Source organism: Oleiphilus sp. HI0067 (assembly GCF_001635735.1).
On sequence record NZ_LWFI01001000.1, the window covers coordinates 1 to 57,305 of the forward strand.

Sequence of the window (57,305 nt, forward strand, 5' to 3'; positions counted from 1 at the left end):
CAGCAAGGTTCTGCATATCCGCATCAGTAAGAGCAGCCGCCTGTGCTTGCATGATTGCAGCCATTCCACCATTGCGCTGTTTCGCTTTGTAAGCCTTCAAAGAAGAGACCAAATACTCTTTATTCTGTCCCGCCAAATTAGGGTAAGTTTTGATCGTTGCAATGCCATTTGCACCATGACAAGCAGCACACACAGCTGACTTAGCTTTACCTGCAGCGGCATCACCTGCCATCGCAAAACTAGAACCTAAAGTAACACTCACAATCCCAGCCATTAGTACTTTCTTTAACATATCCTTCTCCTAACAATGTGTACTACTTCTAATCAAATAAAGTCAGTGTAGCAGAGAACTTTGAAATACAAAGTGTCTCGACTTTAACTAGATCAAGTCTGATCTCAAAACCTTATCTTGTCACTTAATCTTGCAACCACTTATACATAACTAGTGCATCCACGAACCCAAGCTTTTGATGATCAAATGCTTTGAGTAAACGGCCCACCGTTTCGAAACCTAACTTATTCCAGAGATGGACCGCTGCACTATTCGAAGCAACAACCAAGTTAAATTGCATTGCCTTATAGCCAAGCTTTATAGCGATGGACTGCGAATGTACACATAATTGGCTAGCAATCCCTCCGCCCCGATACGAAGGCGATACCATATAACCACAATTGCTAACATGCGCGCCCAAGCTCGCTTGATTCGGTTTAATGTAATACGTAGCGACCACTTCGCCAGATTGCTCTGCAACATAGGTAAATTGAGGCATGACCATCCACTGCTGAAACCCCTCTTCTTTGCTCATATCAGGAGAATAAGGATAACTATCGCCAGCACGAACAATGTCGCTAAAAAATGGCCAGATACGATCCCAATCAGCCAGCTGTGCTTCACGAATATTCAGGGATAACGCCATGTATATTGTTCCCTCTCTTGTACGATCACTCACCCTTTAATTAGGGGAACTCGCGCAAAACCTATTCAATTAACCGGATAGAACTCTCATTTTCCGAATAGAACATTTCTCTAAATCATACTTTACGTTAGCATTCGATTTAATAAGAAAAACTTTGAGACTTGTCAGTATGTTACGTCTTCTTTCAGTAGTTTTAACAGGCTTACTTTTAGCCAAAACAGCACATGCAAATGCACTTCAGCCGCTCACTATGTGCGTCTTCGACTTTGTTGGCCATGATGGCCCCATCCACAAAGAAATGAAGGAATACAAAATCGATGCCGTGCGTTGGGGTGTTGATTTGTCTTTTAAGGTATATACCGATGATCGTGTCGCCTCAGAAGAGTTTAAAAATGGCGTATGCGATATGCTCAACTTACCTGGCATACGGGCACGCGAGTACAACTCATTTACAGGCAGTATTAATGCCGTTGGCGCATTGCCAACCTACGACCATCTGGCCATCGTCATCAAATCTTTAAGCAGTCCTGGTGCTGCGAAAATTATGCGCAGCGGCGAATATGAGATCATCGGTATTGCGCCGATCGGTGCGATCTTCTTATTCGTCAATGACAAGAGTATTCAGAACCCAGAAGATATGGCTGGCAAGCGTGTCACCGTGCTCGATAATGCGCCTGAAACAGAATATTTAGCGACACGTATCGGCATGACGCCAGTATCATCAAGTATTGCTAACGCACTCCAAAAATTTAATAACAAAGCGGTCGATATTACCGGCGCACCGGGCTTAGCTTACGAGCCTATGGAAATGTACAAGGGCCTTGAGCCAGGCGGTGGCGTTATCAAATGGCCAAGCTTGCAGATCACCATGCAGCTAATTGTTCGTTGGGAAAAAGTACCTGAAGGTTTTGCGCAAAAATCTCGTGAACTGATGGCGAGCAAATATAAAGATCAAATTCGTAAAATCGTTGATAGCGAACTAACAATCCCTGAGAAATACTGGATTGAAATTAGCGAAAAAACCGAAGACAACTGGAGTGAGCTGTTCCGCGAAAGCCGCATCGCCCTGCGTGAGCAGGGAGTCTATAACGGCANAGCTTTAACCTTGTTCCGTAAGGTTCGCTGTAAGATTGATCCTCAACTAGCGGAATGTACTTCGAAGGATAGAGAGTAGAATCTTTTTATTCTTTGACACTTTCTAGTTTCAACACATTTTTTCTATTTCGGTTTTCGTCCAAAAGGACGAGTTAAGGGAGTGCGCTGACACTCCCTTAACAATGACTCAGGCCACCTTCTCTTGCTTCGCAATTCACCTTGTCCAAGTCAGCGTCTACTTCCTAGCCCTTCGGGTTCATTCGCTGCTCAACAATAAACAGCGCCTGCGGAACTCGCCTTCGGCTCAAACAGTCCTCGGCATAAAGCCGTTTATTCTCTGAGCAACTCATCTAGTCAGAAGGGGTAGTGGGTGCAAAGAATAAAACTTATCGGAATGGCTAATTCCCCATCTCGAGGGACGAAAGCTCGCCGGCGAAAATCGGAATAACGCGAGGACTGTTCGAAATCCGCATCGCGGATAAGTTCCGCAGCGCCGATTTACGCAAGAGTTTGAGTGTAGCCGAAGGCCCCGAAAATTGGGGCGCATTTAGATCCTTAAGACCTTTGGCGTCAAAGGTCTTAAGGGGTTTTCGGCCGCCGCCGACAGGAACAGAAGTCTAGAAACAAGAAAGCTTCAAAGAATCAAAAAACTAAAATCAAAACACGCGCTGCCAATACCCAACATCAATCCATTGTCCGAACTTTCGCCCAACTTGTTCAAGGTGTGCGACTTTCTTCATGCCAAATTTTTCATGTAAGGCTTCGCTCGCTTCATTCGGCAAAGCAACCACCGCCATCACTGCATGCACATCAAGTTGACTCAAACGCTCAAACAAAGCCTGATACAACATTGAACCTACGCCTTTATGATGAAGATTGGCATCGAGATATACGCTAACTTCTTTGGAATAACGATACGCAGAGCGCTCACGCCAAGGCGCAGAATAGGCATATCCAAGACCCTGACCATCTTGCTCCGCGACTAACCATGGTAAGCCAAGTTCTTGTACTTGATTAATTCTTGTCAGAATCTGATTAGCGTCAAGAGGCTCTTCTTCAAAGGTGACGACCGTATGCTTAATATAATAGTTATAGATATCCGCGATGCGTTCAGCATCAAAAGCTTGAACATCACGGATTAAATAAGAGGAGTTAGACACCGTCTAATTATTAAGGCTTGCGAACAACAAATGGCACGGTGACTGAGCCGCTTTCTTTAAACTCTAAGACTAGCTCTACTTCATCGCCTTCCGCCAAGGCCTGCTGTAGGCCCATTAACATGATATGCATACCATGCGGTTTTAATTCGCTAGTTTCGCCTTCAGACAAAGACATAGACGCAACGGGACGCATACTCATAACGCCATCACTCATCATGCTCTCGTGAATTTCTGCTTTGTTAGCAATAGCCGATGATACTGCGATGAGCTCATCAGCATGCGAAACGTTGATCTTCGCATATGCCGCCGTCACCGTGGCATTTGGTGGCATCAAACGAACCCACGCGTCTTCTACTTTAGGCTGCGCTAATGTTTGACCAACTAGTCCCATACACATAAAGACCGCTAGAAAAGCTGTTATTACTTGTCGCATTTATATCTTCCTTTCTCTGATTTTTATTTATTTTTTTGATTGTACTTATGGCTTGAATATCGCTGTTCTCGCTCGACGTTCTCTACGCTTTCGCTTAACCCATCAAACCAAGCACCAGCCTCTTCATTAATGAAACCAATCAAGGCTTCAATATGCTCTGATCTAGAATTTAATGCCGGAATATATTCGAAGCGTTCGCCTCCAGCTTCCATAAAGTATTCCTTATTTTCTCCGGCAATTTCTTCGAGTGTTTCTAAGCAATCCGATGAAAAACCAGGACACACGACTTGTACTGATTTTACCCCTTCATTTGGAAGAGATTTCATGGTCGCATCAAGATAAGGCTTCAACCACTCAGCTTTGCCAAAACGCGATTGAAAACAGGTTAAATATTCGTCTTGATTCAATCCAAGCTGTTCGGCAAGTAAGCGGACAGTGACATGGCATTGGCAGTGATAAGGGTCTCCAGAATGGAGAAAGTGTTGAGGTACACCATGAAAAGAAAATACGAGTTTGTCGCAGCGACCATGCTCAGCCCAGTGCTGTTGAATGCTTTGGGCCAAGGCATTGATGTAGGCTGGATTCGTATGATAACTGCTAATAAATCGAAAACTGGGTAACCAACGACGTTGCGTAAAATCTGCTGCGAGATCATCAAAAACAGAGGCCGTAGTGCTTCCTGAATACTGCGGATATAAAGGCAACACAACTAGTTTGCGGCAACTCTCCGCCATCATTTGATCAAGCGTATTCGATACTGAGGGCTCACCATAACGCATTGCGAGCTCAACCATCACATTGTTGCCATACTCGGCACGCAACTTCTCACGAATGGCTTGTGTTTGCGCCAAAGAATGGAGCATCAAAGGTGAACCATCCTCAGTCCATACTTCTTTATACGCTTCAGCAGATTTGCTAGGCCTAACACGTAAAATGATGCCATGTAGGATCAGCATCCATATCAGTTTTGGAATCTCAACAACACGAGGATCCGATAAAAATTGAGCCAGATATTTACGTAGCGCTTTAGCCGTTGGAGCCTCAGGCGTACCCAGATTCACCAATAAAACGCCCACTTTATCTGCACTACGGTGTGAAAAATTCTTTTCACCTTTGAACGCCATTACACCGCCTCTTTTAGTGTTTTGTTAAGCCAAGCCCAAGACATCCCTAAATATTCATGCCACGCTGCTTGAACAATTGCCAAGTTGTTTGCTGTCGGAATCCAATCACGCCAAACCAAAGGTCGATCACCTTTTGCTTCTATGTTGGCTGGCGCAGCAATAGGTCGCATACCTAAGCTTTCAAACAACGCCATCGCACGGGGCATATGCATTGCTGAAGTCACCAATGCAAAAGGCTGCATACCAATTATATTTCGCCAAGCAAGCGCTTCCTCATACGTATCTTTAGCATTGGCTTGCAATAAAATGCGATCTGCATCAACGCCTAATAACTGCGCCGTATTTGCCGCGACTTGCGCATGACTTTGCGTATCAAACCCCGCATAGCCAGACACCAACAAGGTAGCTTTTGGTTGCAGCTTCACAATCTCAACACCGGTTAGCAAACGAGCCAAAGATGTACGATTCAATTGATGCAGAGACGCGACACGCATATCAGTCGTATGACCACCACCAAGCACCACAACGTACGGCACATCTTGCCCATCAAACGGGCTATATCGGTACTCAAGCGGCTGAGCAATAAGATGAGCGATAGGTTTGATCGAACAAAGATATAACGCTACGAGTGCCAAACACATTAGGCTCTTAGCCCAAGAGTGCTTGCCTTTCCAGCTACATAGCAAAGCAAGCAAACCAAGCGACAGCACGACCGAAACCGGCATTAATAAGCCACCGATTAGCTTCTTAAGTGTAAACAGCACGTTTAGCGAATGACTTTGAAATTCGCCAGTGCGTAGACCTCTCCCTGAGCATCGCTCACACGTACCGACCAATCACCCGTCATATACTTATCAATAAACTTACTGGAATAACTTAATTGCTCGTCAGCATTGACCGGTATACGCACCCTTGCCTGACGCTTCTCATTCAAAAACCACTCGTGAAAAAGAGTTGTACCTTGAATGTTTAGCATTTCAGTATGAAGAACGACCTTAATCAGATTCTCACCATCCATACTCACTTCATAGCCAAGCAGATCAATAGGATGTCGATTCTCATCAACACCTCGCGCTAAACTCGCCGAAATGATCGCAGGATTTAATGTAGAGATTGCCGATACGGGCGCTTGCACCGCAGTTTGCGTTAATGAAGCTGCTCGCTGAGTTAATGCCACTGGCGTAGGGTCTACTTCAGCCTCAACATCGCTCTTTAATTCGAGCGCTGCCACAACCGCTTCTTCGCTTGGCGCTTGTGTGTTCTCCATAATAGTTGTCTCTTGTGCAGCCGCAATCTTGCGCTGCTCAATTACACTCACAACGGTGGGAGTATCATTCAGTGGCTCAAAGACAAGGTAAAGCGCCGAAAAAGCGACCGCAAACACGACGCCAAAGATCAAGCCAATTCGCCCCCAAAGGACCTGAGTCTCTTCGTATTCAGAGTAATCCTCTTTCTGAGAAGGCATTGGGCCAACAGAGATTTGTTGATGGCGTGACATAATGAAGAATCCGTTGTGAGTTGTACTTAAAATTATCTTGCGAAGTTTACTTAATGCACGTACTTGTCACAATCGTGCGCCCGCCTGAACCAACATTAAGTCTAACTCATGGAGTTGCTGTTCTCGAGCAATACTTAGGCTGCTCTCCCCCATGTTAGACACGTAATTCACATCAGCCCCTGCTTCAATAACTGGCTTCACCAATAACATGCTGTTTTGTTCTACCAAGTGCATCAGTAGTGACTTCCCTTCGAACACTATGTCTACGTCAGCGCCTGCATTAATCAAGACATTAGCGGTTGTAAGATGCCCATTCATCGCCGCTTCTGTTAGTGCTGTGCGACCAGAGGCATCCGCATAGTCTAATGCCATACCGGAGCGAATAAACGCCACGACTAAATCATTCAATCCTAAACGACTAACAAGCATGAGCACACTTTCTTGTCCGGGCTGCATGGCCCAATTAGGCTGCGCTCCGGCACGTAATAAAATCTGAACCATGCGTGTTTGCTTTGCGCTGATCGCGTATCTCAGAGGTGTGTGCCCCTCAAACTCTGCATTCACAGAGTCTCCCGCCAAAATACGTTCCTTCATAGCGACTTCATCGCCTGAGGAAATCGCTGTCATCAAACCTGAGGGCTCTTTAATCGACTGCGTTGATGTATTGATTTGGAAATCGTTTGGAACCGCATTTTTTGAGGCACATCCGCCTACCCAGATCAGTAAACTTAATAGTATGATTGCACGCATCATCCGCTGACACTTATATCCTGTTAGTAAAGTTCATAGTTTGTTGACTCTGATACCAAAACTCAAGTAATCCGACATACCGCGTAACACGATAAGCACTGCATGCCCGAGATATCTCTAACACCTGAACAACGCATTATTGTCGATGCTCCCGTTGCGCATTATGTGATTCGTGCTGTTGCCGGTAGCGGAAAAACCACAACACTTGCACATCGAATCAATAAATTACTTGCTGATGGCTACGACCCACGACGCTTACTTGTGCTTATGTTCAATAAAAGCGCGCAACTCGATTTTCAGAAAAAGCTGCAATCAGTGCGAGGTGAAGGCCAAAGTATTCCAGAAGTACGCACGTTTCATGCGATGGGGTTTCGCTTATACAAACGCTTTATTGAGATCGGTGTCTTAGCTCCATATCAAGGCAATATTCTGAGTGAGCGCGAAATTCAATTTCACTTACTACAACTCGTTCCGCAGGTTCTTAGCCCCGAACAACAAAATGAGTTCAAGCGTTATAAAAAAGAATATCTTGATGTTGCAGCAAGCTTTATTGATCAATGTAAAAGCCAGCTTGATGACCCTCATAGTTTTTTCAAACACTCCGGTTTAGAGAATAAATTTGGTTTTTTACCGAGCCTGTTTGAACGCTTTGAGCAATGGCGTAATGACCATTCGCGCATTAGCTATGCTGATATGCTTTACACGCCAGTCAAAACCATTATCGCCAAACCTGAACTTCGAGATTTAGTCTCGAATAAAATGGACGTGATTCTTGTTGACGAATATCAAGACACCAATGATATTCAACATACCTTGTTAAGCTTGATTGCAGGCGAACGAGCAAAAGTCACCATCGTTGGCGACCCCGACCAAACGATATATGAGTTCCGTGGAGCAAAACCGCAATACATGCTGTCCGGTTTTGCCGAAGAATATAAACATTGCGAATCGCTCAAGCTCAGCACGAGTTTCCGTTATGGTCATCAAATCGCTCTACTCGCCAATCAATTAATTGCGCATAGCCCTTATCACGACGACGCATTGTGTATTCCTGCTAAGAGTAATCCTCACACTGCGGTCGAGCTATGCGAAACACAAAATGAACTTATCAGCCTCGTGACACGATTAGCGAAACATGATGCATCGCAACGGAATCAAACAGCAATTTTGGTTCGATATTGGAGTCAAACAGCAAATTTAGAATTAGCACTATTGCGCGCTAATTTACCTTACGTATTAAATGGGTTCCGCGGAATTTTTGGTTCGGATGAGATGTATGCCATCCGCAGTTTGCTTCAACTTGCCGATGGCAGCTTTTCTCAAATGCCACCAACTATGCGAGAGCAAGCATTCATTCAGTTAGCCCGGTTCCCTCATGTGGGCATTAATGAACGTCAAATTCAGCTTTTCATGCATCAACTTGCTCAGCACTCTAGCCGTTGGGGACACCATGTACTGAATATGATTCCAAGCGACTTAAGCCGCTTCCAAAAGCTCAAATTGGAGCGCTTCGCTAAAGGCTTATCTGCTCTTGAGAACAATACAAACCCTCCAAGACAGCTGTTCAAACAATACATACAAGAAACGAAGCTTTTTGATGAGCTAAAAACGAGTGGCCTAAGCCAAGACGCTAGTGACGAGCAAGTTAGGACGGTCAAAAACCTGATGGCCTTTATGGCAGAAAGCCGTACAGAAAACGCAAACGCCTTGTTAAATGAGCTCGCAGCGCTCGAAGAAAGAACACAAATCCAGCATGCTCAAGGTATACACATTACAAGTATGCATCGCGCTAAAGGGCTGGAATGGGAGCATGTAGTTTTGCCTGGGCTTTCTGAAACGACCTTTTTCAGTTCAAGTGGCAGAAAAGAGATTAGCCCCCAAGATATCGCTAGTGAGCGACGCTTGATTTATGTCGCCATGACTAGAGCAAAGCAATCACTCCTCATGCTATGTCCTAAATCAGACAGCAAAGACGGTCTACGCTTTTTACATGAAATGCAAAGTGAGTCAGCACTGCACATTGCGAGATCTATCGAGCGACAACAAAACACTGCACAACTTAAAACGCTCGCAAGCAAGACCTTGCAAAGATACGCTGATACTTTTTCAATTATGCTTACCACGCCTAGCAAGGCTGAGCGCCCAACCTTGAGCAACTTTGATCAAGCAATTTGGCAAGCGGACATCATTGAACATAAATCAATGGGTAGAGGTCGTGTCGTTCAAGAAGAAGGGGAAACGTTCACGGTACAATTTGATGACAATGAACGGCGAGTTTTCTCAAAACGCTACGCAGATAAGATGTTCGCGCTCACCGACTAAACACAAGAACTTTCCGTCATAGTAACTGACGAATTGATCCTTGGTTATCTATAGCAACAGAAGTAAATCGACCTTCTGTGACTTTGATATTCACATTGCTAACACTCTGCTGCACGAACACTTCAACCGAGATCACCATCGAACTGCGCCCAGTATCATCAAGTCGCGCATAAATACTTACCGCATCTCCCACGTTAATGGGCGATTGAAATTTAATTTGATCCACAGCAACGGTTGAGCAACGACCATTAGATAACTTTGTTGCAAACAAGGTGGCTGCCGCATCCATTTGATCTAATAACCAGCCGGCGTAGATGTCTCCATGAATATTTGTATTCGCCGGTGTCGCGAGCACCTTCAACATTAACTCGCTGTCCGTCGCTGGCCCTATCCCATCGAAAAGCGTCATGATTTTTACTTCCTGAATAACAATTATTATTTACGATAGCTTCTTCACATCAATCTTCCACTTATCCTCATTATTCGAGAAAACTATTTTTTTTTGAATATTACAAAGTATTGTCATATTTATGTCATAAAGCCGCCCTATATTGCATCCTCATTGAAGCGTTAAACAATTAATCAATCGAAACTAAATCAAATATCACGGGAGATGATAATGAGATTTAAAAAACTAATTGGTGCAATGGCACTGACAGCTTTTTCAAGTGTTACAACAGCGCAAGTCGATGCAGGCCTACCTGTATACGAAAAAGCGAGCGGCGTATCTGGTAACTTTTCTAGTGTAGGTTCAGATACTCTAGCTAACCTAATGACACTTTGGGCAGAAGACTTTAAGCGTAACTACCCAAATGTAAACATTCAAATTCAAGCGGCGGGCTCTTCTACTGCGCCACCAGCATTGACTGAAGGCACATCTAACATGGGCCCAATGAGCCGTAAGATGAAGGACAAAGAAATCGAAGCCTTCGAAAAACGTTACGGTTATGCACCAACACCAGTTGCTGTAGCGATCGATGCTCTTGCTGTATTCGTCAACAAAGACAACCCAATCAAAGGTATGAACATCGCTGAACTAGATGCGGTCTTCTCATCAACTCGTAAATGTGGCTTCGATAGCGACGTAAAAACATGGGGTGATGTAGGTGTTGAAGGTTCTCTTGCAAACAAGGGCATTCAACTATTCGGTCGTAACTCAGTATCTGGTACTTACGGTTACTTCAAGAAGAAAGCACTATGTAAAGGCGACTTCAAAAACAACGTAAATGAGCAACCAGGCTCAGCGTCAGTTGTTCAGGGTGTATCTGAGTCAATTAATGGTATTGGTTACTCTGGCATCGGTTACACAACTGCATCAGTGCGCGCTCTTCCACTAGCGAAGAAGGGCGACAAATATGTTGAAGCAAATGCTGCAAACGCTGTAACAGGTGCTTACCCACTTTCACGCTTCCTATACGTATACGTGAACAAAGCGCCAAATAAAGCGCTTGATCCAACGACTGCTGAGTTCTTGAAGCTTGTAATGTCTAAGCAAGGTCAAGAAGTTGTAGTTAAAGATGGCTATGTGCCACTTCCTGCAAAAGTTGTTGAGCGTCAGTTCAAAGAACTAGGTCTATAAGCAGTAAGCTAGTACCCAGTAGATAGCTAGTCAAAGAAAAAACCTCCCACCATATATGGTGGGAGGTTTTTCCGTTTAAGCAGACTATGAATTTACATTGTTATATAATTTGCGAAATTTAAATTCTCTCAATTGTCGGTATTAATTTATGAGTGAATCACCAACGCAGCCAACATTAGACTTCAACACTCCGAAGCTAGTTAGGCATCGTAAAAACAGAAAGTTAAAAGACAAGCTTGCCAGTGTCTCTATTGGGGCTGGCGGCATTAGCGTCATCGTAGCAATCACACTTATCTTCTTTTATCTTCTTTATGAAGTGGCACCGCTATTCACCAGTGCCGAAGCAGAGCGTGTTGCTACCTACGATGTTCCAGAACAAGCTGCAGGAAGCACAATTTTTAGTGGCACAGAAGAGCAAGGCGAGAAAGCTTTTCGTGTAACTGACCAAGGAAAGGTGGTTTTCTTTAACACAATAGACGGGAGCATCGATAACCTTGTATCTCTCCCGATTCCCGAGGGCGTTGAGGTATCTAGCGTCGCCAACGCAGATCCTGCTTCTCGCAAATTCGTACTTGGCCTAAGTGATGGTTCTGCTCTGGTATTGCAGCACAGCTATAAAATCACTTACCCAAATGACCAGCGTAAGATTGAACCTTTTATTGAATATCCATTCGGCGAAGAGGCTATGCAGCTAGCTGAAAATGGTGAGCCTCTAAAAGAAATTTCTATTGCCTTAAGTGACGGCGCACTAATGGTCGTCGCGGTAACAGAATCGAACGCCTTGGTCGCAAAACAATTCGAACAAGAAGAAGACTTCTTGAGCGGTGAAATACGTTTAGTGCCTGAAGAAGTTGATCTCCCACAACTTGATGTCGCACCTAAATTTATCATTGCTGAACCTGCGATGCGCTTTGTATTTGTCGGTACCAATGATGGACATATCCAGGTTTTAGATCTCAATGCAAAACGTGAAAATATCGTCAACGGCACCATCAAAGTGGGTGACGAAAATACTTTAATTGACGATATGACCTTACTACTGGGTGGTGCTTCCATCTTGGTCTCCGACAGCCAAGGAAGCACCTCGCAGTGGTTCATGGTACGCGATGAAAACAACAAGTATCGTCTTGAAAACATTCGTACCTTTGAAGCCGTCGGCGGTAAGATTGCAGCGGCAGATATTGAACAACGTCGTAAGGGTTTCTTAATCGCCAACACTGAAGGCACGATTAAGTTTTACAACAGTACTGCGCATTCCACTGCATTGACCATTAGTGCAGACGCAGCCGTTAATAATCTTGCTATTGCACCACGTGCCAACAAACTTCTTGTTGAAACTACGGATGGAAAAATTCAATGGTGGTTAGTGGATAACGAGCACCCTGAAATTTCCTTCTCAGCACTTTGGGGCAAAGTTTGGTATGAGGGCTATGAAGAACCAGATTACATTTGGCAATCTTCAGCAGCGAATAACGACTTCGAACCAAAATACAGCTTATCCCCTCTTGCATTCGGTACATTAAAAGCCGCGTTCTATGCGATGCTTGTTGCAACGCCTCTAGCAATCTGTGGCGCTTTGTATACTGCATATTTCATGTCACCGGGTTTACGTCGTAAGGTAAAACCATCGATTGAATTGATGGAAGCATTACCTACCGTAATTCTAGGTTTCTTGGCAGGTTTATTCTTTGCACCGTTTATGGAAGAAAACCTTCCTGGCGTATTCGCAATACTCATAATCACCCCGATCTTCATACTTTTATTCGGCTTTATGTGGAGTAACTTACCCTCCAACATTCGTCGTTTAGTGCCTGATGGCTGGGACCCAGTACTGCTGATTCCTGTCATTATCTTTGGTGGTTGGCTTGCCATGGCGCTCAGCCCAACGCTAGAAGTCGCATTCTTCAATGGTGACATGCGCCTTTGGTTAACGAATGAAGCCGGTATCGATTTCGACCAACGTAACGCTTTAGTCGTTGGTGCAGCGATGGGCTTTGCAGTTATCCCTACCATCTTCTCGATTACAGAAGATGCCGTGTTCAGTGTGCCAAAACATCTGACCCAAGGCTCTCTTGCACTTGGTGCAACGCAGTGGCAAACCATGACACGCGTTATCCTTCCAACAGCAAGCCCGGGTATTTTCTCAGCGGTAATGATTGGTATGGGTCGTGCGGTCGGTGAAACCATGATCGTACTGATGGCGACTGGTAACACCCCGATCATGGACATCAATATCTTTGAAGGTATGCGTACTTTGTCAGCAAACATTGCTGTCGAAATGCCTGAATCAGAAGTGGGTAGCACGCACTACCGCATCTTATTCCTCGCAGCCTTTGTTCTATTCCTGTTTACCTTTGTCGTAAACACCTTTGCAGAATTTGTGCGCCAGCGTCTTCGCAACAAGTACAGTGTGATTTAAGGAGTCTATTGTGCGCGTATCAGTTAAAAAATGGTTTAAAAACGGCGACCCATGGGTTTGGTTCAACGCCGGTGCTGTTGCCATCAGCATGGTTATGGTTTTCGGTCTTCTTTGGTTGATCGCAAGCCGAGGTCTTGTCCACTTCTGGGCTCACGATGTGATGCAAGCAGAAGTGACAGCTAAAAATGGTGATCGTTACACCATCATTGGTGAACTCGTTGAAACCGTAGAAGTGTCTGCGGATCAACTACGTGATGCTGGATATAGCATTCCTGAAGATCTAGAGCATCTGGATCGTAATCTAATGAAGATTGGTAACCGTGATATTTCAGGGACTGACTTCCGTTGGATTCTTGCTCGTGATTTCTCAAACATCACCTACCCAGAAGACATTATCGTGATGGAACGTCGCGAATGGGGTAATTTCTACGGCTACTTAAATGAAGTCATCGAGAATGACCAAGTTGTCGCTGAAGGTGATCAAGCTTGGCCTGCTCTACAAGAGCGCCTAGATAGAGCTTTGGATATTTATTCTCAAATTCATGATATTGAGAAGAGTGACATTGGTTCTATCAATGCGGGTATCGAACGTCTTCGACTTCAGCAGCGCAAGTTGGAATTGGAAGATCGTTTAACATCGCAAGCACTTGCTGATATTGAAGCTGAGCGAGCAGCATTAAATGCTGAATACGATGGCTTACAGGGCCGTCTTATCGAGCTTTATGGCCGAATAAACCGCGACAAAGTTCGTGTACAAAGTATGGACGGCACGCAAATCACGGTTGATCTTGCGAAGATCGTTCATGCCTTCCAGCCGAACGCGATGAGTATTGGCGATAAGATCGTTTTCTACATTGCAAAACTCTACGAGTTCATCAGTGACGAACCACGTGAAGCCAATACCGAAGGGGGTATCTTCCCTGCTATTTTCGGTACGGTTTTGATGGTCATTATCATGTCGATCATCGTGACACCATTTGGCGTAATCGCAGCAGTTTATCTACGTGAATATGCCCACCAAGGTACGATGACACGTATCATACGTATTGCGGTAAATAACCTCGCCGGTGTTCCTTCAATTGTTTACGGTGTATTTGGTCTTGGCTTCTTTATCTACTTTGTCGGTTCCGGCGTGGATAAAGCGTTCTTCCCAGAAGCATTGCCGTCACCAACATTCGGTACCGGTGGTCTACTATGGGCATCGATTACACTCGCGATTCTAACGCTACCAGTCGTCATCGTCGCAACGGAAGAAGGCTTGTCACGTATCCCTCGCTCCATTCGCGAAGGTAGTTTGGCACTTGGTGCAACCAAAGCAGAAACCTTGTGGCGTGTTATTTTGCCAATGGCTAGCCCAGCAATGATGACAGGCGTTATCCTTGCTATCGCGCGTGCAGCCGGTGAAGTAGCGCCATTAATGTTGGTTGGTGTAGTGAAGTTAGCGCCATCACTTCCTTTAGATGGTAACTACCCTTACTTGCACTTAGACCAGAAATTTATGCACTTAGGCTTCCATATTTACGATGTAGGTTTCCAAAGCCCGAACGTTGAAGCAGCGCGACCACTTGTGTACGCGACCTCGTTCTTGCTGGTAGCGGTTATCGCTTTACTTAACTTATCAGCTGTTGCGATTCGTAACCGCTTACGTGAAAAGTACAAAGCCTTAGAAATGTAAACACGCTAAACGGAGGCGGTTGAGCCTATTTTGCTCCTGCCTCCCAATTAGCTAAACAACCAAATTTTATTGATAGATTTTTAGAGAAGTTTGATATGACACAAGATTCAAACACAGAGAACACAAACGAACGTACACACGGTATCGACATCAGTAGCCTTCAGCGCTCAGACAATAACCTTCGTCTAGAAGATGAAAAGGTCGCACTTAAAGTTGAAGACCTACGCCTAAGTTATGGTGAAAAAGAAGCGCTACATGGCATCAACATGACGATTCCACAGAATCGTGTAACTGCTTTTATCGGCCCTTCAGGCTGCGGTAAGTCAACGCTATTGCGTTGCTTCAACCGCATGAATGACCTTGTTGATGGCGTAAACATCCAAGGTAAAGTGCTTCTTGAAGGTAGCGACATCTACGATCGTGAAGTCGAAGTAGCAGATCTACGCCGTCGTGTGGGAATGGTATTCCAGAAGCCAAACCCTTTCCCGAAAAGTATTTACGAAAACGTCGCATACGGCTTGCGTATCCAAGGGATCAACAGCAAGCGTGTTTTAGACGAAACTGTTGAATGGTCTTTAAAATCTGCTGCACTGTGGGATGAAGTAAAAGATCGTTTAAACGATAGCGCATTAGGCCTTTCAGGTGGTCAGCAACAGCGTCTTGTTATCGCACGTACCGTTGCCGTTAAGCCAGAAGTACTGCTTCTGGATGAGCCAGCATCGGCACTTGATCCTCTATCAACGCTCAAAATCGAAGAACTCATTCACCAGCTTAAAGACGACTACACCATCGTTATCGTTACCCACAACATGCAACAGGCTGCGCGTGTCTCTGACTACACCGCATTCATGTACATGGGTGATCTCATTGAATTTGGAAACACCGACCAGCTGTTTACAAATCCTGAGAAGAAACAAACAGAAGATTACATCACTGGCCGCTATGGTTAATTCAAGGACGAATAATAAAAGAGGAATATGAAAATGAGCGAACCAACACATGAGACGCACAACCAGCATATCTCGCAACAGTTCAACCAAAACCTAAGCGAGCTGAGAAACCACTTTTTAGCAATGGGCGGTCTTGTTCAACGCCAGATAACAGATTCGGTTGATGCCTTGCTTAACTCTGACACTTCATTAGCTGAGTCTGTTGCAGCAACAGAGAAAAGCGTCGACGAAATGGAGCGTATGATTGACGAAGAATGTACGCAAATCATTGCACGCCGCCAACCTGCTGCAAGCGACCTACGCTTAGTGATTTCAACCGTTAAGATGATTTCTGACCTTGAGCGCATTGGTGATGAAGCCGCAAAAATTGCAAAAATGGCGATTAAATTAAGCGATGAAGGCAAAGCGCCTCGCGGTTACATCGAAGTACGCCACATCAGTCAACGCGTGACTCAAATGGTCAGTGGATCATTAGACGCCTTCGCACGACTTGATGCCAACATGGCCTTGGAAATTATTCGCGAAGATAGTTCTGTTGACGCCGAATATGGCTCAGCGATTCGATCGTTGATGACGTTTATGATGGAAGATCCGCGAAGCATCTCACAAGTACATAATGTACTGTGGGTACTGCGTGCGCTTGAGCGTATCGGTGATCATGCTGCGAACGTTGCAGAATACGTGATATTCATGGTCAAAGGTGAAGATGTGCGCCATATGAAGATTGCTGAAGCTGAGCAATTAATTAGCGAATAAGCACATCAAGCAGATTTGATTGAGGCTCAACTTGGAGACAGGTTGAGCTTTTTTTTGGCCAAAATTCTTACTCGAAAGACGAATCGTCAAATCCATGCTTTCGAGCCAATTGAATGGTCTCGACTTTCTCTACTTTTCTCGAGCGCAACTTAATATTTAGAAGCTCAACCGATAGTGAAAACGCCATTGCGAAATATACGTAACCCTTCGGAATATGTACATCAAAGCCTTCGGCGATCAACGTAAACGCGATCAAGATTAAAAACGACAAAGCCAACATCTTGATAGTTGGGTTTCTATCAACAAACTCGCCAATAGGATTAGCGGCTATCAGCATCACAATCACAGAGGACACAATAGCAATAACCATAATGCTGAGATGCTCCACCAAACCAACCGCTGTAATTACAGAGTCCAAAGAAAAGATCAAATCCAATACCGCTATTTGAACGAGTATTGAGGCAAAGCTAGATGTTGCGAGCATTGTCGTTGACACATCTTTAATCTCAAAACTCCCATGGATTTCATGCGTGGATTTCATCAATAAGAACAAACCTCCGAGTATTAAAATCAGGTCCCTACCGGATATATCGTTATCCAAAACACTGAATAAGGGATCTACTAGCTTCATCACCCAAGCGAGGCTAAATAAGAGCAATAATCGGGAGATCATCGCTAAAGTGATACCAATTTTTCGAGCTTTATTTCGTTGATGTTCTGGCAGTCGCCCAACTAAAACAGAGATGAAAATGATATTGTCGATACCTAAGACAATTTCTAAAGCCATCAATGTCGCGAGTGCGATCCATGCTTCAGGGCTGGTTATCCATTCAAACATTATTCATTACTCAAAATGTCTCGTTGATCAGAAACTCATAGGTGTTAAAAGTAGTACAAAATTTTGCCGTGTAACTTTTGCGATGTAACTACAAAACAAACGCTATGTTTTATTCTTTCTTTTTAGATCCTTACTCATGAAACGCTTCATTCTTTTACTGATTAGTCTTTATTCAACACTTACTTTCGCAGATCGTCAGGAAATAACGCTTGTGTTTGAGGTAAAAGAAAACCCGCCGTACTACTTAGGCAATGGCCCAGAAATTAATTGGGAGAAGCCCAGAATCACCTTATCACTGCTCAAAGACATTGAAGCTGACTTAACCGTGAAATTCACGTTTGAACGCGTACCTTGGACACGGGCATTACAAATGGTGAAGGACGGCGAAGCGGATGGCGTGTTCCACTCCAGCTATAAAAAAGAACGTGAAGCTTTTGGTAAATATCTAACCTCAGAGGGGAGCCCTGACCCCACGAAACAAATCATGAGTCAGTCTTATGTCATCTATAAACGCAAAGATAAGACTCTATCGTGGAACGGAGATAGATTTTCAGACAATACCATTAAGATCGGTGCCGTGATTGGTTATGCCGTCATTGACGACTTAAAAGCTTTAGGTCTAGATGTGGTTGAAGTCACGACGCAATCAAGCGGGCTAGAAATGCTTTATCGAGGTCGAATCGATGCTTGGATAGATATTGAAACAATGAGTGACACACGAATCTCAAAATCACCGCATATTGAGGCTATGATAGAAAAGCTAAATAAGCCCTTCATGCAGCGCCCATATTACCTAATGTTTTCGCATCAATTTTACGATGCACATTCGGCGCTTGCTCTGGATATTTGGGATGCGATTGAAGCACAGCATTCAGCTAAGGCATCCCTTCAACTCAGCAAAAACACCAACTCATCAAACTATGAGAAGGTCGGTATGACTAGACCTTAAGCGTATCGGTGTATGGTGGCCAACCTAAAGGCTTACCAGCAAGAATATGCAGATGAATATGGTACACAGACTGACCGCCATACTCATTACAATTCATCACTGCACGATAACCTTGTTCCGCAAATCCTTGCTCTTGAGCGATGTGTTTTGCAACCCAATACAAATGCCCAAGCAATTCTTTATCGCCCTCTTCGATATCGTTAATGGTCGCAATGGGTTTCTTAGGAATGACCAGAAAATGAACGGGCGCCTGCGCCATAATGTCTTTGAAGGCAATGCTGATATCGTCTTCGTACAAGATTTCAGCGGGAATTTCTTTATTAATGATCTTTGTAAATATCGTCTCTGACATTTGAGTTGTCCTTATACGTCACTTACTTTTGCAAGCTTAGGAATACTACCTTGAAGACCTGTAGCGTATTCCAATACTTTTTGTTTCAACGGACCTGAGCGATGTGCAAGCCCTAAACCTATGTTTCGAATAATTTGCACTGGGGCAGAGCGATTACTAAAGCCATAATAAAACGCGTCCATACCACTCATCATGAGTTGATTAAACATACGTCGCTGCTTTTCATAATTCTTTAACACCGCCCGATCTGATAAGGCTTGGTCATTAATCAATGCTTTACCGAGCTCCTCAATCAATACCGCGGCATCCATAAACCCGAGATTAACACCCTGACCAGCTAAAGGATTAATTGTGTGCGCAGCATCACCGGCCAGAACAATACGCTCTCCTGAGTATTGCTGAGCATGTGACTTGGCAAGAGGAAACGAAGCGACCTGAAGAATCTGTTCAATATCAGGTAATTCTTGGGGATATATCGCTTGAAGTTTTTGACGCAGCTCGGCATCAGACAAGCCTTTTAACTGTGCGATAGTATTCGGCGAGTCGTACCAAACTAACGAGCCATAATTAACACCGTCAATGCGCGGTAACGGAAGAAACGCGAGAGGCCCTTCTGGTCTAAAAGCCTGCCAAGTCCCTTGCTCAACTCCGCCTTTATAGGTAATGGATACGACCATAGCGTGCTGAGTATAAGACTCGCTAAACTGACCAATTCCAGCAATTCGACGCATTTGAGATTGCGCGCCATCAGCCCCAACAACCAAATCGGCTGACATGACAGAACCATCGCTCAAAGTAAGCATACGCTTATCAGAACCTAACTCACTCGATTCAATCGTGACGCCACTAACTAACTCAATGTTTGGCAATTCAGCAACACGATCTAGCAAGCCAAGTTGAATCGCATCATTCTCTAGTATGTGGCCTAAATGCTCTCTACCTAAGTCTTGCGCCTCAAAACGGGTCGTGGCCCATGATGTTATATCGGGCAGTTTCGAAACAAACCCTGACTTAGCCGGCATTTCTTTCACCGCTAAATAGGAATAAGCAAGCGCCCTGTCTTTAGGAATATGCGCCCACGCCCCTAGATTTTGTAGCAGCTGCTCACTGGCTAAATGAAGTGCCGATACACGAATCCGAGGAGGTTCTCCACTCTTAATCGATTTTGGTAACGCTCTATCGATTAAGGCGATACGTAAATTATGTTGCGCTAGTCCGCAGGCGATTGTTGCGCCAACCATGCCTGCGCCAACAATGACAACATCTACATGTTTTATCTTGTCTTGCATAATGAACAAATGCCAAGCGATGATGTGCTTGTAAAAAATTGAATGAGACACACATTACATTGATATAGTTTCAATACTAACGTGATGCGAGAGGCCTAGAAAGTGTTTTCTAAACCCTTTATTTCTAAACTGATCATCGTCAACTTGCTAATGCTAAGTACGAGTACTTTTGCTTCAGTACCAGAACGAATCATCAGCGGTAGCTCGGTACCATCTTTGTCTCCAATCGTAGAAAATGCGGCACCTGCAGTCGTGAATATTGCGACCTTCACAATACGACAACAAAGAACAAATCCTTTATTAAACTCCCCCTTCTTCCGACATTTTTTCCAACTACCCGACCAACCTGGTCAAACTAGACGAACACAAAGTGCAGGCTCTGGCGTAATCGTTGACGCAGAAAATGGGTTCATTCTGACGAATCATCATGTCATCGAAAATGCCGATGAAATTAAGGTTACCCTGCAAGACGGGCGGACACTGACAGCCACACTACTGGGATCCGATGAAAAAGTAGATTTAGCCGCGTTAAAGATAGAGGCAAAAAACTTACGCCACATTCCCTTTGCACAAGCTAACTCATCTGCTGTTGGCGATTTTGTGCTCGCGATCGGAAGTCCGTTCGGACTTCAACAAACAGTCACGAGCGGAATTATCAGTGCACTAGGACGCAGCGGCCTTGGCCTTCAAGGTTATGAAGATTTTATCCAAACAGACGCATCCATCAATCCTGGTAATTCTGGGGGAGCGCTCATCAATTTGCGCGGCGAGCTGATCGGCATTAACTCCGCCATCCTTGCACCAGCAGGCGGCAATGTAGGCATCGGGTTTGCGATTCCCTCTGTTGTGGCACAAAGCATCTTAAAACAGTTGATTCTATACGGAGAGGTGAAGCGCGGAGGAATTGGCGCAAGCTTCCAAGATTTAACCGCAGATCTGGCAGAAGCCTTCGGCTTGAATCTTTATCAAGGCGCATTAGTTAGTGAAGTGAAAACTGACAGTGCGGCAGAGCGCGCCGGACTAGTCCAAGGAGATGTTATTATTGAGGCAAATGAACGGCCAGTTAAAAACGCAGAAGACATGCGAAATCAGATAGGATTAGCGCCGCTGGGTGAAACATTAAAACTCAAACTGTTAAGAGGTGAAAGAACACTCGAACTAGTCGTCGAAACAGAAGAAATTCCGATACCAGAAATTAAAGGCGTTCAATTACACCCCAGCCTATCAGGTCTGCAACTCCAAGATCTTATTAACCCAGATAAAGAACGGAGTGTCGGCGTCATGGTCATGAACATCGAGGAACGATCAACCGCTGCTTTCCAAGGCTTTGAAATTGGCGATATTATCTACGGAGTGAACAACAAGCGCATCCATAGCATCGAAGAACTCAGTTACTTCATAACCATAAATGCGCCACAGTCATATCACATACGACGACATTATCAGGACTTCGTTATTTACACACGCTAGCCAGCTTTGCGGCGCATCATCCAATCTGGCTTGGAAACACCGATACGTGCAAAACCTTCGCTCAATGTCATGGGTTGAGCGAGCATCTTATAGTCTTTGAAATCCATTTTAATCACTTCGTCATGGCGGCCACCTCTGAAAACGATCGCACCGCCTTCATTAAAGCCCTCATACATATAAACGGGAATTTCATACATTCGACCAAAAGGAGGCATCGCGCCGACATCGCATTCTGGGAAACGATTTTTAAATTCTTCTTCACTAGCAAGATCTATGAGTTCAGTACCCATTACACGTGCAAATCGATCCATACGAATACGACAAGAAGCTGGAAGGACAATCATAGAGAGCACGCCATCCATAATCACCATAACGGTTTTGGCAACCTGCTCGCTTTTAACATCAACTAAATCTGCAATTTCCTTTGCGGTGTATGCAGGAGAGTGTTCAATCGCTTGATACGTCATATTATGCGCATCGAGGTATTCTTGTAATTGTTTTACCGGCATCGTACTACCTCCACCAATTCGTCTTTTTATTAAGAGCAAAAAGTGTGTCTTTGCGCCCCTAGGTATTGGGGACTACCTAAGAGCGACGAAAGACAAGTAACACGTTACACCTATATTCCAAACTAAAGCGTGACGATGGCCACTTTCAACATTGTGTTTGCGTCACAAAAAAATGGCCATTTCAAGAATTTCACAAGTTTGTTTCATTTAAAACAATATCTACCTGAAATTCGTAGGTTAATTATTTCGTTATTATTTAGTCGTTCGATGCTTGATGCAAATATACATCTTGTTGCGGGAATGGAATAGAAATCTGCTCAGCATCAAATGCTTTTTTAATCGCTTCATGCGTATCGAAATAAACGCCCCAATAATCGGAAGTCTTCGCCCAAAGTCTCACGGTGAAATTAACGGAGCTATCTGCAAGTTCACCTAGCACAATGGTTTTCTCAGGATCACTCAAAACGCGTTCATCCGCCGAAACAACGCGCTCTATAATCGCTTTGACCTTATCGATATCATCGGCATAAGCCACGCCAAATACAAAATCCACACGACGGGTTGGCTCATGATTTATATTGATCAGAGAGTCATTCGATAACTTGCCATTCGGAATGACAATCATGCGATTATCTGGGCTAAGCAAAATTGTATTGAAAATCTGAATCTCTTTTACGGTACCGATAAAACCTTGCGCCTCAATCAGATCCCCAACCCTAAACGGCTTAAAGAATAAGATCAGCACACCACCAGCAAAGTTCGACAAGCTGCCTTGCAAAGCAAAACCTACTGCTAAGCCAGCGGCACCTAATACTGCAACGAGTGATGTTGTCTCAACTCCAGCGTAAGCCGCCACCATAATAATGAGAATAGCTTTGAGAAAAATTGATAATAAACTTTTCAAAAAGCTCGCTAATGTTTGCTCTGTTCTTGAGATAAGGTGTTTTTCAGCCACGTTGACAATTCTGCCAATGACCCAAAATCCAACGACTAAGCTAAAGATAGCGATAAGCACTTTAGGCCCATACGCAATTGCTAACTCAACCATCTGATCACTAATTTGATACACTTTTTCTTCGGTAACACTTTCTAACGACATTGCCTGTTCTTCCTTTATTATTACGCTATGAATTTAGAAATATTGATGTAAAGCCGATATTCTTATTCGACACCAACAATGTAGAGCTTTATCAAACAAATGCCAACGATAAACGATCTCGAACTCCAAATGCAAAGAACGCTAAGTAAGGCGCAACTCATGTTCACGCAACTTCCCTTCTGCCAAGAGATATCTCTTGCTTTGTTTGATCCAGCCGTACTTCACGGACCGATTCCTCATGAAGAGGCGCAAGCCATCGTCGCCGAACCCGCATACTGGTCGTTCTGTTGGGCAAGCGGACAAGTTCTTGCAAGTTATATTCATAAGAACCCAAAGTCTGTTCAAGGTAAACGCGTTGTTGATATTGGGAGTGGGTCAGGTGTCGTAGCAATCGCTGCGGCGCTAGCTGGAGCAAAAGATGTTTTTGCTTGTGATATTGATGACGAAGCGCTCAATGCGGTTCTCGTGAACGCCGAGCACAATAAGGTTCGTGTCGAATGTATCAAGGATTTGGATGAAGTCGATGATATCGACTTACTAACGGCAGCCGATGTGCTTTATGACCGAGACAATCATAACTTATTGGACCAATGGTGTGAGACGAGTAAAGAAGTACTGCTCGCGGATTCGCGTATGAAAATACTCCCTAGTGACAAATTCGAGTTATTGGAAACCCACGAAGCGCGTACGTGGCCAGATCTCAATGAGTTTGAAGAATTTAATCAGGTGAGAATTTACGGATTAGAATAACCAACCCTTCGCTGTCTTCTCATGTGCTGTTCTATACTGTCCTCACCTCGGGATACCAATGGACACATCATTCAAAATGGTGGTTCAGGCGAAAATGTCAGACGCTCCCTTGTCTCGGGGTGCGTGATTCCAAGCTTCCAAGCATGCAACATCAATCTAGTGCTTGCAGCTAAAGCCGATCCCGTTGCATACAAGTTATCACCTAAAATTGGATTCCCCAGTGACATCATGTGGACACGTAACTGATGGGTACGCCCCGTGACAGGCGTGAGCCGCACGCGCGTTCTATCGTTTAAACGCTCTAGTACCTGGTAATCCGTGTGCGCAGCTTTTCCCTCTTCGCTCACCATTTGCTTCGGTCTGTTTGGCCAGTCTGTCATCAAGGGTAATGTCACCTTACCTTGGTCTTCCTCTAGCTGACCAAAAACAAGGGCAACGTAGGCTTTATCGACCTCGCGATCATGAAACTGCCTGCTGAGCTCACGATGCGCATCAGCCGTTTGCGCGAGCACCATTAAGCCTGACGTTGCGCAATCAAGCCGATGCACAATACGTGCAGTTGGATGATCTTGCTGAATGCGTCGCACTAAACAATCTTGCTTATCTGGTCCACGCCCAGGAACACTGAGTAGACCCGAAGGTTTATTCGCAATAATCAGCGTGTCATCCGCATAAAGCGTTTCAGCTTTGTCCAAAGCAGCTCACCAAACAGTTAACGAAAGCGGTATTATACAAACTCAAACAAATTGCAGATACGGAAAATATTCAATGATCAACCGATTCTTTGCGGGCACAAGTTATCTTTTTGAAGGATTCAAAATCGTCTGCTCGCCCGGCTTCAGATGGTTTTTAGCCGTGCCCATCATCGCCAATATCATTCTTTTCTCACTGTTATTTGTATGGGCAAAAGCGCTCTACAACGAAGGCATGACTTACTTAATGTCATGGATACCTGAGTGGTTAGGTTTTCTCGAATGGGCATTTTGGCTCATCTACTTTATCGCGATGATCTTATTAATTTTTTACGCCTTTGTTTCGACCGCTAACTTAATCGGTGCGCCCTTCTATGGCTTTCTAGCTGAAGTTGTTGAAAACAAATTAGCGGGTAAAAAAGACGAGAGTCCATTTACCGCAAAAGAGCTTCTGGCACTGATCCCCAGAACGATATTTAGAGAACTGAGAAAGCTGGCTTATTATTTACCGCGCGTCGCAGCTTTGTTTTTTCTCGGACTTATTCCGGGAGTAAATGCCTTAGTAGCCATTATTTGGATTGTGTTTTCAGGTTGGATGATGGCGATTCAATATGTGGATTACCCTGCCGACAACAATCGCATGTCATTTCCAGACTTACGAAAATTCCTAGCAAAAGACCGAGCCAGCGCATTGGGCTTCGGCTTATGCACTTTTGGCTTAACCCTCGTTCCAATCATCAATTTAGTAGTACTGCCAGCCGCAGTATGTGGTGGCGTTGTGTATTGGCTGAAACAACGAGATGCTTATAAGGCTTAATCTTTAGGCACGACGACACGCTGATTGGGGAAGTGACAGGTAAACGTACTTCCCTGATCAATCCCGCTTTGTACTTCCAAGTTCGCACCATGGTTGATCAACACGTGTTTTACGATGGCAAGCCCTAAACCAGAGCCTCCAGTATTAGAGTTTCGGCTAGGGTCGGCGCGATAGAAACGCTCCGTTAAACGTGGGATATGAATCGGGTCAAAACCACACCCCGTATCCGTCACTGACAAGTGGCAACCACCATGATCTTGCCACCAGCGGATGACGACAGAGCCTTTTGCTGGCGTATATTTCACGGCATTAAACACGATATTTGAAATCGCAGATCGTAATTGATTCTCAACACCAAAAATATTGGCATTTGAAACAATATCGAGCGAAATTTGATGTTCATTATCCGCACTGAACAGCTCTGCATCATGAAGTACGCTCTCGAGCAATGGCACAATCAATACTTCTTTTTCAGCATGAACGCGATCTTGTGCTTCAAATTTCTCTAACACCAATAAGTCATTAATGATCGCTTCCAAGCGATTCGTTTGTCCTTCCATCGACATTAGGGCTCGATGCCATTTTTCAGGAGCCTCTTCACTATCAATCAGCGTTTCGAGATAACCGCGAATCACAGTTAATGGTGTACGTAGCTCATGCGAGACGTTACTGACAAAGTCACGTCGCATTTGTTCTAAATGATGTAGGCGCGTGACGTCTTGCGCCAAGATCAAACGTTCCTGTTTACCGAACAAAGTAATGTGAATACGAATAATGAGATTGGGATCAGTCGGGGATGTGATTTCTAAAGCGTCATCATATTTCTTTGCGTCAAAATAGGCTTTAAATTCAGGATCTCTTACTAAATTTGTAACAAGTTGAGCCTGATCTTTATCATCATCAAAGCCAAATAATCGCGTTGCGGCTTCATTCCACCAATCCATTTGCCCCATTTCGTTGGTCATCACAACGGCATCTTTCAGAGCATTCGCCGAATTACGAACACGCTTAATCATTTTGCTTAAGCGCTTACGTGCCTTTTTATTTTGCAATTGGGTGTAATACAAACCTTCAAAAAGGTCTCCCCATAAACCATAACTTTCAGGCACTTCTTTTGGCTTTTTAGTTGGATAGAGCCAAGCATGTAAACGAAGTGCTTGTCGCACCATCCACAAGCTATAGCTCGCAAAGAACACCAGAAGACTAGGAAGGAGAAGGTCCGTGATTAAGCCGAGTAAAACAGCTAGCACAAATGCCCACACTAAATAGCGGACATGTGCAGACGCGCGTTTATGCATTCGCTTTGCTTCCTTTAAACTCGCACAAAATAGATAAGGCTATATTAGCCAATTAATGCGCCGTTTTGGTAGAAAAACGATAACCGGTACCTCGAACAGTTTGAACTAAGGCTTCATGGCGTTTGCCGATCGCTTTGCGCAAACGACGAATGTGTACATCAACAGTGCGTTCTTCCACATACACATTACCACCCCAAACGAGGTCCAATAGCTGCGCTCGCGTGTAGACGCGATCTTGGTGTGTCATGAAAAACTGCAGGAGTTTATATTCTGTTGGCCCCATCGAAAGCGTTTCACCTTCTGAGCTAACACGGTGACAGACTGGATCGAGCTCTAAGCCATCAATATTAATCGCAGACTCTAACCCTTGTGGATTAGCTCGACGCAGCACCGCTTTTAACCTAGCCACTAACTCACGTGGAGAAAAAGGCTTAGTAATGTAATCATCCGCTCCGACTTCCAAGCCTTGAATCTTATTGTCTTCTTCGACTTTCGCAGTGATCATAATGATTGGAATTTCAGAAGTGCTTTCGTCACGCTTCAAACGTCGGGCAAACTCTACACCGCTCGTTTCCGGCAACATCCAGTCTAATAAGATCATATCGGGGCGATCGTCTAGCACAATGCTGTGAGCGTCACGGGCATTACTCGCTTCAAAACAGGTATACCCTGCCATCTCTAAAGCTACTGCGATCATTTCGCGGATGGATGACTCGTCATCCACAATAAGGATTTTCTTATCTGCCATGTCTTACACTCTCATTATGCTCAATCACATCTGAGCAAATACCTACTCGTCGCGGTATTAGAAAGGAGGTTTGTTACAAGTATATGACAGGAAAAGCGCTTAAACGTTCATCAAGTCGCATAATCAAGTGCGATACCAACAAAAATGGCAAAACCCACCCAGTTATTGTTCAAAAATGCACGTAAACAATCGTCTTTATAACGTAAACGTATCAAATGTTGTTGGTATACCAACAGCACTGACGCGACGACAATGGACAAGAAATAGAAGCTTCCGAGATTTAACTGCTCGCCCAGCAAGCACATCGCAAGCACAAACAACACTTGAAGGCTCGCGATAATCGATCGGTCTGCATTACCGAACAGAATCGCTGTGGATTTCACTCCAATTTTCAGATCATCCTCACGATCCATCATCGCGTAAATTGTGTCGTAAGCGACAGTCCATAACAGCGTTGCTGTAAAAATTATCCAAGCAAGAGCCGGCACCTTTTCGATGACTGCTGCAAATGCCATAGGAATGGACCACGCAAACGCAGCACCAAGAAAGACTTGCGGCAAGAAGGTGTAACGCTTCATGAAAGGATAAATACACGCGAGGGCCAATGCACCAAAGGACCAAACAATCGCACTAGTGTTTAAACAAAGAACCAATAGCAAGGCTGAAAAACATAAGACGACGAAAAATATGATGGCATCTTTTAAACTCAACTCACCAGCAGCTAGAGGCCTAGCTTTAGTGCGCTCAACGTGGCCATCAATATTGCGATCTGCAATATCATTAATCACACAGCCTGCAGCGCGCATTGCGATCGCTCCAGAAACAAATACAAACAAATGAAGCGCTGAAGGCAAACCATCACTCGCAATCCATAAAGCCCACATAGCAGGCCATAACACTAAGAATGTACCAATGGGCTTATCAAACCGCGCCAAGCGCCATAATGCTGCCGGTTTACCTTCGAGTAGACCAGCTTGGGTCAGAACTTCTTTAAATTTATATCTTAGATTCAACATAGCTTAAGAGTGATGAATAACTGAGGTATGAAACTTTTCTGCCACTAGTAAGGGCTTGTTGTGTAAGCGAAACACAGAGCGCCGAGCGTAAGTTGGCTGATTACCCCCAGATGTTCTTGTTAGCTGAATAGCTTCGCGCTTCATTGACCGCGAGGCAAATAAAAATGCTCCCAAAGGTTTTGAGCCCAGGCACTTTAACTGCCGCTCTTTACCAACCAGTGAATGCAATGGAATAACACTTCTAGCACTAACCCAAACCTTGTCGTGGCAAAGTAAATCAACCTCGCGAATCAAAGCGTAGCGCCCTATCGACAGATTCAAAGCTCTTCTCTCACTCATTGTTGGTTTCGCGTATTGCTGCGCCTTTACACGGACTTTAAAACTTCCGTTTGATGCTTGCTGCAATCGCTTTGTTAACGATCCAGCATCGAGTACCCACGATTGCCAAACCCGAGGAATAAAAGAAGAAGGTACACGCCGGTAGGAATGCCAATGAAAATGTTCGGTTTGCAATTTACACCTTGCTGATAGCAGAAGAAATGAGCACATTTTTATGGGCACTCACTAGGTCAGCGCAAAGTATAACGAAGGCCGCTTATATAAACCACGGATCTGATCAGCCATTGAGAGACTCGGAGATATCCGATACATTAGCCGACCATTGAATTCCTTCCAACAGAAACAAAGAGGAACACCATGAAAAAATGGCTTTGTGTAGTATGCGGCCTTATTTACGATGAAGCTGAAGGTTGGCCTGACGACAACATCCCACCAGGTACAAAATGGGAAGATGTGCCAGACGATTGGGAATGTCCTGATTGCGGTGTCGGCAAAGAAGACTTCGAAATGGTAGAAGCTTAATGAGCCAAGCGATCATCATTATTGGTTCTGGAATGGCGGGCTATGCAGTAGCCCGCGAATTTCGAAAACTTAATTCTGAAACTCCTCTGTTAATGATTACCCAAGACGATGGCAGCGCATATTCTAAACCGATGCTGTCAACGGGATTCACCAAAAATAAAGACGCAGAAGCATTAGTAATGTCTAATGCTGTGCAAATGTCAGAACAGTTAAATATGTCAATACGCACACAAACAAGTGTGCAAAATATCGACACTGAAAAACAAACAATCCTCGTTGATAATGAGACGATCGAATACAGCAAGCTCGTATTAGCGACGGGCGCAAGTCCATTCAAACTGAAGTTTGTTAAACCTGAGAGTGACCGCATTTTCTCGATCAATGATCTTGATGATTACCGCGCATTCCGCACAGCTAGCCAAGGCAAAAAGCATGTCGCAATTGTCGGAACAGGTTTGATCGGTTGTGAATACGCGAACGATCTTTTGAATGGCGAATATGAAGTGTCATTGATCGGCTTAAGCCAACATGTTTTAGATACCATGCTGCCGCCAGAAGCATCAGAATGTGTTACAAAAAGCTTGAGTGATGCCGGCGCGAACTTCTACTTTGAGCGAAGCGTTGTTGATATCCAAGAAACTGTTGATGGCGTAATAGTGGAGCTCGACAACGGTGAAAAAATCTCAGCCGATATAGCGATTAGTGCGATTGGTTTAGCACCAAATACTAAGCTGGCTTCTGAGAGCGGCATCGAGACTAATAAAGGCATTACGTGCGATCGTAGTTTGGAAACGTCCGCTAAGAACGTCTACACACTGGGCGATTGTGCAGAAGTCGATGGCATGGTTATGCTCTATGTTTTGCCGATGATGGCATGTGCTCGAGCGCTTGCCAGCACACTCAATGACGAACCGAAGCTTGTGAGTTATGGTGTAATGCCGGTGGCAGTTAAAACACCTGCCTGCCCTGTCGTTGTTCTTCCTGCATCAAATGAAAATGGCACTTGGGATATCGAATCAGACGGGTTCAATACCACAGCGTTGTTTAAGTCGGATCAAGGCGAGCTTCTTGGCTTCGCATTAACCGGCGATGCGACGAAACAAAAGCAGGTTTTAGCAAAGCAAGTTCAAGCTATCCACCCAGAATAATAGTAAGAAGTACATATCTATGAGCGACGTTCTTCAACAGTTGATTGATGTCTTAAAACTGGAACAAATCGACGATTCTCATTTTCAAGGCGCAAGCGAAGATCTAGGTTTTCCTAATGTCTTTGGCGGCCAAGTTTGCGGCCAAGCGATGATGGCAGCCTATCAATCTGTTGAAGATCGCATCGCACATTCTATGCATGGATACTTTCTGCGCGCAGGAGATCCAAACTTACCTATTCAATACGAAGTGCAATCTCTCCGGGATGGTGGCAGTTTTTCTGCTCGTCGCGTAATTGCGCGTCAACATGACAAAGAGATCTTTACCCTTAATGCATCATTTCAAGTTCCTGAAATTGGCTTTGAGCATCAGATTGATATGCCTGCCAGCACAGAACCTGATGTCTTACTTTCTGAACTAGATATGCGCAGGCGCTTTAAACATCTGATCCCAGAAAAGCTTAGAGATCAGTTTACACGCGACCGCCCTATTGAGATTCGCCCCGTTAATCCGGTGAATTATTCAAATCCTGATGTACGTGCACCCTATAAACAAAATTGGTTTCGAGCGGTAGGTGAGCTACCAGATGATCTATACCTGCATCAATGTATTCTGACTTACGCATCGGACTTCGGTTTGCTAGGCACAAGCATGCTTCCTCACGGCGTGAGCTTTGCGCAAAAGGGCATGCAAGTTGCCAGTATTGATCACGCGCTTTGGTTCCATCGTCCATTCCGTGTTGATGATTGGCTTCTCTATGATATGGACAGTCCTAGCGCTTCAAACGGCAGAGGATTCAATCGTGGCAACATTTTCAATCAAAAAGGTGAACTTGTTGCATCAGTTTGCCAAGAAGCACTGATTCGGAAAAAACCACAAAAGCCAGCTTAATCGCTTGCGCTATGGCGAGTTCAGGGCCATGATAAAAGGTAGTATTTAATATCAAAGGAGTATGGCCATGAGCAGTGCTGAAGAAAGCCGTCAAGCCAAGGTAATCAGTGAACTACGAACCTTTATCCGCAAGGTTCTCTCTGATCCGACAATCGCCACAAAATGCATGGAAATCGCGCGTCAACACAAAGGCCAACCAGACTCAGCAAAATTAATCGCTGAAGAAATCAGCGCAAATACCATTGTGCGCATTCCAGAAGAACATAGTGATGCGGATAAAATCTTCCTCGACATTATTAATGAAGTCTTAGACGACGAAGCGGCACTCTACTAACTCAGAAGATGACGCATTTAAAACGGAGCAACACGCTCCGTTTTTTATATCTGTCAGTTTTATCAGCGATGCATCAGATACAAGAACATATCCATCAACTTCAGCAGCAACATTTTCGAGCCTGCATAGCGATAAAAGGCACTGCTGATTGGGTGAAGGAAAGCTATCAAGTCCTAGCTAAAAAACTCCCAGACGGGCAAAGCGCTATTTTGTTGGGGCATGATGCATCTTTACTCCGTAGCGAGCATGATCGATGCATTGCACCCAAGCATTATCGCGAAATACTCGGACAACAAAGCCAAATACTCATTTGGGACTTACGCAAAGAGATTCATCCTGACGCGATCGCAGCAAGTAGTGGTGTTCTCGAAGGCGGCGGACTGCTCTTCGTATTAATCGACGATACGGATAACCAGCTTCAAGCATCCCACTCTCGATTTTTAAATACACTGATAGAAAGCGAAGCAATGCTTGTTATAGATAGTGACAACTTTGATGAAGCACTAACTCAGTTTTATCCCTTCCAAGTTCAATCATCAAACAAACAAGGTATTACACTCAACGAAGAACAGCAGGCCTGCTTGGCAAAAATTGAAAGAGTCGTAAAAGGACATCGCAATCGTCCTCTGATTCTACGAGCCGACCGCGGACGGGGTAAATCGACGACACTAGGTATCGCAGCAGCGCAATTACTCAATAACGCTAAGCTCGAGAACATCATACTCGTTGCTGATCATCCAAATTCCGTTGCGACTTTAATTCAGCATTTTGAACAAAACATCGATCACGCATCTTTGCGCGATAAACTGCGCGTTATACCGAGCGATGTTCTGTTAGAAACTCTCCCCGAAACGCACTTACTCATTATCGATGAAGCAGCCAGCTTTCCGCTCCCTACCCTTCATAGCTTGATTGAGCACTATGCGAGAATCGTTATGGCGAGTACATTGCACGGATATGAAGGCAGTGGTCGCGGCTTTGATTTAAAACTTAATACAATATTTAAGGCAGAACATAAACAAGCTAGCTTTTACTCGCTAGATCAGCCTATACGCTGGGCAAGCGGCGACCCACTAGAACGAGTCATCAATGAGAGCTTCGTTTTACAGGCACACTTAACAGAAGTCGATACAACAGAGCCTCAAGCACGCCATTTTGAGTGGATCAATAAAAAAGAATTACTTGAAGACCAAAGCCTTCTTGAACAAGTCTTTGCTCTCTTAGTTCTCGCTCATTATCAAAGCCGCCCTTCTGATTTAAGCCAGCTCATTGACAACGAAGACATACGTATCGGTGTGATGTTCGAGGGAGAACATATCGTTGGTGTTTTAGCGAGCGTTGAAGAAGATTTATCGGCACAAGACGCGCAGTTAAAACAAGACATCATCAACGGCAAACGCAGATTAAAAGGACATCTTAGCCTACAGGCATTTGCGAGTTTCTACTCTCAGGCAGAATGGTTAGACCTCAAGTGCCAACGTATTTTACGTATTGTTGTGCACCCCGCTCGCCAATCAAGTCAAATAGGATCAGAGCTGATACAAGAGCTCCTTGCATCCGCCAAGGTTCAGAATTTAGATGCATGCAGCGTGAGCTATGGTCTCGAAGCTAAGCTCTTTAACTTTTGGGCACGAGCCGATTTTGAAAGTACACGATTAAGCTATCAAGCTGATGCTTCTAGTGGGCTGCCGTCCATGATGATGCTTAACCCAATATCTTCAAAAGCAAAAACACTCTTATCATCAAGCAAACAGCGCTTTATCGATCACTTTGTTATCGGCTTACCAATCTATTTTCAGAAATTGAGCCCTGCGCTTGTTAATACGATTCTATTGGATGTAGGCAGATCATTAAATGTTGGAGAGGCTCTCAGCGAGCAACAAATTGCACGTCTCAACAAATTTTCCGCAGGACAAACAAGCCTTTGGGATAGCTGGCCAGATATTCGCGCGCTTACACTTTATTGTGCAACGAAACGCGTTATCAATACCGAGCAAGCAAACGTTTTAATCGCAGTTATGCTACAAAACTATGCGATGGAAATATTTAAAGTTGATGGGAAAAAACTGAGTAAGAAAGAATGGCTGGCATATTTGCGAGAAGCGAGCAAAACGCTTCTCGCAGAATTGACTATATAGTGAAGCTAGACCCGCACCCACAGGTCGTTGTGGCATTCGGGTTACTGACGACAAACTGAGAACCTTTCAGACCTTCGCTGTAATCTACCGTCGAGCCCACTAAATATTGATACGACATCGCATCAACCACTAAGTTAACGCCCATGTTTTCAATCACAGTATCGTCGTCTGCTTGCGCTTCATCAAACGTGAAACCGTACTGAAAGCCCGAACATCCACCACCTGTTACATAAACACGTAGTTTCAATTCTGGATTTTCTTCTTCCTCGATTAGATTTCTTACCTTAGTAGCCGCGGCATCGGTAAAGACTAATGGAGAAGGGATATGTGACTCAACAACGCTCATTGGGACTCCGGAGTACTCAAACTTCGCGCAATTATCCGCTTATCCGACAAAAACAGTCAAGTATTACTCGCCCTGCGATGCAACTGCCTTCAATGCTACTGCATCTGAGACATTTTCTTTATCCCCAACTACTTGGTCTTCTGGTGAAGGTTGCTTCTGATGAACAAGGTTTCCGTTTACTTCGGCTCCCATCGCCATCTCGATTAAGTTGTAATAGACATTACCCTTAACCGACGCATTTTCAGCTAGTTCGACATGCTTTGATGCATATACATCACCATAAACCGTACCGTTAATGATGATATGTGGTGCAATAACATCACCATCTATTTCACCAATATCACTAATACGAACAACTGCTTCTTGATCATCGGTAGAGCGAATCGTACCTTTGATTAAGCCATCAATATGTAGGCCCCCAGAAAACTGAATATCACCTTCCATGCTCGTTTTACTGCTGATTAGCGTTTCAAACGGAACATTATGAGATTTAGCGATATCTTTGCGTTTGTTTTTTCCCCACATATAAACCTCTACCTATTCTTCTAAGACCGCAACGCTTGGTGCTGCGGTTAACGCAGGTATCAGCTCTTGCCAAGCGACATTGCGTTCTACACGCGATGCACTTTTCCCTTTGCTCTGAGCAACCACTTGAATATTTTCGGGCTCAAAATTTTCGGGCAAGATCAGCTCACCTGCAAATTCTTGGAAATATCTAAAACGGAATTTCATTCCTAACTCTTCAACCTCAGACACATCTCGAAGAGGAAGAATGACACTCTCTGAATCACGTTGACCAATCAAGTTTACAGCAACAACACCCTGTAAATAGCGTTTGTTGTTTGCTAACTGCGCCAACACGATTTTATAAGCATAGTGCCTGTTTTCACTTAATGCAGACAATTCAAGGGCTTGAATTTGTAAGCCTTTGTTATTGTCAGATGGCGCCATAATGTTCTGATAAAAGCTTACATCTTTCTTCAATCCAGCAACCTGCTCTCGCAAACCACGAATGGTGCTTTGAATCTCTTGCTTTGCATGCAAGTTAATGGCTTCGCTTTGTTCAAGATTCGCGATTTTTTGCTTTAAGCCCTGATTCTCATCGACCGATAAACGATATTGCTCGGACAATGCATTCAGACTTTCTACGGCTACCTGGTGTCGTTGTTTCATTTCAAAAACGCCGACGTAATAAGCCGCACTCGCACAAACGAGCACCAAGCAAGTTAGCTGAATAATCAGCTTACGTTTTCGTCCTGGCTCATGACGAACCAACACCATTTTTTCATGCGGATTATGTTTAGCCATAATATCCTTAAGGGCTCAAAGGAACTTGTTGCAAACCACATGTCTCTTCGAAACCGAACATGATATTCATGTTCTGAACAGCTTGCCCCGATGCGCCTTTAACTAAATTGTCGATCACCGAACTGATAATCAACATGTTACTGCCTTCTTGTTGATGAATTGCAAGACGACAAATATTCGAACCTTTTACGCTGCGAGTTTCTGGCAAAGATCCTGATGGCATTACATCAACGAAGGCTTCGCCTTGGTAACGCTCTTCAAATAAAGCTTGAACCTGACCCAAAGACATTTCTTCGCCTTTTTCATTCAGAGGCGCATACAACGTTGCCTCGATACCTCGGATCATTGGAACTAAGTGTGGCACAAACGTAAGGCTGACTGGTTTGCCTGCAGCCCACGATAAACCCTGCTCGATTTCTGGACGGTGACGATGACCGCTAATGCCATAAGCTTTAAAACTATCTGCACATTCTGACAAAAGCGTGCCGACACTAGCCTTTCTTCCCGCGCCACTCACGCCTGACTTTGCGTCTGCGATCAACTGATCAACATTCACTAATCCATTCTCAATTAAAGGAATCAAACCCAATTGAATCGCAGTCGGATAACAACCGGGACACGCTAGTAAACGAGTATCGGCGATCTTGTCACGATTTACTTCAGGTAAACCATAAACCGCTTCATCGATCAATTCAGGGCTGTTATGAGCTTGTTGATACCATTTTTCCCATAAAGCCTGATCCTTAATACGAAAATCAGCAGAAAGATCGATAACACGCGCGCCACTTGCTAGCACATCCGACATCATGGCCTGCGCAACGCCATGGGGTGTCGCGAAAAAGATCACATCGCAACCTTTGAGGTTTTCTGCGCTCGGCTCACAAAAATCAATATTTAAAAAGCCACGTAAATTAGGAAACATTTCCACAACAGGTCGCCCTGCATCACTACGCGAACACACAGCATGTACCTCAACATGCGGATGCCCGACTAAAATTCGCAGTAACTCGGAACCGGTATATCCCGTTGCGCCAACAATCCCAGCTTTTATCACGCTTAACTCCTACTTTTTGTAGCTCTAAAAACGCGCGCATTGTATCAGGAAAACCAACACTGTTCTTTATCGATAAAGACTGAACAGGTTAGAATGAACAACGATTTTTCGCCGCTTTCTTCACTTACAGCAAAACTTATGCCTTTTAGATCAAAGCTAGACTCATACAAACATGGATTCAGAGAAAGACTCGGCGCTGCCGATGCGCTTCCTCAGCTTGCACTACTTGGCTTTTTCGTTGGGCTCGTTACCACTTTAGTTATTCTTCTGTTTCGCGGTTTTATAGAAACGGCTCTGTCACTATATCTCCCTGAAGGAGATCCTGAGAATTTTGAAGGACTATCTCAAACGCTACGTGCGACGCTACCCTTATCAGGCGCCATCATTATTGGCTTAATTTGGTACAAACTAGGCGTTGTGCATCGCAAAACTGGCGTTGCTTATGTGATGGAACGTCTCGCCTACCATCAAGGCTACATGTCATTAAAATCACTAGTTGTGCAGTTTTTTGGCGGGGTGTTGACGGTTATTAGTGGGCAGTCGTCTGGTCGAGAAGGCCCTGCTGTACATTTGGGTTCCGCCGCGGCAAGTATCATGGGGCAATATTTCAAGTTGCCGAACAACAGTATTCGTATACTGATCGCTTGTGGCACAGCGGCTGCTATATCAGCATCGTTTAATACCCCCATCGCGGGGGTTATTTTCGCGATGGAAGTCGTGTTAATGGAATACAGCCTCATCGGTTTTACACCAATTATTATTGCATCAGTGACCGCAGCTTTTGCATCACAGATGTTCTATGGCACTGAACCGGCATTTCTAGTTCCGCAGCTTGATCTCAGCTCTCCATTTGAAATTCCTTATATTATTTTTTGTGGATTATTAATCGGTGCAGTATCGGCAAGTTTCGTTCGCTTAACACTGAGCTCGATGCGCTTTTCTAAAGTCAATATCTTCTTAAGAATTCTAGCGGCTGGGTGCTTCACTGGCGCGGTTGCGTACTTCATTCCCGAAATCATGGGTATCGGCTATGACACGGTTAACGATACATTTACCGGTAATGTCACACTCGGCATTTTATGCGGAATCGCTATTGCCAAGTTAATCGTAACCGCCGTAAGTCTTGGGCTTGGAATGCCCAATGGCATGATTGGTCCAACGCTATTTATCGGGGCAACAGTAGGCGGTGCGCTTGGTATTATTGCGCAATGGATTATGCCCTTCGCATCCTCAACAGGTTTTTATGCCATGCTTGGAATGGGCGCAATGATGGGCTCAGCCCTACAAGCACCTCTTGCCGCATTAATGGCTATTCTAGAGCTCACCCAAAATCCAAATATTATTCTTCCCGGCATGTTAGCAATCGTGATCTCAAGTATGTTTGCGAGCACAGTGTTCAAGCAGAGATCAATATTTATCAGCTTGCTCGAAGCGCAAGGGCTCGATTATTCGAACAGCCCAGCCGTTCAAGCATTGCGCAGCGCAAGTGTCGTCGCAATCATGGATAGAAAGCTTTCCCGCGCACAAAAATCCATTGAACTTGAAGACGCTCAAGAACTACTTCGTCAAAAACCAAACTGGATCGCGGTTGAAAACGAATCAGGTCAAACCATGTCATTGTTGCCTGCGGCGGATCTGGTTCATTTTTTATCGTCTTACGAAGACAACGATAAGCTACCTGAGCAGATTGCCCTGTTAGAGATCCCGGCTCAACGACGTGATGTTGCTAACATTTCTTACCAAGCAACGTTAGAAGAAGCGCTGAATAGCTTTAATCAGCAAGGTCATGGAGCGTTATTAGTTGAGAGAAACAGTGGTGGTTTAAAACGCATACTTGGGGTGGTCACAAAGAACGATATCGATCACTACTATCATTTTGAAGGACATTAAGAATGCTTTGGTTCAAAGCTTTTCATATTATTTCGATGGTTTGCTGGTTCGCAGCATTATTTTACTTGCCCCGCTTATTTGTCTATCACTCCATGGCCGACGATCAAGCAGGGATTGATCGCTTCAAGATCATGGAACGAAAACTCTATAGAGGCATTGCAACGCCCTCTATGGTTGCCACATTTATCTTTGGCTTTGCACTAATTGGTTATGCACCTGAATATTATGCTTCCCAGATTTGGTTCCATATCAAAATAACGCTGGTTCTAATCTTGGCTGCATACCATGGTTATTGTGGCGTGTTACTGAAGAGCTTTGCGCGCGATGAAAACGATAGAGGCCATGTATTCTATCGCTGGTTTAATGAGTTCCCTGTTCTTATTTTATTTGCGGTTGTCATTTTAGTGGTGGTCAAACCTGGGTTATGAGTTCTGCTCTTTCTGGCTTATACGCCATTACCGATCCAAACCTTATACCTAGTGGAGAGGAATCTCTTTGCAGAGCTGTGCGCGAAGCCTTATTAGGTGGCGCGCGTATTATTCAGTATCGCAACAAAATCGCATCGGTCGACCAGCAACTAAAAGAAGCGCGATTTATAAAATCTCTGACTCAAGAATTTGACGCTCTACTATTCATCAATGACTCGATTGAACTTTGCCTTGCCGCAAATGCTGACGGCGTTCATCTAGGCCAAAATGACGACAAAATTAGCTCTGCAAAACAGCAATTAGGCTCAAAGCTTCTAGGTGTTACATGCCACAACTCAATTGAGCTTGCCGAAGTAGCAATTGGCAATGGCGCAGATTACTGCGCATTTGGAGCAATCTTCCCCTCCACAACGAAACCGCAAGCTCAACCCTGTTCACTTGCGACATTACAACAAGCAAGTAAACTTCCTGTGTCAATTTGTGCAATTGGCGGAATTACTGCTGATAACGGAAAGCAAGTTATCCGACATGGAGCAGACATGCTTGCTGTGATTTCGGGTGTATTTGGGCAACCTTCTATTCAAGCTAATGCACGCGCATTAGCATCACTATTTTGATTTTTTGGAGTAAACAATGTCTCGTTCTGAAGACCTGTTTCACGATGCTCAAAGCGTCATACCTGGCGGTGTTAACTCGCCTGTTCGTGCTTTTAAAGGCGTTGGCGGTAGCCCTCTATTTTTTGAAAAAGGTGAAGGTGCTTACCTTATCGATGCAGACGATAAACGTTACATCGATTACGTCGGTTCATGGGGGCCTATGATCTTAGGTCATGCCAACCAAGATGTGGTCGAGGCGGTACAAAAGCAATTGCAACAGGGCTTAGGATACGGAGCTCCGACTGAACTCGAGACGGTGATGGCTAAAAAGGTCTGCGAGCTAGTTCCCTCGATTGAAAAAGTGCGCATGGTCAGCTCAGGCACAGAAGCAACAATGAGTGCTATTCGCCTCGCACGTGGGTTCACCGGTCGCGACAAGATTGTTAAGTTTGAAGGATGTTATCACGGCCACTCAGATTCGCTACTTGTTAAAGCAGGTTCTGGCGCTCTTACACTAGGCGTTCCAAACTCTCCTGGCGTTCCAGCAAGCCTTGCAGAGCACACCATTACCCTGCGTTTTAACGATATAGACTCTGTCCGCCAAGCTTTTTCAGAGATTGGTAACGATGTTGCCGCGATCATCGTTGAGCCCGTTGCAGGCAACATGAATTGTATTCCGCCTGTGCCAGGCTTCCTTGAAGGGCTTCGCGACATTTGTGACGAGTACAAAAGCGTACTCATTTTCGATGAAGTGATGACCGGTTTTCGCGTCTCATTAGGTGGAGCACAAGGTCATTTTGGCGTAACCCCCGATATTACAACCTTAGGCAAAGTAATCGGTGGAGGATTACCGGTCGGCGCCTTTGGTGGACGCGCTGACATTATGGATTACATTGCACCTACCGGTCCCGTATACCAAGCAGGCACTCTTTCAGGAAACCCCTTAGCGATGGCAGCAGGGCTAACTATGCTCACCAAAATAAGCGAAGCTGGTTTCTATGAGCACTTGATAGCCCAAACCACAAAATTAGTTGAAGGTTTAAAACAAGCCGCTAAAAACACAAACACCTCAATGTGTTTCAGTCAGGCAGGTTCTATGTTCGGCTTCTTTTTCAGCAAAGAAGATAAGGTTGATTTCTACGAACAAGTAGTGGAATGCGATATGGAAAAATTCCAACGCTTTTATCATGAAATGCTCAACGAAGGCGTCTATCTTGCTCCTTCAGCATTTGAAGCTGGCTTTGTTTCTAGCGCACACTCAGATGAAGTCATCGCGGCTACAATTGCTGCTGCCGAAAAAGTAATGGCACGTTTATAAGACTTGCTGCGCAAGAAGGCGCCTTAGTTCTTTTTCTATTTTTCAAATTTCGTCTTGATAGACGAGTTAAGGGAGTGCGCTGACACTCCCTTAACAATCCCAGTCAGCCCCTACCTCCTAGCCCTACGGGTTCATTCGTTGCTCAAGAATAAACAGCGCCTGCGGAACTCGCCTTCGGCTCAGACAGTCCTCGGCGTTCACCTGTTTATCCTTTGCGCGACTCATCTAGTCAGAAGAGGAAAGTTGGTGCAAACAATATACTTTATCAGAGCCAGCCCCTCTCATCTCGAGAGACGAAAGCGCGCTAGTGACAATCGGAAATACGCGAGGACTGTCTGAACGACCAAAGGGAGAGAGTTCCTCAGCGCCGATTGGAACAAGAGATTGAGTGAAGCCGCAGGCCACGAGAGTTGGGGCGCCTTTAGATTATTAAGACCTTTGACGTCAAAGGTCTTAATGCGCCGTCGGCCGCCGCCGACAGGAAAAGAAGTATTAAACTCAAAGTACTATCGAATGTAGCACTACCTTCAAGTCGTCCATCAAGACGAAAACTGAAGAAGAGTAGAAATTAGAAAGCATCACAAAAACCTCTCCAGCACCGAATTCAAAAACAAAAAACCCTCATCCGTTAATTGGATACGTTGCGTATCCTCCACAAACAAACCCTCCGATCGAAGTTGATCAATGATCTTGGACAGATCTGACAATTTCAGCAGAGTGCGCCGCTCTAATAAACGACTCTCAACTCCTTGCTTTAATCGCAGTGCATTCATCATAAACTCAAAGGCTTGTGCATCACGTTCGATGACTTCTTCGCCAATTCGATATTGAATTCGATCAGCCATATACGCTTCTGGTATTCGCGACTTACGGTATCGAAGTAGACGCCCATCTCCAGCAAGCGTAATTTTTGAATGCGCACCTGCACCTAAACCAATGTAATCGCCAAACTCCCAGTAATTCAAATTATGGCGAGCCTGCTTATCTTGTTGTGCAAATGCAGACACCTCATACTGTTGATAACCTTTATCTTTCAACAGTCCCGAGCCACTTTCAATAATTTCCCAAAGGGCATCATCTTCTGGAATTACGGGAGGCCGCGAATAAAACTCAGTATTCGGTTCGATCGTTAATTGATACCAGCTCACGTGTGTCGGAGACAATTCAAAAGCTCGCTTCAAATCATCCATTGCCAGCTCTGGCGTTTGATCGGACAAGCCATGCATTAGGTCGATATTAAAGTTACGAATACCCGCCGCTTTCAAAGCCTCAACAGCTTGGTACACATGATCAACAGTATGAATTCTTCCTAAAGCTTGGAGCTGATTATTTTGAAAGCTTTGAACACCGAGCGAGATCCGATTAATACCAGCTTCAACATAACCATTAAAATAAGCCGCATCGCTAGCACCAGGGTTAGCTTCCAGCGTAATCTCTATATCTTCAGAAAAGTTTAGATTCTCTCTCAAGGCATTTAACAACTGCCGGTAAAAATCCCCGCTCATTAAACTTGGGGTGCCTCCACCAAAGAAAATACTTTGCACTTCTCGGTCTTGCACATAGGCCAAATCAATATGAAGATCTTTGATCAAGCTATTCAAATAGGCAGATTCTGGGATATCTGTTTTTGCATGCGAATTAAAATCACAATACGGGCACTTCTTCACACACCAAGGCAGGTGTATATAAAGACTTAATGGAGGAAGAGAATGAGGCAAGATTACGCAGTCGTGCGAAGTTCAGGCAGAGACTGCTCAAGGAGCCGAAGTGCTGCACCTCGGTGGCTCATAGACGCTTTTTGCTCTGCGCTTAACTGAGCGGCCGAACATTCTAATTCTGGCACGATAAATACGGGATCGTATCCAAATCCTTCATTACCGCTTTGCTCAGTAGCGATACGGCCATGCCATGTTCCGTGACAAACAATGGGGGTTGGATCATCTGGGTGACGCACAAAAACAAGAACACAGTGGAATTGCGCATCGCGTTTTTCGGTCGGTACTTGAGACAATTCTCTGAGCAATTTATCAATATTACTCTGATCCGTCGCACCATCGGGATTGTCATCTGCACTATAACGCGCTGAGTAGAGACCAGGAGCGCCATTTAATGCATCGACAGCGAGACCTGAATCGTCTGCAAGCGCTGGCAAGCCGCTCTCTTTAGAGGCATGACGCGCTTTGAGAATCGCATTCTCAATAAATGTCAGTCCCGTTTCGTCTGCACCTTCAATACCGAGCTCTGACTGCGCGATGATCGTAATATTTGCAGGCGCAAGCATATTGCCGAACTCTTTTAACTTACCCGCGTTACCGCTCGCTAGTACGATTTTCATTCCGCTAGCCTCAATCGTTATAAAAATTATGTGTAAAACGAAGTCGGAACGGATCTACGACACCTTGAGGATAAATGACTGCATCAAAAGTAAGGATTTCACCCTCTCGATATTGAACTTGCCCAATGTAATAAATCGACTTTCCTTCAATGATTTGTTGGAAGTTCATATGTTGGACTTGTTGAATTTCGTTTTTAGCATTGATATCGACTAACGCACCGACTGCTTCTCGACGACCATCTTCCGAAACTTTGAGGACGCTAATATTCACCATGCCCATGGCGCGACTACGCACTAAATCATATTTACGTGCTATCTCTGGATGCAAAAAGGTACTCGTAAACGCAATGTAGTGTACCTCGTACTCCGCTCCATCTGAGCCTGTGAAAATTTTCTTTTGTTCTGCCAGAGTAAAGCTCGAAAACAACAAGACTAGGCTCATAACGACAAAACGCATTAAAACTGTATGTGTCATCATTACTTCTTCTCTATCCGGTAAACCGCAAACTCAGCGAGCAAATTAGGCCATAACTTTGCGAAGCTGTTCTCTTCGAACTCTGCATTGACCTCTAAGCGATTCAATACACGAATGCCTTTTTGTCTACACAGTATTTCGAAGTCCTTAAATGTACATAAATGGATGTTCGGCGTATTGTACCAAGTATGCGGCAAACTTTTCGACATCGGCATTTTGCCATTGAGCAGTAAATACTGCCGACAGCGCCAATAACCAAAGTTAGGAAACGTCACAATTCCTTGCTTCCCAACGCGAAGCATTTCGTCTAACAACTCATCAGGACGACGAACTGCTTGCAAAGCCTGGGTCATAATCACCGTGTCGAACTGATTATCCGAAAAGCCGCTTAATCCACGCTCATCAAGATCATGCTCAACAACATTTACTCCATTGACTATACATTCGGTAATACGGTCCTCATCGATTTCTAGACCGTAACCTTTTACACCTTTCTCAGATTGGAGATGCGCAAGCAGCAAACCATCGCCACAGCCCATATCCAAAACTGTTGAGGCTTGCGAAACCCAAGGGCTAATAATTTCTAAATCGCCTCTCATAAGCCCTGCTCCTTCGCAACACGCTGCATATAGGCCGAAAACGCGGCAGTATAACGTGGCGTAGGTATTAAAAAAGCATCATGCCCGTGCGGAGCATCTATCTCACAATAACTCACGGGTTTGTTAGCTTTAATCATGGCGTCTACTAAGACTTGAGAACGTTCAGGAGAGAAACGCCAATCACTGCTAAATGAGGCTACAAAATAACTGCATTGTGATACTTCTAAGGCTTTGACTAAATCACCGTCAAAGTCTTGGGCAGGATCAAAATAATCCAAGGCGCGTGTCATGAGCAGATAAGTATTTGCATCAAATGTTTTAGAAAAACGTTTACCTTGATAATTTAAATAGGACTCGACCTCAAATTCAACACCATAGTCAAAATTGAAATTTTCTGACTTCGTGACACGTCCGAATTTTTCGCCCATTGCCTCGTCAGACAAATAAGTAATATGCCCAATCATTCTAGCGAGCATTAACCCTTTGGCCGGCACGGTATCATGCAAGTAGTAACGACCATCATGGAAACTAGGGTCTGATGTGATTGCTTTACGTGCAATCTCATTAAAAGCAATGTTTTGTGCTGTCAGTTTTGGTGTCGAGGCAATAACTACAGCGTGCTTTACGCGCTTCGGATAATCCAAGGACCAACGCAATGCCTGCATGCCACCTAAACTACCTCCAACAACGGCAGCCCAGACATCTATACCGAGTACATCAGCGAGACGCGCTTGGCTTTCCACCCAGTCTCGAACAGTGACGATAGGAAAATCTGGCCCATAACGTTCACCCGTTTCTGGGCATAGAGTGGTTGGTCCAGTGCTGCCTTTACAACCACCGAGATTATTTAAGCAAACAACGAAGAAAACGTTTGTATCAATCGGCTTTCCTGGCCCGATGCAACTGTCCCACCAACCGGGTTTTGGATCATCTTCTTGGTGATATCCTGCAGCGTGATGGTCGCCAGAAAGAGCATGGCAAATCAGTACGGCATTTGAACGAGACTCGTTCAATTCACCGTATGTTTCATAGATCAAATCATATTGCGACAAGGTCTTACCGCAATCTAATTTTAATGCTTGATCAAAGTGTTGGAGTTTGGGCTCAACTAGCCCAACAGAATCAGCTAACACGCTAAAGATAATTCCTATATCAAAGGCCTTTCTATAATCGTGCGAGTGTAAACGTGCTGCATGTGGAGCGCAACTTGACCCGTTAGATAATGACCTTATGTGTTGGAGTGCGCCTCTAACTGCTTCGCGATCGAATGCGTCAATGCAAGTTGCTGTTTAAGCATATCGATACGCTTCTGCATAGTAGAACACTCTTCCCGCTGACTTTTCTTCTCTTGCGCTAAACTCTGGAAGCTTTCCATTTGTTGTCGAAGCGCTTCTTTTTGTTCAACGGTATATTGCATCAGAGGTAGTAGAGCATCATCGGCCCAACAAGCTGCCTGTTCGGCTAACTCTTCATACACCTTACGAACATCTTGAACGAATGCATTTTTAAAGTGCTTGATGACTAATGTCTGCTCTGTCATCAAGAGCTTAGGATTTCTTCGATAACGTACAAACTTAGCTTTGATTACAGAAAGCTTCTGTCGATATTTTTTAATCGAAAAGCGAGTCGGATGAAGATGGTCTGCTTGATGATCGTGTTTAAAACGAGCGTACATTGAATCAACCATCTTTTCCGCGACACGTATTTCAACCATAAGATTGTCAAAGACACGATCTACGTCGTAAAAGAAGCGGCGCATCGCTTCGATCAATCCTTTTGTACTCCATGCATCTTGCATCGCTCTGCGAATATCGTCGGCAAGTGCATCAAACTTATCGAGATGAACAAGATCATGGAGGATTTCTTTCTGCGACATCATCAAACGTCGACTTGAACGCAAAGCAACGAGTTTTCTATAGAACTCAGCATGATCTTGTTGTGTTTGATCAGCAATATCATTCAGAGATGACTCAGCATCTTCATTGCGTTCATGCGCTAGTAAATGTTCTTTTGCGCGAACTAGCTGATGCCGTATTACTTTTTCACTGCTCTGTACTAAAGAACTGATATCAGAAATAGCTGAGCTGTAGAGTAAACATTCACGCTCGTTAACCAACTGCTCTATCAGCAAGTTTTCAAATTTTTGGAGGCCACTTTTCTGACCTAGCGCATCATCTTGTTTTACTTTTGCATGTAATGCTTTCTTTGCTGAAACTGGCAACACATGCTCTGCGGCAATACAAAGCTTTCTAGCAGTATCCTGCTTCACTGACTCAATCGCTGCAGCCGTATACGTCTCGCCCTGTAAGTCGTCCCACAAGACATCAATTTTATTCAATAAGGCATAACAGTATTTTTCTGAAGCCTCTCCGTTCGGAGAGATATATTGATTCCAAATCGCCATATCGCTCGCAGTTACACCAGCATCAGCTGAAAGCAAAAACACAACCGCTTGTGCATTTGGAATCATACTCACTGTCAACTCAGGCTCCGAACCCAACGCGTTTAATCCCGGAGTATCTAAAATACGCACACCTTGTTGTAGCAAAGGATGCTTTAGACTGAGCTGCGCATGACGCCATCGAGGAATAATAACCTTCTCGGGGTTTTCAAGATCTTGCTCTTGCATTGATTCTTCAAACCCCAAGGCAAGCGCTTCGTCTTTACTAACTGACACAACCTCAGCCACGCGTTCTAATATCTTACTGGCGTCATCTTGTGATAGCTCATCTAATTTATATGATTCCCATAGCTCCGTTTTTTGCTTCATTTCTGTAATAGTGAGATTCAGACGACGGCTCTCGATAGGCAATAAACGCAAATAAGAACGCTTAACTTGGCGATCATAAAATAATTCTGTGGGGCACATTGTTGTACGCCCCGCTTTAGAAGGAAGAATTCGTTGGAAATTTTCTGTATGAAGGAGCGCGTTAATTAATTCCGTTTTACCACGGGAAAATTCACCTACAAGTGCCAAAGTTAGCTCATCCTCTTGCAGTTCCAAGCAAGTACGAGCTAGACGTTTAATAACATCTTCTGAAGCAGCACCGTTTTCTGAAAGCCACGAACAGTATGTTTGAATCTGCTCAAGTAAACCTTGTTTCCAAGCGTAAAATTGATCAACACGCTGAACAGAATGACTTAATGTTTGAGGTGAACCCATCTTGGTCACAATCGCCCTATCTATACACAATAAATTAAGTATAGATAGGATTTAGAAAGTGCTGATTGAAAGATGCTTTTTTGTGCAGTGTTTTATGTTTTTTACAAAACGACTACAGAAGTGAAAATGACATTCCGAACTGCTGACTTAAGCCATTCAAAACAATTGCCAAGATCTGCAAAACAAGAAAAGCAAAAATTGGAGATAAGTCTAACCCGCCCATAGCAGGAAGAATTTTTCGAAAAGGAGCCATCACAGGCTCGCATATCTGGTTCACCAACATGAGCGCTGGGTTCGAACTACCAGGAGCAATCCAGCTCGAAATAATCATGATAATTAGTGCAAAGAAGTAAAGTTTTAAAATCATACCTAACACTAACAACACCGATAACGCGATTAATGATCCAATATCTGGCAATCCACCTGCGACTACTAAAAATTTAATCGCAAGCATCACAGCTTGAAAAACCAAAGCGAACAATAAAGTTGCTACATCAACCCCACCAAAACCAGGAATGACTCGTCGTAGAGGAACGACAACAGGATTACTCGCTTTTACAATAAATTGAGAGATAGGGTTATAAAAATCGGCACGAGATACTTGCAGGATAAAACGTAGCAAAATCAAAAATAGATAAAGATAAGTGATGGTATCGAGAATGAGAGTAAAAATTTGTTGCGTCATATTTATAAACAATCCTTTTAAAAACTGCGTCTAGGATATTCGAGCCATCCTTAAATTACAGCTTACAAGAGATTCAGCATTCAACTGCTTTGGGCTGTCATGAAATCAGTGACTTTATCTAAGGTAACAGGCTTTGCATAAAAACTGAGGCCAAGATCTTCGGCTTTGATTTGCACGCGCTCCTGAAAATTCGCAGTCAACAATGCGATGCGGACATTTGGACACAATTCCTGAAGTTTAGGCGCGACCGTCAATCCATCCTGCCCAGGCATATTTAAATCTAAGAAAATGCCTTCATATTTCTGCTGCTTGCAAAGCTCTAAGGCAACCTCTGCTGTTCCAGCTTCTGCAACACAAACATTCGCATAGTTATCCTCAATTAGGCTTTTGAGCATAACCCTCGAAATTGCACTGTCATCTACCAATAATACGTGTTTCAACATTTGCTTTACTTCACGTAGCTAATTTGGCGAATTAGTATAGTTGCTTTTCTCAAATTCCAAGGTCGTTTTATGCAAGAAAAGCACTTTATCTGCGCCTTAGACACATTGCAGGGAAAGCAATCATTTGGTTTTCGTGCGCCGAATGTTGAAGGCTTCGTTGTAATAAAAGATAAGAATGTATTTGGATATCGCAATTCATGCCCCCATATTGGCATGAACCTTGAATTCCAAGAGCATCGATTTCTTGATGCCGATGATGCATTCATTCAATGCTCGATGCATGGCGCATTATTTGAAATCGAAAATGGCCTGTGTGTTCATGGCCCATGCCTTAACCAGGCTTTGACTCCGTTAAGGATTCAGGTTGAAAATGAAAAGATATTTTTCATCCAAGACTAAATGCTACAAACGTGGCATTAGTCGCGCTACGAAAACAAAGTGATAGCGAACGTAAGAAGTTTCTGATAGCGTTCGCAAGCTTAAAATTTGGGCTGTCTAATTTTACAGGCATTCCAACTTGCCTTAGCAAGCACAGTATTGAAAGAAATAAGAGAAATAACTATGCCGGCAACTAAGAGTACAGATACATTCAGTTCATTTGAGCCGTATCAACCTGCTGCAGATGAAGAATACATGAGTGATGGCCAACTTCAGCACTTCCGTCAAATTCTATTGAGCTGGAAGCAAGAGTTAATGGAAGAGGTCGACCGTACAGTGCATCACATGAAAGAAGATGCTTCTAACTTCGCTGATCCAAGCGACCGTGCGACTCAAGAAGAAGAATTCAGCTTAGAACTCCGCACACGCGATCGCGAACGCAAGCTCATTAAAAAGATCGATAAAACAATCGATTCAATTGAAGCGGACGACTATGGTTTTTGCGAATCATGTGGCGTTGAGATCGGTATTCGCCGTCTCGAGGCTCGCCCAACTGCAACACAGTGCATTGATTGCAAAACGCTTGCAGAAATAAAAGAAAGCCAAGTCGGCATATAAGAAGCACTAAAATAGGGCGCACTTTGCGCCCTATTGTTTATCTATGCACTACAAAGGCCGCTTTGCGCCCTCTCCTACTGGCCCACTGCACCTTGGGTCACTCCTTGCTGCTTTAATTAGCTACCTAGACGCGCGTTCGAATAATGGATCTTGGCTTGTACGCATTGAAGACATCGATCCGCCGAGAGAAGTACCTGGCGCCAGTGAATCTATTCTTAACACACTTGAAGCATATGGCTTTGAATGGGATGCACCTGTTGTTTATCAATCTAAGCGTTATGACCTGTATGAAAGTAAGCTCAATTATTTATTAGACGAAAAGCACTGTTATTATTGCCCATGCAGCCGAAAGGAAATGGGCGAGCTCAATGGAGGTCATCTACCTGAATGTGGATATCACACCAATAACACCGCACCTAACAGTGCAATTAAGTTTCGATCAAATACGCATCCACAACACTGGAACGATTTATTCAAAGGACCAATATCTGCTCAAAGCGCAAGTGACTTTGTTTTAAAGCGCAAAGATGCACTTTACGCTTATCAATTAGCTGTAGTTTGCGACGATATTGATCAGGAAATCACTCACGTGCTTCGGGGGTCAGATTTATTAGATTCTTCCCCTATGCAACTCGAGTTATACAAGGCTTTCTCAACAACACCACCAAAATTCGGTCACTTCCCTTTAATTAAAAATAGCGACGGTCAAAAGCTATCAAAGCAAAATCTCGCTCCCGCGATTTCCCAAAGTGACATCATGTCTAACCTGCGAGAACTGTGCTGCATGATCGGATTGGATTTTTATAAGGCAGGCTCACCCAAAGATTTACTCAACACACTTACTGAGCAATGGCATTATGGTGTCTTACAAGGACACACTGGATACCTATTCAGTTAAGACGAATTTCACCTGTCGCTAGTCATAAGCATCACAGCTTAGGTATGATTTAGCATTCATTCATCGTTAGTTATTACCATCATGCATCGAATTTTAGTTATTGAAGATGACAGCACGGAACAATCCGATCTGGTCGATATTCTTAATCAAAACCAGTTTCAGGTTGAATGCGTCGAATCAATAACTCAGGCATTAGACGATGTTCCGCTAGCTTCCTTTGATTTAATTATTACCGATCTTCGTGTGAATGGTCAGGCTGGCACAGACATCATTCCACTCGCCCATGATACACCCGTCTTAGTCATGGCTAGCTTTGCTAGCCTTCGGTCTGCCGTAGAAGCTATGAAACTCGGTGCAGTCGACTATGTTGCTAAGCCTTTCGATAGCGCTGACTTACTATCTACCATTCACGATATCCTCGCCAAACAAAGCGAGAACAAGCGTGCTCCAAATCGCTCTACGGATCAGCAAGCAAGCGACCTCATCTATGGTCGTTGCCAACCCATGCGTAAAGTATTTAGCTTGATAGAAAAAGTAGCCCCAACCACCGCCAGCGTTCTAATTCAAGGTGAAACAGGCAGCGGCAAGGAGCTCGCGGCGAAGGCCATTCATAAGATGAGCCATCGCCGCAACCAAGAGATTGTGTGCATAAACTGCGCAGCGATTCCTGAGTCGCTGATAGAGTCAGAGCTTTTCGGTCACGAAAAAGGTGCATTTACAGGAGCTGGCTCTGCGCGTGCAGGTTTGATTGAAGCAGCCGATGGTGGAACTTTATTTTTGGATGAAATCGGTGAGCTGCCCCTTGATGCTCAGGCTCGATTACTTCGCGTTCTACAAGAAGGAGAAATAAGACGAGTTGGCTCCATCAGCTCTAAAAAAGTCGATGTGCGCTTAATTGCAGCAACACATAGAAATCTAAAGTCTTTGTCCCGTACCGGCCAATTCCGTGAAGATTTATATTATCGACTCAATGTTGTTCAAATTCGCCTCCCTCCATTAAGAGAGCGAGGAAAAGATATTACGGGCTTAGCTCACTTACTTTTAGAACGTGCTCGAGAGCGCTTAGCGAGACCAACGGTAGAACTCAGTACAGACGCACTGCGAGCCATTCAAGAATATAATTGGCCCGGTAATGTACGCGAACTTGAAAACGCGATCGAACGCGGCGTTATTCTTTGCGATCATGATCTTATCAATGCAGAACTGCTCGATATCGAAGCACTGCCATCAGAAGTAAGCCTTACTCAAGGATTAGTCCGCGGTAACGCTATGCAAACGGTTTCTTCATCACCTGTCCAAATTGGGAAACCGCTCTCTATGGAGGATTACTTCCAACAGTTCGTTCTAGAAAACCAATCAAAAATGAACGAAACAGAGCTCGCTAAACATTTAGGTATAAGCCGAAAAAGCTTGTGGGAGAAGCGTAACAAACTTGGCATTCCTCGTAAGAAAAGCGACGAACCACATTAGCTGCACGGCATGTTCCTTCCGGAAAATTGTCGACTTAGTCACATGATCAGCTTATAACCCACTGATTTTATGGTTAAAAAACAAACAACCAACGCACTGAAAACTCAAGAGATAACATTAAAGTAACAAAAATAACGGAAAAACGTTACTTTTAGTATCACTAATCCCCCCGCTACGCCCTTAGAACTAACCTGGTAAGCCAAGTGCCTGATTTACTTAGAATTTAATGAGTTGGCACGATTAACGCTTTAGGTAGATACAAAAAATAACAAAGCTTAATTTGCTGCGATTATCAAAATAAAAATAAAAACAGAAGCTTTTCGTAGCGCAGTCCGCAAAAACAAAAATAATAAAGCGGAGCGAACTGATTATTTTGAGCGCCTTGCTTTTTAGTGGGTCGATCGTGTTTTGAGCGAGTTATAAATGTAAGAACTACGACAAGTAGCAAACATTGATAACACAATCACTCAAAGCGTTTTTCCGCTCTATGCGTTCAAAGTATTCCGTTTGTCGTGCGTGATAACGCCCTGGTTGAGACATGGAACAACAATAACAATGACTGACGGTCTTGAACTGTTCAGCATGAAAGACCCGCTAAGGAAAGTAGGTAATTTCATGCTACGTCCTCCTTTTATTCTTCTTACTATATTTAGCGCGCATTAACGGCTAAACTTCTTCACCTCTTATTACGATAATTAAGATCAGGAAAACATGGCAGCATTGCCCCCTAGCATCATCTCTCGCGATGAACATCCCGTATCGCGCAAACATATTAGTCCGAATGCATTAAAGGTTCTTTATCGACTCGAAAATGCTGGTTTCAAAGCCTATTTAGTGGGCGGTTGTATTCGTGATTTACTGCTAGGTATTCAGCCAAAAGACTTCGATATCGCAACGAATGCTCATCCTGAACAAGTGCATAAGCTATTTTCGAATTCTCGTTTGATCGGCCGACGCTTCAAACTTGTACATGTTCTTTTTGGTCGAGAAATAATTGAAGTCGCAACATTCCGTGGCAGCAATGAAGATTCATCAGCACAGCAACAAACCGCTGAAGGAATGCTCACACGAGATAACGTGTACGGAACGATAGAAGAAGATTCTATTCGTCGCGATTTTACCGCAAATGCGCTGTATTACAGCGCAACTGATTTTTGCATTTATGATTATTGCGATGCCCTAACAGATATCAAAGCACACTCACTCAAGCTTATTGGCGAGCCTGAAGAGCGCTATCGCGAAGACCCTGTTCGCATGTTACGAGCAATTCGTTTCTCCGAAAAACTTAACTTCGATATCGAACAAAAAGCAGAACAAAGTATCCATGAACTATCTCATCTGATGTCGATGGTGGCGCCTGCCCGATTATTTGATGAAATTATTAAGCTTTTTGTCTCGGGTTATGGGGCCGCAATATTTGAGCGCCTATTAGATACAGGGCTATTTAAAGCCTTATTCCCAAGCGTTGCGCACACCATAGATAAAAGCCAAAAAGAACACTATCTCAGTTTTATCCGAGCGGCCTTAATCAACACAGACAAGCGCATCGCGCAAGAGAAACCCATCACTCCGGCGTTCCTTTATGCCTCTCTTTTATGGCCAGATGTCCATCGTATTTGGGGCCAAAAAATTGCTGAGGGGCTGTCAGACTTCCCTGCTCTACAACAAGCCGGTCATCAAGCGATCGAAGCTCAGTTACCGCACATCATGATTCCTAAACGCTTTATCCTGATGATGCGAGAGATTTGGGAAATGCAGATTCGATTGAGTAAGAACAATACTCGTCGCGCAGAGCAACTAGTTACGCATCCTCGTTTTCGCGCTGGCTATGATTTTTTGTTATTGCGGGAGCATGCTCAAGAAATTCTCCCAGGCTTAGGTCGTTGGTGGACAAAATATCAAGCAGATAACCCGCTACCAACAAATCATAAACCTAGGTCTAATTCTAGAAAACCAGCGCCTCGTCGCAGAAATCGTCGTCCTCAAAAAAGATCCGACTAGTGAACGTTTTACTTACCCTAGGGAGCAATCTCGACAACCCCATTGCCCAAGTTCAGAAAGCGGTTGCAGCCCTTCAACAAGAATCAGATATAGAGGTGCTTGAACAGGCTTCACTTTATAGTAGTAGTCCTCGTGGTCCTCAAGACCAAGATGATTACGTAAATTCTGCTGTACTCATTGATACACCTTTAAACGCGATCGACCTCTTAAAGCTTACTCAGCGCATAGAGAATGCTTTTGGCAGAACTAAAACGAGAGTTTGGGGTGAACGCATTATCGATATTGATATTATATTCTTTGGGCAAGAAAACATTTCTATCGAAGATCCAGATCTACAGATTCCTCACAGAGAAGCCTTAGTTCGCGACTTTGTGCTTATCCCATGCTTAGAAATTGCGCCCCATTGGCGCTTACCCAATGGCGAAGCTTTAGCAGACTATGTCAATAAGTGTGAACATCATGATCTCGTTAAGATTGAAATAAATTTGGCTTGTTCTTAAGCCAACATATAGCTAGTCTTTGCATGCAATTACCCACTTGGAAAAAGGGCTTATGACCACCACCACTTTATCGTTGAAGAAACTGAAGGAAGAAGGTAAGAAATTTTCTTGTCTCACCAGTTACGATGCGTGTTTTTCTGCCTTATCGAATGAGGCAGGAATCGATGTACTGTTGATCGGTGACTCTTTGGGCATGGTGCTTCAAGGCAACGACAGCACGCTTCCTGTTACCATGGATGATATGCTTTACCACACCGCTTGTGTGAAAAGTGGCAATTCCCGCAGCTTGATCATGGCTGACCTACCCTTCAATGCAAATAACAGCATCGAACAGACGATTCATAATGCAGGTCTGTTAATGCAAGCAGGTGCTCACATTATTAAAGTTGAAGGTGGTGCTTGGCTAAAAGAATCTATAGAAGAGCTAAGTTATCGAGGCATACCTGTATGTGCTCACCTTGGTCTCACTCCACAATCTGTTAACAAACTCGGCGGTTATCGAGTTCAAGGCAAAGAAGACAATTCGGCTAAAGCAATGCTTGATGCAGTGAAGGAACTAGAACAAGCAGGTGCCGATATGATTCTTCTTGAATGTGTGCCGACTCAACTTGCAGAGCAAATCACCAAGGCTGTTTCGGTTCCAGTTATTGGAATTGGTGCAGGTAATGTTACTGATGGGCAAGTACTAGTTGTACACGATATGCTAGGTCTTACTTCAGGCAAACTACCTCGTTTCGTGAAAAACTTTTTGGCTGAAACTGATTCAGTGCAAAGTGCGATTCAAGCTTACGATCAAGCTGTAAAAAATGGCTCTTTTCCCGGACCGGAACATAGCTTCTAAACCTTTATGAAAATACTTCATACTCTTAAAGAATTACGTGAAGAACTCAATCAAGCACGTAAAGCTAATCATAAAATCGGCCTTGTCCCTACAATGGGTAACTTACATGAAGGTCATTTACGGCTTGTTGATCGCGCTCGTGAATCAAATTCTTTTACGGTAGCAACAATCTTCGTTAATCCCCTGCAATTTGGTGAAAACGAAGACTTTGACTCTTATCCTCGAACTCTTGAAAAAGATAGCTCCTTATTAGCAGCTCGAAACTGTGATGTATTGTTCGCGCCTAATATTTTTGAAGTATATCCTGGGGGCTTGAAGGCTGAGTCAACCGTTCATGTCCCAGACATAACCAAACATCACTGTGGTGCGAGTAGGGAAAAACACTTTGACGGTGTTGCTACCATCGTTACGAAGCTTTTCAACATGGTTCAGCCAGACCAAGCCATATTTGGAGAAAAAGACTTTCAACAATTAATGGTGATTCGAAAGCTTACTAATGATCTATGTTTTCCTATTGAAATAGTCGGCGTACCGACTTGTAGAGAGCCAAGTGGCCTTGCATTGAGCTCTCGCAATGGTTATCTAAATGAAGAGGAACACCTGCGAGCAAGTAAGCTTTTTGCGGTTCTTCAACAAACTAAAAAAGCATTAGAGTCGAACGAAGATATCGTCGTTGCACGTCAGCAAGCGATTAGTTCTTTGACAGAGAATGGCTTTAAACTCGATTATCTTAATATTGCATCCGTTGATACACTTCTGCCGGCTAAGGATGCGGATAAGGAAATTGTAATCCTTGCTGCAGTCTTTTTAGGAGCAACGCGGTTAATAGACAATATTCGAGTTTCGTTAACTGACTAAATAACAAAAACGCACAAGGACTGGCATGAGACTCGATCAAAACCATAGCTATCTACCTCTAAAGAAGCTCGCTATCAAAGCGAAGTATGAGCGTATGCTTGATTACTTTGAGGAAGACCCAAATCGCCTTGATCGCTTCGGCATTCAAGCTCCATATGTGTATGCAGATTTATCCAAGAATTTAGTCTCGAACACCGTACACAAGGCGCTAATTAAACTAGCCGATAACGCAAATCTCAAAGATCAGACTCGCGCATTATTTTCAGGACAAGAGCTCAATGCAACTGAGCATCGTGCTGTATTGCATACTGCTCTTCGCGCCTTAAATCATAAAGAACTTCGAGCTTCAGCGCCTGAAATTCATCAGGAAGTCAATGCAGCGTTAGAACAAATAAAGAGTCTGGTTGATTCTCTTCATAAACGCGAATGGCTAGGATCAACTGGCAAAGCAATTACGCAGCTTGTCAGCATCGGAATTGGCGGGTCTTACTTGGGGCCGAAAATGGTCATTGAGGGACTACAGCACTTTCATATTGATGGCCTCGAGACACATTTTGTATCGAATATAGATGGTAGCGATGCAGTTAACGTGCTCGAGCAACTCGACCCTGAACGCTGTTTATTCCTGATCCAATCCAAGTCTTTTACTACCCTCGAAACACTTGAGAATGCGCACGTTTGCCTAGACTGGTTGAAAGATAAGCTTGGTCCGAGTGCTGATATTTCACGCCACCTTATTGCTGTTTCAAGCAATATAGAAGCAGCGTGTGCCTTTGGCATTGCCGAAGAGAATATTCTTCCTATGTGGGATTGGGTTGGCGGTAGATACTCTTTATGGTCTGCAATAGGTTTTCCAATCGCATTCCAACTTGGTTTCGATAATTTTATTAAGTTATTGCATGGCGCAGAAGCCATGGATAAACATTTCTACGAAACTGAATTCGAAAACAATTTGCCTGTAATGCTGGGGCTTATCGGAGTGTGGAACCGGAGCTTTTTAGGTCACGCATCGATTGCGGTTATCCCTTATGACCATCAACTACGATTCTTGCCCGAGCACTTACAGCAACTCGATATGGAAAGCAATGGTAAAACCGCTGATACAGAAGGCCATCAAATTAGCTATGCCAGTGGCCCATTGCTATTCGGTGGAGCGGGCACCAACGGACAACATGCTTATCATCAATTATTCCATCAGGGACGAGGCGCCGTTCCTATCGATTTCA

The 57,305-nt window shown here is 44.2% G+C and carries 60 protein-coding genes; 29 read left to right on the plus strand and 31 right to left on the minus strand.

Annotated elements, in window-relative coordinates; all coding sequences use genetic code 11:
- Together A3739_RS12995 and A3739_RS13000 are read right to left on the minus strand one after the other, a co-directional pair.
- Window positions 1–292, minus strand: a 292-nt coding sequence (locus A3739_RS12995) for a c-type cytochrome (RefSeq protein WP_068501628.1), incomplete at its 3' end; no start/stop codon positions are given.
- A gap of 124 nt (window positions 293–416) precedes the next feature.
- On the minus strand, window positions 417–917 hold the full coding sequence (locus tag A3739_RS13000; protein ID WP_231876761.1) for a GNAT family N-acetyltransferase: 501 nt from the start codon (window positions 915–917) through the stop codon (window positions 417–419).
- 169 nt (window positions 918–1,086) lie between these two features.
- Between A3739_RS13000 and A3739_RS13005 the strand changes: the two genes are divergently transcribed.
- Window positions 1,087–2,091, plus strand: coding sequence for a putative solute-binding protein (locus A3739_RS13005; protein WP_068501632.1), 1,005 nt, complete (start codon window positions 1,087–1,089; stop codon window positions 2,089–2,091).
- Window positions 2,092–2,668: 577 nt separating this feature from the next.
- On the opposite strand, the gene A3739_RS13010 is transcribed toward A3739_RS13005, so the two are convergent.
- The 6 genes from A3739_RS13010 to A3739_RS13035 form a co-directional block, all read right to left on the minus strand.
- Window positions 2,669–3,172, minus strand: a complete 504-nt coding sequence (locus A3739_RS13010; RefSeq protein WP_068501635.1) for a GNAT family N-acetyltransferase — start codon at window positions 3,170–3,172, stop codon at window positions 2,669–2,671.
- 10 nt (window positions 3,173–3,182) lie between these two features.
- A complete protein-coding gene (locus tag A3739_RS13015; protein ID WP_068501638.1) occupies window positions 3,183–3,605 on the minus strand; it encodes a copper chaperone PCu(A)C in 423 nt (140 codons plus the stop codon).
- A 23-nt stretch (window positions 3,606–3,628) separates the two neighbouring features.
- The gene (gene hemH, locus A3739_RS13020) at window positions 3,629–4,729 is read right to left on the minus strand and encodes a ferrochelatase (protein ID WP_068501639.1); all 1,101 of its coding nucleotides are present in this window, start codon (window positions 4,727–4,729) and stop codon (window positions 3,629–3,631) included.
- Window positions 4,729–5,454, minus strand: a complete 726-nt coding sequence (locus A3739_RS13025; RefSeq protein WP_082878401.1) for an ElyC/SanA/YdcF family protein — start codon at window positions 5,452–5,454, stop codon at window positions 4,729–4,731. Before A3739_RS13025 ends, hemH begins: the two co-directional genes overlap by 1 nt.
- Window positions 5,455–5,495: 41 nt before the next feature.
- The gene (locus A3739_RS13030; protein ID WP_068501643.1) at window positions 5,496–6,227 is read right to left on the minus strand and encodes a DUF2914 domain-containing protein; all 732 of its coding nucleotides are present in this window, start codon (window positions 6,225–6,227) and stop codon (window positions 5,496–5,498) included.
- A gap of 66 nt (window positions 6,228–6,293) precedes the next feature.
- Window positions 6,294–6,980, minus strand: a complete 687-nt coding sequence (locus A3739_RS13035) for an ankyrin repeat domain-containing protein (RefSeq protein ID WP_068501646.1) — start codon at window positions 6,978–6,980, stop codon at window positions 6,294–6,296.
- A gap of 99 nt (window positions 6,981–7,079) precedes the next feature.
- On the opposite strand from A3739_RS13035, the gene A3739_RS13040 reads away from it, so the two are divergent.
- Complete coding sequence (locus A3739_RS13040) at window positions 7,080–9,299, plus strand: ATP-dependent helicase (RefSeq protein WP_068501650.1); 2,220 nt, start codon at window positions 7,080–7,082, stop codon at window positions 9,297–9,299.
- A 16-nt stretch (window positions 9,300–9,315) separates the two neighbouring features.
- On the opposite strand, the gene A3739_RS13045 is transcribed toward A3739_RS13040, so the two are convergent.
- Window positions 9,316–9,708, minus strand: coding sequence for an acyl-CoA thioesterase (locus A3739_RS13045; RefSeq protein ID WP_068476013.1), 393 nt, complete (start codon window positions 9,706–9,708; stop codon window positions 9,316–9,318).
- A 210-nt stretch (window positions 9,709–9,918) separates the two neighbouring features.
- On the opposite strand from A3739_RS13045, the gene A3739_RS13050 reads away from it, so the two are divergent.
- From A3739_RS13050 to phoU, 5 genes are all read left to right on the plus strand, one after another.
- On the plus strand, window positions 9,919–10,878 hold the full coding sequence (locus A3739_RS13050; RefSeq protein WP_068482186.1) for a PstS family phosphate ABC transporter substrate-binding protein: 960 nt from the start codon (window positions 9,919–9,921) through the stop codon (window positions 10,876–10,878).
- 148 nt (window positions 10,879–11,026) lie between these two features.
- Entirely contained in the window at window positions 11,027–13,297 is a 2,271-nt protein-coding gene (locus tag A3739_RS13055; RefSeq protein WP_068482188.1) for an ABC transporter permease subunit, read from the plus strand.
- Between the two features lie 10 nt (window positions 13,298–13,307).
- Window positions 13,308–14,972, plus strand: a complete 1,665-nt coding sequence (pstA, locus tag A3739_RS13060; protein WP_197469461.1) for a phosphate ABC transporter permease PstA — start codon at window positions 13,308–13,310, stop codon at window positions 14,970–14,972.
- A 95-nt stretch (window positions 14,973–15,067) separates the two neighbouring features.
- Window positions 15,068–15,922 carry a phosphate ABC transporter ATP-binding protein PstB gene (pstB, locus tag A3739_RS13065; RefSeq protein ID WP_068501653.1) on the plus strand — a complete coding sequence of 285 codons (855 nt, stop codon included), beginning with the start codon at window positions 15,068–15,070 and terminating at the stop codon, window positions 15,920–15,922.
- A 33-nt stretch (window positions 15,923–15,955) separates the two neighbouring features.
- Entirely contained in the window at window positions 15,956–16,678 is a 723-nt protein-coding gene (phoU, locus tag A3739_RS13070; RefSeq protein ID WP_156493642.1) for a phosphate signaling complex protein PhoU, read from the plus strand.
- Between the two features lie 67 nt (window positions 16,679–16,745).
- Here phoU and A3739_RS13075 read toward each other — a convergent pair whose 3' ends face one another.
- A complete protein-coding gene (locus A3739_RS13075; RefSeq protein WP_068501660.1) occupies window positions 16,746–17,516 on the minus strand; it encodes a TerC family protein in 771 nt (256 codons plus the stop codon).
- 136 nt (window positions 17,517–17,652) lie between these two features.
- Here A3739_RS13075 and A3739_RS13080 point away from each other — a divergent pair, with 136 nt between their 5' ends.
- Window positions 17,653–18,465: an ABC transporter substrate-binding protein gene (locus A3739_RS13080; protein WP_068501664.1), complete on the plus strand. Its 813-nt coding sequence runs from the start codon at window positions 17,653–17,655 to the stop codon at window positions 18,463–18,465.
- On the opposite strand, the gene A3739_RS13085 is transcribed toward A3739_RS13080, so the two are convergent.
- Together A3739_RS13085 and A3739_RS13090 are read right to left on the minus strand one after the other, a co-directional pair.
- The gene (locus A3739_RS13085) at window positions 18,455–18,817 is read right to left on the minus strand and encodes a histidine triad nucleotide-binding protein (protein WP_068475666.1); all 363 of its coding nucleotides are present in this window, start codon (window positions 18,815–18,817) and stop codon (window positions 18,455–18,457) included. The two genes, A3739_RS13080 and A3739_RS13085, sit on opposite strands and share 11 nt — an antisense overlap.
- Window positions 18,818–18,828: 11 nt before the next feature.
- The gene (locus A3739_RS13090; RefSeq protein WP_068482211.1) at window positions 18,829–20,106 is read right to left on the minus strand and encodes an FAD-dependent oxidoreductase; all 1,278 of its coding nucleotides are present in this window, start codon (window positions 20,104–20,106) and stop codon (window positions 18,829–18,831) included.
- Window positions 20,107–20,208: 102 nt separating this feature from the next.
- On the opposite strand from A3739_RS13090, the gene A3739_RS13095 reads away from it, so the two are divergent.
- Window positions 20,209–21,576: a Do family serine endopeptidase gene (locus tag A3739_RS13095; RefSeq protein ID WP_156502574.1), complete on the plus strand. Its 1,368-nt coding sequence runs from the start codon at window positions 20,209–20,211 to the stop codon at window positions 21,574–21,576.
- Here A3739_RS13095 and A3739_RS13100 read toward each other — a convergent pair.
- Both A3739_RS13100 and A3739_RS13105 read right to left on the minus strand, forming a co-directional pair.
- Window positions 21,573–22,085, minus strand: coding sequence for an aminoacyl-tRNA deacylase (locus A3739_RS13100; RefSeq protein WP_068482213.1), 513 nt, complete (start codon window positions 22,083–22,085; stop codon window positions 21,573–21,575). The two genes, A3739_RS13095 and A3739_RS13100, sit on opposite strands and share 4 nt — an antisense overlap.
- A 256-nt stretch (window positions 22,086–22,341) precedes the next feature.
- Window positions 22,342–23,184 carry a mechanosensitive ion channel family protein gene (locus A3739_RS13105; protein ID WP_068501667.1) on the minus strand — a complete coding sequence of 281 codons (843 nt, stop codon included), beginning with the start codon at window positions 23,182–23,184 and terminating at the stop codon, window positions 22,342–22,344.
- 159 nt (window positions 23,185–23,343) lie between these two features.
- Here A3739_RS13105 and A3739_RS13110 point away from each other — a divergent pair, with 159 nt between their 5' ends.
- The gene (locus A3739_RS13110; protein WP_231876760.1) at window positions 23,344–23,934 is read left to right on the plus strand and encodes a methyltransferase; all 591 of its coding nucleotides are present in this window, start codon (window positions 23,344–23,346) and stop codon (window positions 23,932–23,934) included.
- A 71-nt stretch (window positions 23,935–24,005) separates the two neighbouring features.
- Here the strand turns inward: A3739_RS13110 and A3739_RS13115 are convergent, their stop codons facing one another.
- On the minus strand, window positions 24,006–24,629 hold the full coding sequence (locus A3739_RS13115; RefSeq protein WP_068501467.1) for an RluA family pseudouridine synthase: 624 nt from the start codon (window positions 24,627–24,629) through the stop codon (window positions 24,006–24,008).
- 73 nt (window positions 24,630–24,702) lie between these two features.
- On the opposite strand from A3739_RS13115, the gene cysZ reads away from it, so the two are divergent.
- Complete coding sequence (gene cysZ / locus A3739_RS13120; RefSeq protein WP_068482225.1) at window positions 24,703–25,443, plus strand: sulfate transporter CysZ; 741 nt, start codon at window positions 24,703–24,705, stop codon at window positions 25,441–25,443.
- Here cysZ and phoR read toward each other — a convergent pair.
- From phoR to A3739_RS31450, 4 genes are all read right to left on the minus strand, one after another.
- Complete coding sequence (phoR, locus tag A3739_RS13125) at window positions 25,440–26,741, minus strand: phosphate regulon sensor histidine kinase PhoR (RefSeq protein WP_068501669.1); 1,302 nt, start codon at window positions 26,739–26,741, stop codon at window positions 25,440–25,442. The two genes, cysZ and phoR, sit on opposite strands and share 4 nt — an antisense overlap.
- Before the next feature lie 52 nt (window positions 26,742–26,793).
- On the minus strand, window positions 26,794–27,489 hold the full coding sequence (phoB, locus tag A3739_RS13130) for a phosphate regulon transcriptional regulator PhoB (RefSeq protein ID WP_068482232.1): 696 nt from the start codon (window positions 27,487–27,489) through the stop codon (window positions 26,794–26,796).
- Window positions 27,490–27,599: 110 nt separating this feature from the next.
- A complete protein-coding gene (ubiA, locus tag A3739_RS13135; protein WP_082868859.1) occupies window positions 27,600–28,505 on the minus strand; it encodes a 4-hydroxybenzoate octaprenyltransferase in 906 nt (301 codons plus the stop codon).
- Window positions 28,506–28,508: 3 nt separating this feature from the next.
- Window positions 28,509–29,054, minus strand: coding sequence for a chorismate lyase (locus A3739_RS31450; RefSeq protein WP_068473808.1), 546 nt, complete (start codon window positions 29,052–29,054; stop codon window positions 28,509–28,511).
- Between the two features lie 147 nt (window positions 29,055–29,201).
- Here A3739_RS31450 and A3739_RS13145 point away from each other — a divergent pair, with 147 nt between their 5' ends.
- The 5 genes from A3739_RS13145 to A3739_RS13165 all read left to right on the plus strand — a co-directional run bounded on the left by A3739_RS13145 (window position 29,202) and on the right by A3739_RS13165 (window position 33,875).
- Window positions 29,202–29,366 carry a rubredoxin gene (locus A3739_RS13145; RefSeq protein WP_068473805.1) on the plus strand — a complete coding sequence of 55 codons (165 nt, stop codon included), beginning with the start codon at window positions 29,202–29,204 and terminating at the stop codon, window positions 29,364–29,366.
- The gene (locus A3739_RS13150) at window positions 29,366–30,514 is read left to right on the plus strand and encodes an NAD(P)/FAD-dependent oxidoreductase (protein WP_068501672.1); all 1,149 of its coding nucleotides are present in this window, start codon (window positions 29,366–29,368) and stop codon (window positions 30,512–30,514) included. Before A3739_RS13145 ends, A3739_RS13150 begins: the two co-directional genes overlap by 1 nt.
- Window positions 30,515–30,533: 19 nt before the next feature.
- Window positions 30,534–31,403 (plus strand): acyl-CoA thioesterase II, encoded by an 870-nt coding sequence (locus A3739_RS13155; RefSeq protein ID WP_068482238.1) that lies wholly within the window; start codon window positions 30,534–30,536, stop codon window positions 31,401–31,403.
- Between the two features lie 67 nt (window positions 31,404–31,470).
- Window positions 31,471–31,737 (plus strand): hypothetical protein, encoded by a 267-nt coding sequence (locus tag A3739_RS13160; protein ID WP_068482241.1) that lies wholly within the window; start codon window positions 31,471–31,473, stop codon window positions 31,735–31,737.
- A gap of 68 nt (window positions 31,738–31,805) precedes the next feature.
- On the plus strand, window positions 31,806–33,875 hold the full coding sequence (locus A3739_RS13165; protein WP_197472305.1) for a GNAT family N-acetyltransferase: 2,070 nt from the start codon (window positions 31,806–31,808) through the stop codon (window positions 33,873–33,875).
- Here the strand turns inward: A3739_RS13165 and erpA are convergent.
- The 4 genes from erpA to argC form a co-directional block, all read right to left on the minus strand.
- Window positions 33,868–34,221, minus strand: a complete 354-nt coding sequence (gene erpA / locus A3739_RS13170; protein WP_068482247.1) for an iron-sulfur cluster insertion protein ErpA — start codon at window positions 34,219–34,221, stop codon at window positions 33,868–33,870. The genes A3739_RS13165 and erpA overlap by 8 nt on opposite strands.
- A 63-nt stretch (window positions 34,222–34,284) precedes the next feature.
- Entirely contained in the window at window positions 34,285–34,746 is a 462-nt protein-coding gene (locus A3739_RS13175; protein ID WP_068501677.1) for a polymer-forming cytoskeletal protein, read from the minus strand.
- A gap of 12 nt (window positions 34,747–34,758) precedes the next feature.
- Entirely contained in the window at window positions 34,759–35,529 is a 771-nt protein-coding gene (locus A3739_RS13180) for a DUF6776 family protein (protein ID WP_068501680.1), read from the minus strand.
- A gap of 7 nt (window positions 35,530–35,536) precedes the next feature.
- On the minus strand, window positions 35,537–36,583 hold the full coding sequence (argC, locus tag A3739_RS13185; RefSeq protein WP_068501683.1) for an N-acetyl-gamma-glutamyl-phosphate reductase: 1,047 nt from the start codon (window positions 36,581–36,583) through the stop codon (window positions 35,537–35,539).
- A gap of 93 nt (window positions 36,584–36,676) precedes the next feature.
- On the opposite strand from argC, the gene A3739_RS13190 reads away from it, so the two are divergent.
- The 4 genes from A3739_RS13190 to hemL are packed head-to-tail and all read left to right on the plus strand — an operon-like array spanning window position 36,677 to window position 40,815.
- Window positions 36,677–38,473 carry a chloride channel protein gene (locus tag A3739_RS13190; RefSeq protein ID WP_197472306.1) on the plus strand — a complete coding sequence of 599 codons (1,797 nt, stop codon included), beginning with the start codon at window positions 36,677–36,679 and terminating at the stop codon, window positions 38,471–38,473.
- A gap of 2 nt (window positions 38,474–38,475) precedes the next feature.
- Window positions 38,476–38,901, plus strand: a complete 426-nt coding sequence (hemJ, locus tag A3739_RS13195) for a protoporphyrinogen oxidase HemJ (RefSeq protein ID WP_068501684.1) — start codon at window positions 38,476–38,478, stop codon at window positions 38,899–38,901.
- Window positions 38,898–39,518, plus strand: a complete 621-nt coding sequence (gene thiE / locus A3739_RS13200) for a thiamine phosphate synthase (RefSeq protein ID WP_068501687.1) — start codon at window positions 38,898–38,900, stop codon at window positions 39,516–39,518. The genes hemJ and thiE overlap by 4 nt, the downstream gene beginning before the upstream one ends.
- Before the next feature lie 16 nt (window positions 39,519–39,534).
- Window positions 39,535–40,815 carry a glutamate-1-semialdehyde 2,1-aminomutase gene (gene hemL / locus A3739_RS13205; protein WP_068482266.1) on the plus strand — a complete coding sequence of 427 codons (1,281 nt, stop codon included), beginning with the start codon at window positions 39,535–39,537 and terminating at the stop codon, window positions 40,813–40,815.
- Between the two features lie 578 nt (window positions 40,816–41,393).
- Here the strand turns inward: hemL and hemW are convergent.
- From hemW to A3739_RS13245, 8 genes are all read right to left on the minus strand, one after another.
- Entirely contained in the window at window positions 41,394–42,533 is a 1,140-nt protein-coding gene (hemW, locus tag A3739_RS13210) for a radical SAM family heme chaperone HemW (RefSeq protein ID WP_197472307.1), read from the minus strand.
- Between the two features lie 2 nt (window positions 42,534–42,535).
- Complete coding sequence (gene rdgB, locus A3739_RS13215) at window positions 42,536–43,150, minus strand: RdgB/HAM1 family non-canonical purine NTP pyrophosphatase (RefSeq protein WP_068474421.1); 615 nt, start codon at window positions 43,148–43,150, stop codon at window positions 42,536–42,538.
- 10 nt (window positions 43,151–43,160) lie between these two features.
- Window positions 43,161–43,628 (minus strand): DUF4426 domain-containing protein, encoded by a 468-nt coding sequence (locus tag A3739_RS13220; RefSeq protein ID WP_068474425.1) that lies wholly within the window; start codon window positions 43,626–43,628, stop codon window positions 43,161–43,163.
- Window positions 43,628–44,224: a methionine biosynthesis protein MetW gene (metW, locus tag A3739_RS13225; protein ID WP_068474427.1), complete on the minus strand. Its 597-nt coding sequence runs from the start codon at window positions 44,222–44,224 to the stop codon at window positions 43,628–43,630. The genes A3739_RS13220 and metW overlap by 1 nt, the downstream gene beginning before the upstream one ends.
- Window positions 44,221–45,357, minus strand: coding sequence for a homoserine O-acetyltransferase (locus tag A3739_RS13230; RefSeq protein ID WP_369819807.1), 1,137 nt, complete (start codon window positions 45,355–45,357; stop codon window positions 44,221–44,223). The genes metW and A3739_RS13230 overlap by 4 nt, the downstream gene beginning before the upstream one ends.
- A gap of 95 nt (window positions 45,358–45,452) precedes the next feature.
- Entirely contained in the window at window positions 45,453–47,387 is a 1,935-nt protein-coding gene (locus tag A3739_RS13235) for a dynamin family protein (protein ID WP_068482537.1), read from the minus strand.
- Window positions 47,388–47,499: 112 nt separating this feature from the next.
- Window positions 47,500–48,072, minus strand: a complete 573-nt coding sequence (locus A3739_RS13240; protein ID WP_068482534.1) for a YggT family protein — start codon at window positions 48,070–48,072, stop codon at window positions 47,500–47,502.
- 80 nt (window positions 48,073–48,152) lie between these two features.
- A complete protein-coding gene (locus tag A3739_RS13245; RefSeq protein ID WP_068482532.1) occupies window positions 48,153–48,515 on the minus strand; it encodes a response regulator transcription factor in 363 nt (120 codons plus the stop codon).
- A 69-nt stretch (window positions 48,516–48,584) separates the two neighbouring features.
- On the opposite strand from A3739_RS13245, the gene A3739_RS13250 reads away from it, so the two are divergent.
- The 9 genes from A3739_RS13250 to pgi all read left to right on the plus strand — a co-directional run.
- Window positions 48,585–48,914 (plus strand): Rieske (2Fe-2S) protein, encoded by a 330-nt coding sequence (locus A3739_RS13250; RefSeq protein ID WP_068478117.1) that lies wholly within the window; start codon window positions 48,585–48,587, stop codon window positions 48,912–48,914.
- Window positions 48,915–49,076: 162 nt separating this feature from the next.
- Window positions 49,077–49,511, plus strand: coding sequence for an RNA polymerase-binding protein DksA (dksA, locus tag A3739_RS13255; protein WP_068478118.1), 435 nt, complete (start codon window positions 49,077–49,079; stop codon window positions 49,509–49,511).
- Between the two features lie 43 nt (window positions 49,512–49,554).
- On the plus strand, window positions 49,555–50,409 hold the full coding sequence (gene gluQRS / locus A3739_RS13260) for a tRNA glutamyl-Q(34) synthetase GluQRS (protein WP_068482530.1): 855 nt from the start codon (window positions 49,555–49,557) through the stop codon (window positions 50,407–50,409).
- 81 nt (window positions 50,410–50,490) lie between these two features.
- Window positions 50,491–51,879, plus strand: coding sequence for a sigma-54 dependent transcriptional regulator (locus tag A3739_RS13265; protein WP_068482526.1), 1,389 nt, complete (start codon window positions 50,491–50,493; stop codon window positions 51,877–51,879).
- A gap of 711 nt (window positions 51,880–52,590) precedes the next feature.
- The gene (gene pcnB / locus A3739_RS13270; protein ID WP_068482523.1) at window positions 52,591–53,880 is read left to right on the plus strand and encodes a polynucleotide adenylyltransferase PcnB; all 1,290 of its coding nucleotides are present in this window, start codon (window positions 52,591–52,593) and stop codon (window positions 53,878–53,880) included.
- Window positions 53,880–54,380: a 2-amino-4-hydroxy-6-hydroxymethyldihydropteridine diphosphokinase gene (folK, locus tag A3739_RS13275; protein WP_197469455.1), complete on the plus strand. Its 501-nt coding sequence runs from the start codon at window positions 53,880–53,882 to the stop codon at window positions 54,378–54,380. The genes pcnB and folK overlap by 1 nt, the downstream gene beginning before the upstream one ends.
- A gap of 52 nt (window positions 54,381–54,432) precedes the next feature.
- Window positions 54,433–55,221 carry a 3-methyl-2-oxobutanoate hydroxymethyltransferase gene (panB, locus tag A3739_RS13280; protein WP_068482517.1) on the plus strand — a complete coding sequence of 263 codons (789 nt, stop codon included), beginning with the start codon at window positions 54,433–54,435 and terminating at the stop codon, window positions 55,219–55,221.
- A gap of 6 nt (window positions 55,222–55,227) precedes the next feature.
- The gene (panC, locus tag A3739_RS13285; protein ID WP_068482513.1) at window positions 55,228–56,079 is read left to right on the plus strand and encodes a pantoate--beta-alanine ligase; all 852 of its coding nucleotides are present in this window, start codon (window positions 55,228–55,230) and stop codon (window positions 56,077–56,079) included.
- A gap of 25 nt (window positions 56,080–56,104) precedes the next feature.
- On the plus strand, window positions 56,105–57,305 hold a 1,201-nt coding region (gene pgi, locus A3739_RS13290), incomplete at its 3' end, for a glucose-6-phosphate isomerase (protein WP_068501689.1).

What these genes read in the sequence shown, in the direction of transcription:
- A3739_RS13000 (WP_231876761.1), bottom strand. Translation starts at nt 917, where the DNA reads ATGGCGTTATCCCTGAATATTCGTGAAGCACAGCTGGCTGATTGGGAT.
- A3739_RS13015 (WP_068501638.1), bottom strand. Translation starts at nt 3,605, where the DNA reads ATGCGACAAGTAATAACAGCTTTTCTAGCGGTCTTTATGTGTATGGGA.
- hemH (WP_068501639.1), bottom strand. Translation starts at nt 4,729, where the DNA reads ATGGCGTTCAAAGGTGAAAAGAATTTTTCACACCGTAGTGCAGATAAA.
- A3739_RS13025 (WP_082878401.1), bottom strand. Translation starts at nt 5,454, where the DNA reads ATGCCGGTTTCGGTCGTGCTGTCGCTTGGTTTGCTTGCTTTGCTATGT.
- A3739_RS13030 (WP_068501643.1), bottom strand. Translation starts at nt 6,227, where the DNA reads ATGTCACGCCATCAACAAATCTCTGTTGGCCCAATGCCTTCTCAGAAA.
- A3739_RS13035 (WP_068501646.1), bottom strand. Translation starts at nt 6,980, where the DNA reads ATGATGCGTGCAATCATACTATTAAGTTTACTGATCTGGGTAGGCGGA.
- A3739_RS13040 (WP_068501650.1), top strand. Translation starts at nt 7,080, where the DNA reads ATGCCCGAGATATCTCTAACACCTGAACAACGCATTATTGTCGATGCT.
- A3739_RS13045 (WP_068476013.1), bottom strand. Translation starts at nt 9,708, where the DNA reads ATGACGCTTTTCGATGGGATAGGGCCAGCGACGGACAGCGAGTTAATG.
- A3739_RS13050 (WP_068482186.1), top strand. Translation starts at nt 9,919, where the DNA reads ATGAGATTTAAAAAACTAATTGGTGCAATGGCACTGACAGCTTTTTCA.
- A3739_RS13055 (WP_068482188.1), top strand. Translation starts at nt 11,027, where the DNA reads ATGAGTGAATCACCAACGCAGCCAACATTAGACTTCAACACTCCGAAG.
- pstB (WP_068501653.1), top strand. Translation starts at nt 15,068, where the DNA reads ATGACACAAGATTCAAACACAGAGAACACAAACGAACGTACACACGGT.
- phoU (WP_156493642.1), top strand. Translation starts at nt 15,956, where the DNA reads ATGAGCGAACCAACACATGAGACGCACAACCAGCATATCTCGCAACAG.
- A3739_RS13075 (WP_068501660.1), bottom strand. Translation starts at nt 17,516, where the DNA reads ATGTTTGAATGGATAACCAGCCCTGAAGCATGGATCGCACTCGCGACA.
- A3739_RS13080 (WP_068501664.1), top strand. Translation starts at nt 17,653, where the DNA reads ATGAAACGCTTCATTCTTTTACTGATTAGTCTTTATTCAACACTTACT.
- A3739_RS13085 (WP_068475666.1), bottom strand. Translation starts at nt 18,817, where the DNA reads ATGTCAGAGACGATATTTACAAAGATCATTAATAAAGAAATTCCCGCT.
- A3739_RS13090 (WP_068482211.1), bottom strand. Translation starts at nt 20,106, where the DNA reads ATGCAAGACAAGATAAAACATGTAGATGTTGTCATTGTTGGCGCAGGC.
- A3739_RS13100 (WP_068482213.1), bottom strand. Translation starts at nt 22,085, where the DNA reads ATGCCGGTAAAACAATTACAAGAATACCTCGATGCGCATAATATGACG.
- A3739_RS13105 (WP_068501667.1), bottom strand. Translation starts at nt 23,184, where the DNA reads ATGTCGTTAGAAAGTGTTACCGAAGAAAAAGTGTATCAAATTAGTGAT.
- A3739_RS13110 (WP_231876760.1), top strand. Translation starts at nt 23,344, where the DNA reads ATGTTCACGCAACTTCCCTTCTGCCAAGAGATATCTCTTGCTTTGTTT.
- cysZ (WP_068482225.1), top strand. Translation starts at nt 24,703, where the DNA reads ATGATCAACCGATTCTTTGCGGGCACAAGTTATCTTTTTGAAGGATTC.
- phoR (WP_068501669.1), bottom strand. Translation starts at nt 26,741, where the DNA reads ATGCATAAACGCGCGTCTGCACATGTCCGCTATTTAGTGTGGGCATTT.
- phoB (WP_068482232.1), bottom strand. Translation starts at nt 27,489, where the DNA reads ATGGCAGATAAGAAAATCCTTATTGTGGATGACGAGTCATCCATCCGC.
- ubiA (WP_082868859.1), bottom strand. Translation starts at nt 28,505, where the DNA reads ATGTTGAATCTAAGATATAAATTTAAAGAAGTTCTGACCCAAGCTGGT.
- A3739_RS31450 (WP_068473808.1), bottom strand. Translation starts at nt 29,054, where the DNA reads ATGTGCTCATTTCTTCTGCTATCAGCAAGGTGTAAATTGCAAACCGAA.
- A3739_RS13145 (WP_068473805.1), top strand. Translation starts at nt 29,202, where the DNA reads ATGAAAAAATGGCTTTGTGTAGTATGCGGCCTTATTTACGATGAAGCT.
- A3739_RS13150 (WP_068501672.1), top strand. Translation starts at nt 29,366, where the DNA reads ATGAGCCAAGCGATCATCATTATTGGTTCTGGAATGGCGGGCTATGCA.
- A3739_RS13155 (WP_068482238.1), top strand. Translation starts at nt 30,534, where the DNA reads ATGAGCGACGTTCTTCAACAGTTGATTGATGTCTTAAAACTGGAACAA.
- A3739_RS13160 (WP_068482241.1), top strand. Translation starts at nt 31,471, where the DNA reads ATGAGCAGTGCTGAAGAAAGCCGTCAAGCCAAGGTAATCAGTGAACTA.
- A3739_RS13165 (WP_197472305.1), top strand. Translation starts at nt 31,806, where the DNA reads ATGCATCAGATACAAGAACATATCCATCAACTTCAGCAGCAACATTTT.
- erpA (WP_068482247.1), bottom strand. Translation starts at nt 34,221, where the DNA reads ATGAGCGTTGTTGAGTCACATATCCCTTCTCCATTAGTCTTTACCGAT.
- A3739_RS13175 (WP_068501677.1), bottom strand. Translation starts at nt 34,746, where the DNA reads ATGTGGGGAAAAAACAAACGCAAAGATATCGCTAAATCTCATAATGTT.
- A3739_RS13180 (WP_068501680.1), bottom strand. Translation starts at nt 35,529, where the DNA reads ATGGCTAAACATAATCCGCATGAAAAAATGGTGTTGGTTCGTCATGAG.
- A3739_RS13190 (WP_197472306.1), top strand. Translation starts at nt 36,677, where the DNA reads ATGAACAACGATTTTTCGCCGCTTTCTTCACTTACAGCAAAACTTATG.
- hemJ (WP_068501684.1), top strand. Translation starts at nt 38,476, where the DNA reads ATGCTTTGGTTCAAAGCTTTTCATATTATTTCGATGGTTTGCTGGTTC.
- thiE (WP_068501687.1), top strand. Translation starts at nt 38,898, where the DNA reads ATGAGTTCTGCTCTTTCTGGCTTATACGCCATTACCGATCCAAACCTT.
- hemL (WP_068482266.1), top strand. Translation starts at nt 39,535, where the DNA reads ATGTCTCGTTCTGAAGACCTGTTTCACGATGCTCAAAGCGTCATACCT.
- rdgB (WP_068474421.1), bottom strand. Translation starts at nt 43,150, where the DNA reads ATGAAAATCGTACTAGCGAGCGGTAACGCGGGTAAGTTAAAAGAGTTC.
- A3739_RS13220 (WP_068474425.1), bottom strand. Translation starts at nt 43,628, where the DNA reads ATGATGACACATACAGTTTTAATGCGTTTTGTCGTTATGAGCCTAGTC.
- metW (WP_068474427.1), bottom strand. Translation starts at nt 44,224, where the DNA reads ATGAGAGGCGATTTAGAAATTATTAGCCCTTGGGTTTCGCAAGCCTCA.
- A3739_RS13235 (WP_068482537.1), bottom strand. Translation starts at nt 47,387, where the DNA reads ATGGGTTCACCTCAAACATTAAGTCATTCTGTTCAGCGTGTTGATCAA.
- A3739_RS13240 (WP_068482534.1), bottom strand. Translation starts at nt 48,072, where the DNA reads ATGACGCAACAAATTTTTACTCTCATTCTCGATACCATCACTTATCTT.
- A3739_RS13245 (WP_068482532.1), bottom strand. Translation starts at nt 48,515, where the DNA reads ATGTTGAAACACGTATTATTGGTAGATGACAGTGCAATTTCGAGGGTT.
- A3739_RS13250 (WP_068478117.1), top strand. Translation starts at nt 48,585, where the DNA reads ATGCAAGAAAAGCACTTTATCTGCGCCTTAGACACATTGCAGGGAAAG.
- dksA (WP_068478118.1), top strand. Translation starts at nt 49,077, where the DNA reads ATGCCGGCAACTAAGAGTACAGATACATTCAGTTCATTTGAGCCGTAT.
- gluQRS (WP_068482530.1), top strand. Translation starts at nt 49,555, where the DNA reads ATGCACTACAAAGGCCGCTTTGCGCCCTCTCCTACTGGCCCACTGCAC.
- A3739_RS13265 (WP_068482526.1), top strand. Translation starts at nt 50,491, where the DNA reads ATGCATCGAATTTTAGTTATTGAAGATGACAGCACGGAACAATCCGAT.
- pcnB (WP_068482523.1), top strand. Translation starts at nt 52,591, where the DNA reads ATGGCAGCATTGCCCCCTAGCATCATCTCTCGCGATGAACATCCCGTA.
- panB (WP_068482517.1), top strand. Translation starts at nt 54,433, where the DNA reads ATGACCACCACCACTTTATCGTTGAAGAAACTGAAGGAAGAAGGTAAG.
- panC (WP_068482513.1), top strand. Translation starts at nt 55,228, where the DNA reads ATGAAAATACTTCATACTCTTAAAGAATTACGTGAAGAACTCAATCAA.